50 protein-coding genes (2 of these 50 only partly in view) are annotated in these 57,671 nt (G+C 43.6%); 14 read left to right on the top strand and 36 right to left on the bottom strand.

Features of this window, described 5'->3' with window-relative positions; all coding sequences use genetic code 11:
* The 4 genes from J699_RS12325 to J699_RS12340 all read right to left on the bottom strand — a co-directional run.
* Positions 1-1,319: the 5' portion of a flavin-containing monooxygenase gene (locus J699_RS12325; RefSeq protein WP_032882777.1), read on the bottom strand. Its footprint begins 202 nt before the window's first position; only the first 1,319 of its 1,521 coding nucleotides appear in the window; it begins with the start codon at positions 1,317-1,319; its stop codon lies beyond the left edge, outside the window.
* Positions 1,320-1,416: 97 nt separating this feature from the next.
* The gene (locus tag J699_RS12330; protein WP_032867146.1) at positions 1,417-2,241 is read right to left on the bottom strand and encodes an SDR family NAD(P)-dependent oxidoreductase; all 825 of its coding nucleotides are present in this window, start codon (positions 2,239-2,241) and stop codon (positions 1,417-1,419) included.
* Positions 2,242-2,280: 39 nt separating this feature from the next.
* The gene (locus J699_RS12335) at positions 2,281-3,255 is read right to left on the bottom strand and encodes a metal-dependent hydrolase (protein WP_032867144.1); all 975 of its coding nucleotides are present in this window, start codon (positions 3,253-3,255) and stop codon (positions 2,281-2,283) included.
* 195 nt (positions 3,256-3,450) lie between these two features.
* Positions 3,451-4,410, bottom strand: coding sequence for a metal-dependent hydrolase (locus tag J699_RS12340; protein ID WP_005231041.1), 960 nt, complete (start codon positions 4,408-4,410; stop codon positions 3,451-3,453).
* A 488-nt stretch (positions 4,411-4,898) separates the two neighbouring features.
* On the opposite strand from J699_RS12340, the gene J699_RS12345 reads away from it, so the two are divergent.
* Positions 4,899-5,516 carry a TetR/AcrR family transcriptional regulator gene (locus J699_RS12345; protein WP_004772738.1) on the top strand — a complete coding sequence of 206 codons (618 nt, stop codon included), beginning with the start codon at positions 4,899-4,901 and terminating at the stop codon, positions 5,514-5,516.
* Between the two features lie 29 nt (positions 5,517-5,545).
* Here the strand turns inward: J699_RS12345 and J699_RS12350 are convergent, their stop codons facing one another.
* The 16 genes from J699_RS12350 to adeS form a co-directional block, all read right to left on the bottom strand.
* Complete coding sequence (locus J699_RS12350; protein ID WP_005187531.1) at positions 5,546-6,478, bottom strand: TauD/TfdA dioxygenase family protein; 933 nt, start codon at positions 6,476-6,478, stop codon at positions 5,546-5,548.
* Between the two features lie 175 nt (positions 6,479-6,653).
* Positions 6,654-7,478 carry an ABC transporter ATP-binding protein gene (locus J699_RS12355; protein ID WP_005204466.1) on the bottom strand — a complete coding sequence of 275 codons (825 nt, stop codon included), beginning with the start codon at positions 7,476-7,478 and terminating at the stop codon, positions 6,654-6,656.
* A gap of 69 nt (positions 7,479-7,547) precedes the next feature.
* Positions 7,548-7,763 carry a TOBE domain-containing protein gene (locus J699_RS12360; RefSeq protein ID WP_004654121.1) on the bottom strand — a complete coding sequence of 72 codons (216 nt, stop codon included), beginning with the start codon at positions 7,761-7,763 and terminating at the stop codon, positions 7,548-7,550.
* Positions 7,764-7,960: 197 nt separating this feature from the next.
* A complete protein-coding gene (locus J699_RS12365) occupies positions 7,961-9,088 on the bottom strand; it encodes a sigma-54 interaction domain-containing protein (RefSeq protein WP_032867142.1) in 1,128 nt (375 codons plus the stop codon).
* 138 nt (positions 9,089-9,226) lie between these two features.
* Positions 9,227-10,249 carry an ABC transporter substrate-binding protein gene (locus J699_RS12370; RefSeq protein WP_032867140.1) on the bottom strand — a complete coding sequence of 341 codons (1,023 nt, stop codon included), beginning with the start codon at positions 10,247-10,249 and terminating at the stop codon, positions 9,227-9,229.
* Positions 10,250-10,265: 16 nt separating this feature from the next.
* A complete protein-coding gene (locus J699_RS12375) occupies positions 10,266-11,123 on the bottom strand; it encodes an ABC transporter permease (protein WP_032867138.1) in 858 nt (285 codons plus the stop codon).
* Positions 11,124-11,164: 41 nt separating this feature from the next.
* Positions 11,165-11,995, bottom strand: coding sequence for an ABC transporter ATP-binding protein (locus J699_RS12380; RefSeq protein ID WP_032867137.1), 831 nt, complete (start codon positions 11,993-11,995; stop codon positions 11,165-11,167).
* Complete coding sequence (locus J699_RS12385) at positions 11,992-13,077, bottom strand: ABC transporter substrate-binding protein (RefSeq protein WP_032867136.1); 1,086 nt, start codon at positions 13,075-13,077, stop codon at positions 11,992-11,994. The genes J699_RS12380 and J699_RS12385 overlap by 4 nt, the downstream gene beginning before the upstream one ends.
* 12 nt (positions 13,078-13,089) lie before the next feature.
* The gene (locus tag J699_RS12390; RefSeq protein ID WP_032867135.1) at positions 13,090-13,878 is read right to left on the bottom strand and encodes an ABC transporter permease; all 789 of its coding nucleotides are present in this window, start codon (positions 13,876-13,878) and stop codon (positions 13,090-13,092) included.
* Between the two features lie 12 nt (positions 13,879-13,890).
* Positions 13,891-14,730, bottom strand: coding sequence for an ABC transporter permease (locus tag J699_RS12395; RefSeq protein WP_032867134.1), 840 nt, complete (start codon positions 14,728-14,730; stop codon positions 13,891-13,893).
* A gap of 1 nt (position 14,731) precedes the next feature.
* Positions 14,732-15,985, bottom strand: a complete 1,254-nt coding sequence (locus tag J699_RS12400; RefSeq protein WP_032867133.1) for an MFS transporter — start codon at positions 15,983-15,985, stop codon at positions 14,732-14,734.
* A gap of 77 nt (positions 15,986-16,062) precedes the next feature.
* Entirely contained in the window at positions 16,063-17,130 is a 1,068-nt protein-coding gene (locus J699_RS12405) for an ABC transporter substrate-binding protein (RefSeq protein WP_032867131.1), read from the bottom strand.
* 24 nt (positions 17,131-17,154) lie between these two features.
* Positions 17,155-18,678: a hypothetical protein gene (locus tag J699_RS12410; protein ID WP_050441671.1), complete on the bottom strand. Its 1,524-nt coding sequence runs from the start codon at positions 18,676-18,678 to the stop codon at positions 17,155-17,157.
* A 432-nt stretch (positions 18,679-19,110) separates the two neighbouring features.
* Positions 19,111-20,160 carry an NADP(H)-dependent aldo-keto reductase gene (locus J699_RS12415; RefSeq protein WP_032867129.1) on the bottom strand — a complete coding sequence of 350 codons (1,050 nt, stop codon included), beginning with the start codon at positions 20,158-20,160 and terminating at the stop codon, positions 19,111-19,113.
* An 89-nt stretch (positions 20,161-20,249) separates the two neighbouring features.
* Positions 20,250-21,605, bottom strand: coding sequence for an LLM class flavin-dependent oxidoreductase (locus J699_RS12420; protein WP_032867126.1), 1,356 nt, complete (start codon positions 21,603-21,605; stop codon positions 20,250-20,252).
* A gap of 235 nt (positions 21,606-21,840) precedes the next feature.
* Positions 21,841-22,911, bottom strand: coding sequence for a two-component sensor histidine kinase AdeS (adeS, locus tag J699_RS12425; RefSeq protein ID WP_032867123.1), 1,071 nt, complete (start codon positions 22,909-22,911; stop codon positions 21,841-21,843).
* 150 nt (positions 22,912-23,061) lie between these two features.
* On the opposite strand from adeS, the gene J699_RS12430 reads away from it, so the two are divergent.
* Positions 23,062-23,334, top strand: coding sequence for a transporter suffix domain-containing protein (locus tag J699_RS12430; RefSeq protein ID WP_032868239.1), 273 nt, complete (start codon positions 23,062-23,064; stop codon positions 23,332-23,334).
* Positions 23,335-23,360: 26 nt separating this feature from the next.
* On the opposite strand, the gene adeR is transcribed toward J699_RS12430, so the two are convergent.
* Positions 23,361-24,089 carry an efflux system response regulator transcription factor AdeR gene (adeR, locus tag J699_RS12435; RefSeq protein ID WP_032867121.1) on the bottom strand — a complete coding sequence of 243 codons (729 nt, stop codon included), beginning with the start codon at positions 24,087-24,089 and terminating at the stop codon, positions 23,361-23,363.
* A 146-nt stretch (positions 24,090-24,235) separates the two neighbouring features.
* Here adeR and J699_RS12440 point away from each other — a divergent pair, with 146 nt between their 5' ends.
* From J699_RS12440 to adeC, 3 genes are all read left to right on the top strand, one after another.
* A complete protein-coding gene (locus J699_RS12440; RefSeq protein ID WP_032867118.1) occupies positions 24,236-25,381 on the top strand; it encodes an efflux RND transporter periplasmic adaptor subunit in 1,146 nt (381 codons plus the stop codon).
* Positions 25,381-28,491, top strand: a complete 3,111-nt coding sequence (locus J699_RS12445; protein ID WP_032868235.1) for an efflux RND transporter permease subunit — start codon at positions 25,381-25,383, stop codon at positions 28,489-28,491. Before J699_RS12440 ends, J699_RS12445 begins: the two co-directional genes overlap by 1 nt.
* Before the next feature lie 78 nt (positions 28,492-28,569).
* The gene (gene adeC / locus J699_RS12450) at positions 28,570-29,973 is read left to right on the top strand and encodes an AdeC/AdeK/OprM family multidrug efflux complex outer membrane factor (protein WP_032867114.1); all 1,404 of its coding nucleotides are present in this window, start codon (positions 28,570-28,572) and stop codon (positions 29,971-29,973) included.
* Between the two features lie 71 nt (positions 29,974-30,044).
* Here the strand turns inward: adeC and J699_RS12455 are convergent, their stop codons facing one another.
* Positions 30,045-31,067 carry an AraC family transcriptional regulator gene (locus J699_RS12455; RefSeq protein WP_032867111.1) on the bottom strand — a complete coding sequence of 341 codons (1,023 nt, stop codon included), beginning with the start codon at positions 31,065-31,067 and terminating at the stop codon, positions 30,045-30,047.
* 165 nt (positions 31,068-31,232) lie between these two features.
* On the opposite strand from J699_RS12455, the gene J699_RS12460 reads away from it, so the two are divergent.
* The 5 genes from J699_RS12460 (at position 31,233) to J699_RS12480 (ending at position 36,182) form a co-directional block, all read left to right on the top strand.
* Positions 31,233-32,273 carry an NAD-dependent epimerase/dehydratase family protein gene (locus J699_RS12460; protein ID WP_032867109.1) on the top strand — a complete coding sequence of 347 codons (1,041 nt, stop codon included), beginning with the start codon at positions 31,233-31,235 and terminating at the stop codon, positions 32,271-32,273.
* Positions 32,274-32,296: 23 nt separating this feature from the next.
* Positions 32,297-33,244 (top strand): metal-dependent hydrolase, encoded by a 948-nt coding sequence (locus tag J699_RS12465; protein WP_032867107.1) that lies wholly within the window; start codon positions 32,297-32,299, stop codon positions 33,242-33,244.
* A gap of 7 nt (positions 33,245-33,251) precedes the next feature.
* A complete protein-coding gene (locus tag J699_RS12470; RefSeq protein WP_032867106.1) occupies positions 33,252-34,148 on the top strand; it encodes an alpha/beta fold hydrolase in 897 nt (298 codons plus the stop codon).
* Between the two features lie 57 nt (positions 34,149-34,205).
* The gene (locus J699_RS12475) at positions 34,206-35,708 is read left to right on the top strand and encodes a flavin-containing monooxygenase (protein WP_032867105.1); all 1,503 of its coding nucleotides are present in this window, start codon (positions 34,206-34,208) and stop codon (positions 35,706-35,708) included.
* A 78-nt stretch (positions 35,709-35,786) separates the two neighbouring features.
* Complete coding sequence (locus J699_RS12480) at positions 35,787-36,182, top strand: acyl-CoA thioesterase (RefSeq protein WP_005286749.1); 396 nt, start codon at positions 35,787-35,789, stop codon at positions 36,180-36,182.
* A gap of 44 nt (positions 36,183-36,226) precedes the next feature.
* Here the strand turns inward: J699_RS12480 and J699_RS12485 are convergent, their stop codons facing one another.
* The 5 genes from J699_RS12485 to J699_RS12500 form a co-directional block, all read right to left on the bottom strand.
* Positions 36,227-37,168: a Dyp-type peroxidase gene (locus tag J699_RS12485; RefSeq protein ID WP_032867104.1), complete on the bottom strand. Its 942-nt coding sequence runs from the start codon at positions 37,166-37,168 to the stop codon at positions 36,227-36,229.
* Between the two features lie 53 nt (positions 37,169-37,221).
* Positions 37,222-38,010, bottom strand: a complete 789-nt coding sequence (gene fdhD / locus J699_RS12490; RefSeq protein WP_032867102.1) for a formate dehydrogenase accessory sulfurtransferase FdhD — start codon at positions 38,008-38,010, stop codon at positions 37,222-37,224.
* Between the two features lie 27 nt (positions 38,011-38,037).
* Positions 38,038-40,446, bottom strand: a complete 2,409-nt coding sequence (locus J699_RS12495; RefSeq protein WP_032882776.1) for an FdhF/YdeP family oxidoreductase — start codon at positions 40,444-40,446, stop codon at positions 38,038-38,040.
* A gap of 216 nt (positions 40,447-40,662) precedes the next feature.
* A complete protein-coding gene (locus J699_RS19495) occupies positions 40,663-40,836 on the bottom strand; it encodes a cbb3-type cytochrome oxidase assembly protein (protein ID WP_005231060.1) in 174 nt (57 codons plus the stop codon).
* A gap of 43 nt (positions 40,837-40,879) precedes the next feature.
* Positions 40,880-41,698, bottom strand: a complete 819-nt coding sequence (locus J699_RS12500; protein ID WP_032867100.1) for a hypothetical protein — start codon at positions 41,696-41,698, stop codon at positions 40,880-40,882.
* 359 nt (positions 41,699-42,057) lie between these two features.
* On the opposite strand from J699_RS12500, the gene J699_RS12505 reads away from it, so the two are divergent.
* From J699_RS12505 to J699_RS12515, 3 genes are all read left to right on the top strand, one after another.
* Complete coding sequence (locus J699_RS12505; protein ID WP_032867099.1) at positions 42,058-43,503, top strand: cytochrome ubiquinol oxidase subunit I; 1,446 nt, start codon at positions 42,058-42,060, stop codon at positions 43,501-43,503.
* Positions 43,496-44,500 (top strand): cytochrome d ubiquinol oxidase subunit II, encoded by a 1,005-nt coding sequence (cydB, locus tag J699_RS12510; RefSeq protein ID WP_032867096.1) that lies wholly within the window; start codon positions 43,496-43,498, stop codon positions 44,498-44,500. Before J699_RS12505 ends, cydB begins: the two co-directional genes overlap by 8 nt.
* Before the next feature lie 198 nt (positions 44,501-44,698).
* Positions 44,699-46,111 (top strand): PLP-dependent aminotransferase family protein, encoded by a 1,413-nt coding sequence (locus J699_RS12515; protein ID WP_032867094.1) that lies wholly within the window; start codon positions 44,699-44,701, stop codon positions 46,109-46,111.
* A gap of 117 nt (positions 46,112-46,228) precedes the next feature.
* On the opposite strand, the gene J699_RS12520 is transcribed toward J699_RS12515, so the two are convergent.
* From J699_RS12520 to J699_RS12560, 9 genes are all read right to left on the bottom strand, one after another.
* A complete protein-coding gene (locus J699_RS12520) occupies positions 46,229-47,500 on the bottom strand; it encodes a Glu/Leu/Phe/Val family dehydrogenase (protein WP_005231067.1) in 1,272 nt (423 codons plus the stop codon).
* A gap of 32 nt (positions 47,501-47,532) precedes the next feature.
* Positions 47,533-48,453, bottom strand: a complete 921-nt coding sequence (hutG, locus tag J699_RS12525) for a formimidoylglutamase (RefSeq protein WP_032867092.1) — start codon at positions 48,451-48,453, stop codon at positions 47,533-47,535.
* A gap of 33 nt (positions 48,454-48,486) precedes the next feature.
* Entirely contained in the window at positions 48,487-49,692 is a 1,206-nt protein-coding gene (gene hutI, locus J699_RS12530) for an imidazolonepropionase (protein ID WP_032867089.1), read from the bottom strand.
* A gap of 52 nt (positions 49,693-49,744) precedes the next feature.
* Positions 49,745-51,157 carry an amino acid permease gene (locus tag J699_RS12535; protein ID WP_032882774.1) on the bottom strand — a complete coding sequence of 471 codons (1,413 nt, stop codon included), beginning with the start codon at positions 51,155-51,157 and terminating at the stop codon, positions 49,745-49,747.
* Positions 51,158-51,221: 64 nt separating this feature from the next.
* The gene (gene hutH, locus J699_RS12540; protein WP_005231073.1) at positions 51,222-52,760 is read right to left on the bottom strand and encodes a histidine ammonia-lyase; all 1,539 of its coding nucleotides are present in this window, start codon (positions 52,758-52,760) and stop codon (positions 51,222-51,224) included.
* A gap of 84 nt (positions 52,761-52,844) precedes the next feature.
* Complete coding sequence (gene hutU / locus J699_RS12545; RefSeq protein ID WP_032867084.1) at positions 52,845-54,521, bottom strand: urocanate hydratase; 1,677 nt, start codon at positions 54,519-54,521, stop codon at positions 52,845-52,847.
* Between the two features lie 238 nt (positions 54,522-54,759).
* Positions 54,760-55,341 (bottom strand): HutD family protein, encoded by a 582-nt coding sequence (locus J699_RS12550; protein ID WP_032867081.1) that lies wholly within the window; start codon positions 55,339-55,341, stop codon positions 54,760-54,762.
* Positions 55,338-56,090: a histidine utilization repressor gene (gene hutC, locus J699_RS12555; RefSeq protein WP_032867079.1), complete on the bottom strand. Its 753-nt coding sequence runs from the start codon at positions 56,088-56,090 to the stop codon at positions 55,338-55,340. Before hutC ends, J699_RS12550 begins: the two co-directional genes overlap by 4 nt.
* A gap of 148 nt (positions 56,091-56,238) precedes the next feature.
* The gene (locus tag J699_RS12560; protein WP_032867078.1) at positions 56,239-57,294 is read right to left on the bottom strand and encodes an aromatic ring-hydroxylating oxygenase subunit alpha; all 1,056 of its coding nucleotides are present in this window, start codon (positions 57,292-57,294) and stop codon (positions 56,239-56,241) included.
* A gap of 164 nt (positions 57,295-57,458) precedes the next feature.
* On the opposite strand from J699_RS12560, the gene J699_RS12565 reads away from it, so the two are divergent.
* Positions 57,459-57,671, top strand: partial view of a LysR family transcriptional regulator gene (locus J699_RS12565; RefSeq protein WP_032868232.1) — the 5' portion only. The gene runs 720 nt beyond the window's last position; 213 of the gene's 933 nt are visible here — the first part of the coding sequence; its start codon is at positions 57,459-57,461; its stop codon lies beyond the right edge, outside the window.

Genomic DNA, 57,671 nt, shown 5'->3' with positions numbered 1-57,671 from the left:
ACTTCCGGTTTAATGTTCAGTTTGGCAATGCCTTGGTCTCTGATTTTAAGTAGACCATCAACGATATAATCCAGCTGAGCTTCAGCCAGACCGATAAATGAATCATAAACCAGTACATTAGGCCCCAATACCAAGAATGCATTCGGCACATTTTCAATGCTGGTACCCAAATAAGCTTCTGGCGAACTGCTTTTCCAGAGATCATTGAGTATCTGGCCTTTTTCATTGGTCACACGTTTGCCAATTGGCGGGTGCGAGACTTCAAAGCCTGTGCCCCAAATGATTACATCCACTTCATGACGTTCACCATTTGCTGAAACTACAGTATTGCCCTCGACCTTCACCAATCCATGTGGAATCAGTTTGGTATTCGGTTGCTGTAAAGCAGGATAATAGTTGTTGGCGAACAATAAACGTTTACAGCCAATGGTAAAGTTCGGCGTCACATTTTTACGGAGTTCAGGATCTTCAATCTGGAAGCGTAAAATCAGTTTGGCCAATTCGCCTACCGGTTTTAACACCGCTGGATTACGTAAACCAAAGTTAATCGCATTCAGAGACTGGGCGACTGTTTGACGCCAGGTTTTTTGAATCAGAGGAAACTTTTCAATCAGTGCTTTGCTGACATCACCCAAGTCAGTATCAGGTTTTGGTACCACCCAAGGCGCAGTACGCTGATAAACAAACAGTTCTTTTGCCAAAGGTTGAATCTGCGGTACAAACTGAATCGCGGAGGCACCAGTGCCAATTACTGCAATACGTTTACCAGTCAAATCATAATCATGGTTCCATTTGGCTGAATGGAACATTTCACCTTTGAAGGTTTCCAGTCCTTCGAGTTTTGGAATTTGTGCTTCGGTAATCGGGCCTGTGGCAAAAACCACAGTTTTAGACAGGTACTGGCCTTTATTGGTGTCCATCACCCATAAATTACGTTCCTTGTCCCAGGCAGCATTCACTAGTTCCGTACCAAACTCGATTTTTGAACTAACGCCAAAATCCTGACTAACTTCTTCTAAATAGCTCAAAATTTCAGGTTGGCGAGCAAATAAATGACTCCATTTGGCACTGGGCGCAAATGAATAGGAATATAGAGCCGATGGCACATCACAGCCGCAACCCGGATAGGTATTCTCACGCCAGGTTCCACCGACACGTGTCGCTTTTTCAATGATCTTGTAGTTACTATAACCCACCTGATCCAGACGAATGGCAGTTGCAATCCCTGAAATACCTGCACCCACAATGAAGGTGTCATAAATATGTTGTGGGAGTGCCTTTCCTTCAGCTGAGTTTAATTTTTTTGCTTGAGCTGTCATTTAAAATGTCCTTTGTATCATGTAGCTAAAATAAGTGATTACCCACAGGTTCTCTCTTCATTTCATTCATTCATTCAGTTCTTTTGCCTAATCAGGGTTATTTCATAAACCGGTATGATGTACCTAAAAATTTTGCATATAAATTCGGTGCAGTACGTTTCATCAGCCAGAATAACTTGGCATCGATTTGTGGAATGGTATAAAGCTCGTTTTTATCCAGACGGTCCAGCGTCAGCTTTGCAACCTTGTCACTGGTGGTAAACGCCAGATTGGTCAATGCGTAGTCCAGAATGCCTTTATGTGGCACTTTGCCATTCTTGATAATATTGGTTGGTACTAATGTTGGACACAGTACATTGACTTTAATGTTATGTTTACGAAGCTCGGCAGAAAGCGTTTCCGATAAGGCACGTACCCCTGCTTTGGTCACATTATAGGCCGTCATTTCAGGGGCTGCGGTATAAGAGGCAGCAGATGCCACATTGATAATCGCGCCACGTCCTAGCTGTTTAAACTTCGGCACAAAATAATGGCAGCCATGAATTACGCCCCACAAGTTAATATCAGAAACCCACTTCCAGTCTTCCAGTGAGGTTTCATCAAACTTGCCGCCTAAACCCACGCCAGCATTATTGATCACCAGTGTGGTGGGATGTTGCATCAACTGCTCGGCCTGCTCAGCCAGCTTTTCTACTTGCTTGGCATTGCCAACATCACATTTCACCGCAAACGCTTTCGCGCCTAAGGCTTCAATCAGCGCGACCGTTTCTTTGGCCGCATCTAAATTGATATCTGAACACACCACAGTACCGCCACGTTTCGCCAGTTCGAGCGCAAAACTACGACCAATCCCGCTTCCTGCGCCTGTCACCACAGCAAATGCCTGTTGGCTTGGCTTGGCTTTCTTTGCAAATAATTTCATCATTGTTTTTCCAGCAATCTCGTATGAACTTGAACCAGGTTATGCAGAAGCTGTACGCACAGGCGGTACAAACTCTTTAAGGAAATAAGGACTTAATAAACCCGTTTCAGGATTCAAGAGACGCTCTTTGTAGTATTCCATATACGCGGTCGTATCATGATCATTAGGATGAAAGCTTGGACGCAGATATTCTAGAATATGCATAAAGCTACTCCCGAATACCCCACGTTCGCTACCAAATAACAATGCCGTACTCTCGACAATATCTTTCATATAACGTGGATTAACCAAATTGCTCGGTTTACGTATAAATGGCATCAGATAACCACCCAGTGAAACACCGCCTAAAATCGTCAAGCTGGCCAACAGGAAACCTGTGATCCGTAGCCAGTAATCACCTGACAATTCCAGGAACACATCATAGGCAATATCTTTATGCTCTGACTCTTCCAGCATGTGCCACATCCACATGGCCCGTTGTCTTTCATCTTGTGACCCTAGCAAATACTCTTCATGCTGCATCATAAATTCAGCTAATACAGCCGTATAATGCTCAATGCCTGCCATCAACGATAACTGTAAAGACTGTGGTAGTTTATAGATGCCATAATCAAAAACCTTGCCAGCAATCGCACGTAGCAATTCAACCGGATAGCCATTTTCTTTCAGCACTTCATCATTAAATTGATTATGGATTTTTGAATGAATCGCCTCTTGCCCAATCAGTGAGGTCAGTCTTTGTTTCAAGACAGGATCTTCAATAAAATCACGGTGATGACGAGCTGTTTCGATCACTACATCTTCACCAAAGGTCAAGAAAATAGACAAGGCATGAAAGTAAGATGTGGCAAGTTCTTTATTTAAGAAAAACCGCTCATCAAGTTCAGAAGGGTTAAACTTAAAATCAAAATGACGAATCGGAATCGGTGATTTACTCGCCAGATTTTGAATAATCCCTTGATATTTGGTACTGAATTTATCTGAAAAAACATGACGAAGAACTTGAGCGACCATATCTCGATCCCCTAAAACTGCATTACAACTTAAAAGGCTTAGCCAATTTGTATATCTCTACATACAGCGACTGGATAAGAGGGTTTGTTTGCATAGTGCATGACGGCAATGTAGGCAACAAGAACCAAATTGCTCATCACACACTGAGCTTTTTTGCCAACTCAGCAGGTAATGACCTGCCTGCTTTATTGCGCATTAAGCGGCCTGAACTTTAGGCGTAAACTCTTTTACAAAGAACGGATATAAGGCACCACCCTCGGAAAGAAGTTTCTTTTCGTAATATTCGAAATACGCAGATGCATCGTGATCGTTGGGATGGAAATCAGTACGTAAATAATCGAAGATTCGGCCTTGCGTACTTCCAAAAACACCATCTTTGGGACTAAAAATCAGCTTCACGCCACGGCGTGCATCTTTCCAGAATTTTGCTGTCAGCATTTCTTGTGGCCTACGTAACACTGGCACCAACGTAGCTGAAAATGGAATCAGACCGAGAATGGTAAAGTACGCGAGGAAGAAACCTGAAATACGCAATGCATAGTTGCCATTCAAGGTTTGATACACATCGTAGGCGACATCTTTATGCTCAGATTCTTCCAGCATATGCCACATCCACAAAGCACGGGTTTTGGCATCATCAGAGAAATAGAAATTCTGCTCATGCGCCATCATGTATTCTGCTAACACCGCGGTAAAATGCTCGATTCCGGCCATCAGCGAAAGTTTTAGCGGTTGTGGAAATTTCAGGAAGATATATTCAAAGAATTGCTCGCCCAGAAAACGGTACAGTTTTACCGGATAATCAAGCTCAACAATTGCATCATTAAATTCATTATGTAATTTTGAATGAATCGCCTCTTGTCCAATCAACGAGGTAACACGTTGTTTTAAAATTGGATCTTTCAACTGATCACGATGATGACGTGCTGTCTCAATCACCAGATCTTCGCCATAAGTTAAAAAGACTGAAAGAGTGGCGAAAAAAATTGTGGCAAACTGATTATTCATATAGAAGGATAAATCAACTTCCTTCCCTTCAAATCCGATTGCCAAATGACGAATTGGAATCGTTTTTTTACTCGCAAAATCAATTTGCTCAGTGATGGGATTGGATTTAAACAAGCTTAAACCTTTCCTTAATGTGTTGCTAATCATGGCTACACCTATCTGGTTACTTGAGCGTCATTTGCCCTTTTACATTCTTTTCGTCTGGTTCATCTCTTTTCAACGCTCCCAACTGCTCGGGAAGTGTGAAAAAATATTCGGGAGATTTTTTTAAACCTGATCCTGGTACAAAACAACTGTAAACCGATCTTATGTTCGGATTCAATTCGGGTATTTTTAATCATTATTTATCGAAAATTAGCGCAGCATTATCAAAGAAAATTCGCGCTGACAAAATTATTGGTTTTTGTAATATTTTTATTTTTTAATATAAATATTAATAACTTAAATAAAATATATAAATTAATTTTTTCTAAAAAATGTATATCCATTTTTTAAAAATACTAATTCATTACAACCTAACCAATAAATATTAAAAAGTCGTAATTTTATTTGTTCGGATTATGAAGCTGACTCTTTCATGCTCTTCCAGCACATGTTAATCTGACGTTATGTTCGGATTTTAATAATAATACTTTATGGCTACACGTAAACCCCGTCAGTCTCGTTCCAAAGTGACTGTCGATACGATTATTGAAGCAGGTTTTATTGCAGTTGCAACTAACGGTACCAGCGGCACCACCACACGACACATTGCCGACATTGCAGGTGTCAGCGTCGGTTCACTGTATGAGTATTTCAAGAATAAAGAAGAAATCTATGATGCCATGGCCAAAACCTTTGTCAAAGAGGTTCTGGATATGGTCAAAGAGCTGACGCCTATCATTATCGAGCAAGAGCTGGAACCTTTATTCGAGATGATTTTTTATACTTTCCGGGACCTGCTCACCCGTGATGATGATCGTTACCTGATTTGCCTGCGCTATGCGACAGAGCTCAAATACGAAAAATATATCGGCCAGATCGAGATGGCGTTAATGGAAGTGCTGATGAAATACATGATTCGGCATCCGCGCTATTTAAAAGTGAACAATCTTAGCGTGACAGCATATATCAGCATTAATAGCAGTATCTTTAATGTGGCACGGCACCTGATCTTACCCAATCCTCAAATCAGCTTTGATGAAATGGTCAAAGGTTTAAGTACCATGATTATTAGCTATATTGAAGCAGAGCTGGCAAAAGCAGGAAATTAAAAGCCAGCTTTCGCTGGCTTAGTTTAACTTTAGAATGGTCTTGCACCCGCCAAACTTACACGTTTCAATAAACGACGTTGCTCGGCAGGAAAGGCTGTACGCGAATGTAAGGTCAGTTGGTTATCCCAATAGACAATATCCCCAATTTCCCACTGATGTTCATAACGATATTGAGGTTGCACAATATGGGCTCTTAAGCGTTCGATCAATGCAGCACCCTTTTGATCGTCGTAGCCCACAACCTCAACTTCTGTCTGCGCATCCAGATAAATACCACGACGGCCACTTTCAGAATGCGTACGCACCAATGGATGCGGAAATGCAGCGCCCAATATCGGTTGATCAGAAAAGCGATATTTGGGAATTGGGCTTTTATCCTTTAAGCGTAAAAATGGATTATACGTAATAAGTTGCAGCCCCTCGATTTCATCTTTGGTTTCCTGATCAAGGTCTTCATAGGCCTGTACCGTATTATACCAACTGGTTGCGCCGCCATCTTTTGGCAGTTCAATTGCGTAAAGCAAAGATCCACTAGAAGGCTGTGGCGTCCAGTGATGGTCACTATGCGGGGTGAGTTCGCCATGACCGGTATAATCACCTTCTCCAACCGCATTGGATACGGGCACGATATCAGGTGGTGCATTGGTATCATTCCGCGTTGCCAATACAGGTACATCTGTTGGTGGACGGAAAATTCCACCAAAGTAACTGGCAAAAGCAAGTAAGTCATTGTCTTGCAAGTCTTGCGCCTTGAAAACCAGAATTAAATGTTCATGCAATGCTTTTTTCAGCTTAAGAATTACTTCTCCACTTTGTGGCTTGCTGGCATCTAATCCAGTCACAATCGCTCCCAATGCGCCTTCGATTGGTGTGATTTGCACGGTATCTAAACTATGTTTCTTGTATTCATGCCAACGCGGTGCATTTTCGATCGCGGCTGAAAGCTGTGTGAGTACGGTCATTTTGTTTCCTATAGATCATTCATTATATTTTTCAAAGCATCAAGCTTTATTCATGATTCCCCAATCACAAAAATTAGTGATTCAGTTAAATATATGCAAACCGTGAAATATAAGAACCAATATTTTTATATTAATTTATTTATTTTTATGATTATAAGATTCAGCTTACCTAGGATTACCAAGCAAACTGAAACTGATTAAAATCGTTAACAACAGGGATCACTAAATGATCTTCGACTGCATGACTAAAATCAGTCAAAATATCATTTCTAATCGCAGCAAGTCGGACATCTTCACGAACACGTGGGTGTGGCAAATGAACAGGAACAATCCGCTTGATTCGACCTGGATTCGGTTGCATCACCACAACACGATCACCGAGGAAAACCGCCTCTTCCACATCATGCGTCACGATAATCATGGTAATTTTTTCGGTTTGCCAGATCCGTTGCAACTCCTTTTGTAGATTGGCGCGAGTCAGTGCATCCAATGCGCCAAAAGGTTCATCTAGCAACAATATTTTGGGTCGATTAATCAGACTTCGCGCAATCGCAACCCGTTGACTCATACCCCCTGAAAGCTGTGCTGGATAAGCGTCTTTAAACTTAGTCAAACCGACCAATTCAATATGCTCATCAATCAACTGATTTTGTTCAGCGACCGTTAATTTACGATTTAACAATGCAACCCGAATGTTATCTTGTACATTCAACCAAGGAAATAATCGATGATCTTGAAAGACAATGCCTCGCTCTAGACTGGTACCTTGAATCGGTTGTCCATCGACCAAAATCTTACCTTCAAATTGGTCATCCAAGCCAACAAGTAAACGTAATAAAGTTGATTTTCCACAGCCACTACTGCCAACGATACTGACAAATTCCCCCGCTTTAATCTCCAAAGAAATATCATCCAATACGGTTAAGGCATGCTCTTGATACTGTCCATACGATTTATTGAGATGATTAATTTTTACTGAACCAACATTTAATGATGTCATTTTAGCCCCCTAAAATAGAAATCAAAAATATAATAAGATCAATCTTTACTATATTTTCGATATGACTCTCTATAGTTTTGCCAAAGCAACTTCTGTAGACTTAATTAAAACAATGACTTCACTACCTAATTCTAAATTTAGATTTTTAACTGATCGTGTAGTAATCACTGAAGTAAAAACTCCCGCAGGTGTTTCTACATCCACCTCAGAAACTACACTTCCTTCAATAATCTCTTTAACCACACCACGAAATTGATTACGCACATTAATTTGAGGAATACTCATCTTTCACCACTTTGCATCTATTTATTAAATTGTGTACCACCATATTAGAAAAATTATGAATATTTAAAACTATTATTTTTGAATATTTTTTGATTAAAAAATTATATTTATTTTCAATCATTGATTATTATTTTTTTAGCAAAGTGATTTCCGATCAATAAAAAGGTGAACTTATGTCACCTGATTATTTAATACAATTAACCCAATAATTCTTCCAACATAATATTGACTACTTTATCGTTTCCCACTAAGCCGTATTTGACCAATCGTGCACGCACAATGTTACGGCTAATCCCTAAAAGCTTTGCTGTTTGCACCTGATTGCGATGGCAATATTCATAAGCGATACGAATCGTGGCTTCCTCAATCAAGCGATCAAGATTTGCATTTTTCAAGGCATGGGAGGACTCAAATAAATTAAGAAGCGCATGCTGCAACATTTGTTTAGGCAATAAATCTGTTCTTGGAATGGTTTGCGTACTTTTTTCCAAGTCAGAAATTTGCCGTAAATTCAGGCTACTAGACAAGGAGGCAAAGCAAAAATCTGTAGGTTGAATTTGATGATTCTTGCAGACCAATAAAGCATGATGAATGGCATTTTCCAATTCTCGAATATTACCAGGATAGCCATAGGTCAATAATTTCTGAACTGCGCTTGGGCTCAGTGTCGCAATGGGATAACCCAAACGCTTGCAGTATTGGGCAATAAAAAAATTAGCCAACGGCAAAATATCGCCAGGACGTTCGGCCAATGGTGAAACCTTAAGCAGTGCCACATTCAGTCGATAAAATAAATCTTCTCTAAACTTGCCTGCTTGAACTGCCTCATCCAGATGGACATTGGTTGCAGCAATGACACGGACGTTCAGCTTAATTGGCTTGAGTGAACCGACGCGAACAATCTCACGCTCTTGCAAAACCCGTAATAATTTCACCTGCATCGCAGGAGATAAATCACCGACTTCATCCAAGAATAAAGTACCGTGATTGGCCGCTTCAAACCAACCCGCCTTGCTATTGATTGCACCAGTAAATGCACCTTTTTCATGTCCAAACAGTTCACTTTCCGCCAATGATTCTGTAAACGCACCACAATTTACTGCCACAAAAGGACCACGACTACGCTGGCTCATCATATGTACCTGACGGGCAACCAGCTCTTTCCCCGTCCCAGTATTGCCAATAATCAGGACGCTGGCCTCACTAGGTGCAATCTGTCCGATACGATCCAGCAAATCTTTTGATTTTTGATCTTCAAAAACCATTGCTGTGGCACGCTCAGTTCGCGTTAAAGTCTGATTTTGTGGATAAGTAATGAATGACATGCATTTACTTCCCTATTGTTCTAAAAGAGAAGTTATCTTGCATGACTATTTGCTTAAATAGAAATCAGTAATTCACCTTTGTTATTTCTATTTATTAAAATAGAAATAAACGCCAGTTAATCAAACCACAAAGATGATTTAATTTTGACTATATTCATTATATTGATTGCTATATATCTTTTTATAATCAATCTGATTTTGTTTTAACTGACCTTCTTCAATTAAATTATCCACCCATATTTTAAAATCATCATTTTTAAATTTTCCAGCAGTACTTGGAATTCCCCACTGTGTCCAATATTTTAACATGGCATTATTTTCAGGGCGTTTACGCCTCTCCAAAATTTGCTCGAAGCGTGCGATCACCTGATCCCTCGGTTGTTGCCTAGACCACTCAATCGCTTTGGCAATGCCCGTTACCACTTTACGGGTAGTATTCGGATGCTCAGCTATATAGCGATTTGCCATAACATAAGTTCCAGTTGTCAGATCGCCAACGAGATCATAATCACGATAAAGACGACGTACACCACCCCGTTCGATTGAGGGGCCTGTCAATGGCGCTAAATCCACATGACCATTTCTTAGCGCTTGCTCAGAAGAACCTGGAGGCAATACCACTAGGGTGACCTGATTGATTTCCTCAGGGCTGAGTCCTGCTTTTTTTAAATATGTCTTGAGCATATATTCTACTTGTGCGCCCAGAATATTGGTGCCTACCTTTTTACCAATTAAGTCTCTGGCTGACTGAATAGGACTATTTTCAAGGACATAATAGCCAGCAAAAGGATCATCGAAAGTACCATAGGCAGCAATGACGACGGTTCCCGGTACACCACTGGCGACCATTTTCACGGCGGAGCCTGCAAAACTTGGACTACTAATATCACTATCACCTGACAAAGCAGATTGAATGCCCTGCGGCCCGCCTGTAGAACCCCCCTGATAGCTCAATTTAATTGGCGCAAGATAACCCAAATCTTCGGCCAATTCTAAGGGAGTAACGATGCCTGGCGAACCGAGGTATTTAAACTCTAAAGATTCCAGTCCATCCACTGTAGTCAGTTTCGATGCTGGTTTTGTACATCCCAACAAGATGAGTGACATTGTCACCATACAACTCAGATCAAATAGATGCTTTCCCCAGCCTTGCTTCAACATGTCAATGTACTCCTGACTAGCATTCGATTTTCCAAGCGGTCAAACGCTTTTCGATCGCAAGCAGACTGTAGTTAAACAGCAAGCCAATGGTGGTAATACTGATGATGCCAAAGAACATTTCGGGAATCTGAAAGTTATATTGTGCATAGTTAATCAAATAACCCAGACCTGCTTTTGCTCCAACCATTTCAGCAGCAATTAGCATCAATACTGAAAAAGACCCTGCCAAACGCACCCCCACAAAAATCGTTGGAATCGCAGCGGGTAAAATCACTTTACGGAATAACTGAATTGAGCTCAGTCCCATAGTTCGTGCGGACTTGATCAATAATGGATCGACATTACGAACACCGCTAATCGTGTTCAGCAAAATTGGCCATGTGCAGGCATAGGTCACCAATGCAATTTTCGAGCTTTCACCAATCCCAAGAAAAAGAATAAATACGGGCAATAAAGCTAAGGCAGCCGTATTGCGGAACACTTCCAATAAAGGACTCAGAAATTCGGAAAAGCGCGTGTACCAACCAATCGCCAAACCTAAAGGAATCGCGACAATGATCGCAAAAATAAAACCACTGAGAGAACGGATCAAACTGGCCTGCAAATGCGTCAACAGTTGTCCATTTTGAATCAAGCCCCAACCACTGAGCAACACGGTAGAAAATGCTGGCAAGAAAGCGGAATCGACCAAACCAATCCGCGGTACGATTTCCCAGATGGCTAAAAATAGTAAAATCGCGGCTGATCGTTTAAAACCTGTAGAAAGCCAGCTTAGGTTGAGATCAGACCTAAAGGAACTCATCTTTGGCGAGGAAGAAATTGAACTGGACTGGATTGTTTTTGGAAACGTTAATGTCTCTTTTGTACTCGACATAATCACCTCTACTTCTTGTTAATCTTTAAAATACATTGTGCTTAAGCAACCAACTGCTTCTGTTTTTCCTGCTCTTGGGCTTTTAATACTTCTTCACGTAACAAGCTCCAGATCTGATGACGCAGTTGGCTGAATTCTGGGCTGGAACGTACATCCTCCTGATCGCTTCGTAGCTCAGCAGGAACTTCAATCACCTGTTTGATTCGCCCTGGACGTGAGGTCATGATGGCAATGCGCTGCCCCAAATAAATGGCTTCATCAATACTATGGGTGATAAAAATGATGGTTTTCTGGGTCTGTTGCCAGATTTTGACCAATTCCGCTTGTAAGGTTTCACGGGTCTGTGCATCAAGTGCAGCAAAAGGTTCATCCATCAATAGGATGTCGGGGTCATAGGCCAGACTCCGTGCAATTGCGACTCGCTGTTTCATGCCACCTGAAAGTTCATTGGGATAATGATGTTCGAACTCCGCAAGCCCCACTAAATTTAAGAAGTACTTTGCCGTTTGATAACGCTGTTGTTTATCAACGCCTTTTGCATCCAAGCCAAACTCAATATTTTCTAGGGCCGTTAACCATGGAAATAAAGCGTATTGCTGAAAAACGATACCGCGATCCAACCCTGGTTTTTTAATCGCTTGCCCATCAATAGTGATTTGACCTGAACTTGGTGTGGTTAAACCTGCCAGAAGATCCAGCAAGGTTGATTTGCCGCATCCACTCGGACCAACAATGGCGACAAACTCACCTGCCTTCACGTCTAAAGACAGATTTTCAACCGCTACAAAATCGTCTGCTTGGACTTTTGCTCCTTTGACTTTTTTGGCAGCAAAAGACTTATAAACATTTTCAATTTTTAATTTTGTGCTCATTGGCTATGCTCCTTACTGCGCTGATCATCAGCGACATTTTTATTTTCACTGGCGTAGGGATTAAATTGGTTGGTAAATAAAGCATCTGCCTTGACCTGATTGGGTTTGAAGTCACCACGTTTTTCAAATAGGTCAATCCAGCGTTGATATTGTGCTGCGTTTAACAACCCACCTTGGCTTACCACACCATAGCTGCGCCAGTACTGCATCAACACATCGCTTTCATTGCGTTTTCTTTTTTCAATAATGCTCTTAAAGCGGGCCAAGACTTGCTCACGAGGTGTGTGCTTCGTCCATTCCACAGCTTTGGCAACACCTGTGACAAATTGCTTGACCACTTCTGGATGCTGCTGAATAAATTTCTCGGTAAAGACATAACTGCCTGCGGTAAAACTGCCATACAGATCCGTATCTGAGACCAGTTTTCTTAGACCACCGCGTTCCAAGGCCTTGTCTTGGAAAATAGAAACCAGTGCGGCAGCATCTACCTGCCCAGCACGTAAAGCTTGTTCGGTATTGGTGGGAGGCAACACTACGAATTCAACCTGATTGATTTCATCATTACTTAAACCTTGACGTGCCAAATAGTCTTTCAAGACAAATTCGTAATGTGCACCCAATGTGTTTACAGCCACTTTTTTGCCGATCAAATCACGCGCTGAATGAATCTGACTATTATTCGGGACGTAATAACCGACCCAGCTTTTGTCATCACTGCCATAAGAGGCAACCACTGCTTTGATCTTAATCCCTGCCGCAGCAAGCTTGATGATTGCACCATCAAAAGCAGTTGCCACATCTACATCGCCTGTGGTGAGTGCTTGTAAGTCCTGCGGCCCACCTTGCACACTGCCCACATATTTCAACTTTAAATCACCTAAATAACCCAAGTCTTCAGCCAGTTCTGGTAATGACACCACACTGGTCAAGGATTGATAGCGAAGTTCATGGACCTGATTGGCTGGAGTGTCAGATTGTTTACTACATGCAACAAAACTGAGCGCCATTAGACTTAAAACACTGAGCTGCCCAAGCGCTTTAAAACGACGTTTAAAAAACTGCCGAAAATTCTGTTGTTTCATTTTATTATTCTCCTAACGACGCCAAACCAAAATACGACGCTCAGCTAAATTGGCTAAGCTATTCCACGCCACACCGATAAAACCAATCACGATTAAGCCAAATACAATCAGACCAACATCTAATGCAGCCCGTCCTCGAATCACGATATTGCCCAGTCCAACACCATAATTTGCCAACAGAAACTCTGCCCCGATGGTCGCCACCCAAGCGAAAATCAAACCGAGTTGTAAGCCCAAAAAGATTTGACTGGCTGCCGCAGGTAAAATCAGTTTGCTCAAGGTCTGCCAAGCATTGAATTGATAGACTTTGGCAACTTCGTATTGATGCAATGGAATTTGTCTTACCCCATCGATAGTATGTAAGGCCACGGGATAAAAGACGGAAAGCACGATAAATAAGATTTTTGCGCTATTGCCATAATCCAAAAAGGTGGTGATTAACGGTAACCAAGCAAACAAAGAAATTTGTCGCAACACATTAAAACTAGGTAAAAATAAATAATTGGCCCAGCGTGAGACGCCCACGACAATGCCAAAAGTAATGGCTAGAATGCTGCCCAAGACAAAACCCGTCAGATCACGGAACAAGCTTGCACCGAGACCTGTCCAAAACTCTTGCTGCTGAAATTGATGAATTGCAATCTGCACCACCTCAAATGGTGCTGGAATGAGTTTAGGATTGACCCAATTCAACTTGGATGCAATCGCCCACAATACAATGAACGCAATCGGGAGCACCAAGCCGTAAACGTTTAAATAATTGAAATTAAATCTTGGTTTCGATGTAGACCTCATAGACATATTCAATCCCCTTTAAAATGCACTGCGTTGCCAATGGCTAAACCAGCGTTCAACCCAGCCCAAAATATGATCTAAAACAAAACCAACAATCCCGATCACAATGACAGCCATAAAAATAATGTCGGGTTGGATCAGCTGCCGTCCCCAAACAATCAGGTAACCAATCCCTTCACTACTGGCTAACAGTTCGACAAAAACCAGTGACAGCCACGCTTGCATAATCCCTTGGCGTAAACCACTAACAATATTTGGCAAAGCAGAAGGCAAAATGACACGGCGAAATCGCTGCCACGCACTAAAGCGATACACCTGCGAGACTTCTAATAAATGCGGAGGCACATTCAAAACACTGCGATAGGTCGCAACGAGCACAGGAACAAATACCGCCAGTGAAATCGCTGCAATTTTTAGGCTTTCATCGATGCCTAAGAAAATCATCAGTAATGGAATCCAGCCAATCACTGGAAATTGTGCAATCAGGTTAAAAGTAGGATAAATAAACTTGTGTGCGATACGTGATAATCCGATCAGGAAACCCAAGAACAAACCGACGCTGCCCCCGACCAAGACACTCCAAGCAACCCGTTTTAAGCTGATCCATAAATTATCCTGTAACTCATGCGTATCTATGAGCTCCAAGGTGGTTTGCCAAACTAAGGCTGGGCTAGGCAAAATTTGTTCAGGTAACCATTGCTTCTGAAAGGCATAATGCCAAACCGCCAATGCAATCGCAGGTAAAACCAAAGCCAATACAATACGAACTGCCCATAAGCCGATTTGCTTGAAATAAGGGGCTAAATTGATTCGCTGCCAAGTGTGTTCATTTTCTAATTGAGTTTCGATACTACTCATTTTATTGACCCTCTATTTCTGAATACATTTCAATCTCTAGCGGCGGTGCTATAAAAACTTGTGTAAGTTGCTGAGAAAAACCGATCAGCCCGCCAAATAAAACTGCTGAAATAAGGAACATCGACTGTAAGCCCCAATAGTGACCTAACCAGCCTCCTACAATACTTCCCAATAACGCCCCTGCAGGTCCTGCCATCGCGGTTAATCCAGACACCTTTGCCATTCCCAAGCGCTCACCCACATTGGCAAACATGGTAAAATTGACGATATGCAGCATCGCGAGACCCAAGCCCAGAATCACAGCACCCACCCAAAGCAGCACGGAAATTTTAGGTATGCCCAGCATCACAGATGCCACCGCAACAAAAGCAAAACCCGTTTGATAAAAGCGTTTTATTCCCCATCGTGTCAGCAAAGCTCCCGTCGTAAATAAGGCTACGACAAACACAGCTCCCTGTAGCGTCACCAAACTGGCAGCAATCGTTTCACTCAAACCAAAATCCTTGATTGCAATAACAATAATAAAAAAGCCGTAGTACGCCATCACCGCATTGCTCGCTATTTCAATCAAACTGGTGCGACGTAAAGCCTGATCTTGCTTTAATAAAACCAATTGCTTGGCAATTACAGCAAGGCTAAATGCCTCGTCCCGCTCTGCCTGATTAATTTCAGTTGGGCCTGCGCCAAAGGCCAAGGGTGCAAACAATATCGGTAAAACAAAAAGTCCAGCAATCCACCAAAACGCGCCTGAAAATCCCACCGCACTTACCAAGCTCACTGCCAGTAAAGGGCCAACCAGAAAGAATCCCATCATATGCGTGCCTCTAAACCATCCCGCCCGAGCCGCACCTATACTTTTTAAATGCTGCATATAGACTGTATTGAGTGAAACAAACCGCATCGGCATGCATAACCCAACCAAGAAAGTAGCTAAAATCAGAGACCAAACCGCTGGATAAAATGGCACGGTGACATACACCACCGCTGCGAGAAAACTCCCTAATACAAACATTGTCTTAGGTCCATAGCGTTGTACTAACAGGCCAATTGGCAATCCGATCAGCAAAATACCTAAACTCTGTACTGCGGCAATCAGTCCCATTTCAAATTCATTTGCGGCTAACTGCACTGCATATAAAGAAGTGACGATTTTCGCGATTCCAATGCCCAAGCCTGCACACAATGCCAAGCCAATAAAGCCCAATACAAAGTGCCCTTGACCCAATTCAACCTGAGCAACCGATTCCTGACGCATAGGTCATTCCTAAAATGATGAACAAATAAACTGGCTAGCCAAAGGCATACATGCCCTTGGCCTAACCCAAATCACAATTACTTTTTACGGTTGCCATTTACATCAAATTTTGGCCAGAAGTTTTCTAGTTTGAGTTCTTGAATCGCGGTATTCAGATATTTCGGTTCAATCCAAGAATCCACATCCACTGGACGGCGAATCAGTCTGTAATCAATTGATTGCTGAACCGATTTCTTTAAAGAATTCACCGCATAATCATCAAAATATGGTGAGTTACGGTCTTTCAGCGAATAATCATCCCAGTCTTTTTTATAGTCTAGGTAAGGCACGCCACTTTGAGCCCATAACTTGTACTGGGTATCACGATTCTTTTCATCGGAGCTCCACACGTTATCTTTAATAAACGTGGTCACCACACGCTGCACAATTTGGGGGTATTTCTTCTCAAAATCTTCGCTGACCCATGCCACCAATGGGCCATTCAGATTTGGATCTTTACGGACTTCTAAAATACGCTTTGCCACACCACGGGCTTCTAATGTCCATGGGCTAGTAATCAAACCATCAATATCACCTGTCGACAGTGAGGTTTGAGCTGAATAAAAGTCCTGACTGATCACACGGAAATCTTTTTCAGTAAAACCATATTTCCGTAATAAGCGACCGAGGATTAACTGTTGGTTAGTCCCTTTAAACACAGAAATGGTTTTGCCTTTTAAATCCGTCAGGCTTTTCGCACCTGAATCTGATGGCACTGCAAAATACACAGGTCCAAAACGCCCAGTCACAAATAAAAGTTTGGATTTCAAACCTGTTGAACGTCCGACAATTGAAGGTAAATCACCATGCCCAATACCAAAATCGACCTTTTTATTGGCTAAAGCTTCATTCAGCGCGGGTCCTGCACCCGGAAAAAATGACCATTTCACCTTGATGCCATCTTTGGCAAATTCTTTTTCCAAAATGCCGCGTAGATTAGCACTTGCATAAGCACTTCCTCCGACTTTGGGTTTTCCGCCTACGCCTGCACCGGGAACCCCCAGTCGAATTTCTGTGGGATTGCTTTCAGCAAAAACTGAGAAACTGGTAGCAACCAGCAAACCTGCCGCTGCCCCGATAAATAAATGTTTGGTCAAAAATTTCATTGTGTCATTACTCATATTGGAAAATTAAAAGGTGTATTGGAATTGCGCTTGTACTTCCGAAAAGTCTTTTTGCGCAGCTGTCTCGTGGTCATAGCTCCAGCGATTCAGCCCTAATTGGAATTTTGTGGTTTGGGCGAAGAAGAAATTTAGACCTAAGGTATGAATATCGACTTTGCCTAGACCATGACCTGCAATACCAACGACATCTCCACCTTTGTTCGGGTTGTAACTGTCATAGCGATAGAAGCTCTGAATAGATTTCGGCCAGAAGTCATCAAACTTCGCGACGGATTTCACGCTGTTATAAAATTGATCGCCAAAGGTATAAAATAGCGTTGCGGTATGCCCTTCAGACTTTACTTCTGAGGTTGAACCTGTCGCAGTTGCATAATCACTAAGTCCTTTGACATATTCATAAGTCACGCCAAACGGTGCATGGTTGTAGTAAATATCGAAACCCAGACGATCATTGCGACCGTTACCATCGAGAACATTGCTGCCTGCGATGACGTTTTTACTGCCTTTGAGATAGGAAGCACCAAATTTCAACTCACGGAACCAACTCGCATAATCAACGGGTAAGGTGAAAGCCACCCGTCCGATATAATCTTTCTTGTCATTGTCATCGACTTTATTGGTGCCATTGCCATTGATCACACCCAAAGCATACTCAAATAACGGTGCACGATAGTTTGATGAATAATCAACAAAGGGTTTTACATCACCGCGCACAATCAGACCGGTCTGGCGATTGAATAGACCCAATTGTGCCAATCCTGTTGCAACATTAATGGTCGGTCGTAAATCCTCTGGAGATTGTGGGTCTAAGCCAAAGGGAATCAGTTGTTGCCCAAGCGTCACGTTTAAACGTGGGACTTCAGGCCCACCATTGGTTGAGGTAAAGTTATAGCGTAAAAAAGCATCGGCCAAGTTTAAATCACTGGCACTTCCCGCTGTTCCCGTACGCTTGCCGTAGCTAAAAGACAATTGGTAATCTAAGTTTTTGCCTTCCTTATAATCTCGATATAAATTTCCTCTTACCCCAAATAAAGCCGTAGGGATATCAAACGTATTACGACGTGGTGTAACAGGTGCAGGATTCCCAGCAGAGGTATCTCGACTTTGTGTTTGTGCGCGAACTTGTACCGTGCCATACAAGGTTGTATCTCGGGTTGATTTCACCGAAGTACGCTCATATTGGCGTGATTGATCATATTTATAGTTTTCTAAATCACTTCGGAAACCCGCCAGCTCACTTTGAGTGGCAAAACTATGCTCCGTACTTTCTTCCTGAGACTCTGCCGATGCATCGTCTTGGGCTGCAAGTTGCGTTGTCTCACTCAGCTCCGTTGAAGCTTGCTTCTTTTGCTTTAATGCATTGACCTGCTGCTGTAGAGCAGTCAATTGCGCCTGTAATTGCGCTAACGTGGTATCAATATCTTCTGCTGCCTGAGCTGTGCCGCTTCCCAAAAGTGTTGCCACGCTCAAAGCAATCGATAAAGAGAGATAATGTTTTTTCACCAATAAAACCCCTAAAACTAAAATCATAAAATTTGAGTCAAAAAATCCTGTGTGTGACTGAATAAGCAATCACACCGAAAAAAATTCGAACTAAATGAATTAAAAAATGAGAGAGAAATTAACTTTCCATACAACAACGCAACATCTTCATCCTGTGCTCCTTAGCCTGCATAAAATCAATCTTCGATTTATATACTTTGATCTTTGCAAGCAGCATGCCAATTATTAACCAATTGTTTTATATTTATATTTTTAAAAATACACATACTTCTTTCTGTTGAAGCACTGTTGATTTTCCAACACCCTGCTTATACTAAAACAGCACATTTCAAGGTTTTTATTTCTTATTTTTTGATATACAGACTCAGTGGCTTTGTTCTAAAAATAAAAAGGGACAGTTGGATTGACTCAACTGTCCTGAACAAAACGAAAATTAAATTGTAGGAGATGATCTATGCCTTAAGGTGCAGGATTAGGATGGGCTTGATGGATTTGCTCAATTCCCTGAATGACCTCATCAGCTAACTGTAGGTCAATACTCTCAATATTGGTTTTGAGCTGATTTAAATTGGTCGCCCCAATAATATTACTTGTCACAAAACGACGACTATTCACATAAGCCAAAGCCAACTGAGCAGGATCTAAATCATATTGTTTAGCCAATGCGACATAACGACGAATTGCATCTTCAGATGCTTGACCTTTATAACGCGCAAAGCGTTCCCATAAGGTTAAACGTGCGCCTGCTGGTTGTGCGCCATCTAAGTATTTACCTGTCAAAGCACCAAAAGCCAAAGGTGAATAAGCCAGTAATCCTACCTGCTCTCGGATTGCAATTTCAGCATTGCCAATTTCAAAACTACGGTTCAATAAATTATAGGGATTTTGGATAGAAACGACCCTCGCTAAGCCCAATGTTTCGGAATACTTTAAAAACTGACTCACACCCCATGGTGTTTCATTGGATAAACCAATATGTCGGATCTTGCCTGCTCGAATCAGATCAGACAAAACTGTCAAGGTTTCTAAAATTGGCACCGTGTCTTCATTTTCGACATGGGTATAGCCCAATTCACCAAAATGATTGGTACTGCGATCAGGCCAATGAAGCTGATATAGATCAACATAGTCCGTCTGTAAACGTTTCAGACTATCATGTAACGCAGTTTCAATATTGGCTCGGTCTAACTTGGTTTGACCTGAACGAAAATGCGAGGCTTGGGTTAATTTCCCTGAACGACCTACCACTTTGGTTGCAATCAATACTTGGTCTCGTTTCTGTGACAGCTTTAACCATGTGCCAATATATTGTTCAGTTAAGCCTTGGGTCTCTGGTTTCGGTGGTACGGGGTACATTTCAGCCGTATCAATCAGATTTACGCCACGCTCCACTGCATAATCCAACTGCTCATGCGCTTCGGATTCAGAATTCTGCTCACCCCAAGTCATGGTACCTAGGGCGATAACACTAACATCAATATCAGTTTGACCTAATTTTCTATATTGCATTTTTCACTCAATTCAATTGTGATGACACAAGAGTGACGCTTAAAAGTCACTCTTGTTACTTTGATTCATAATTTAGTTTTAACATGATTTTAACTGGCTTTGTTTTTTTCAGCCTGTCGAGCAATGACATATTGATTTTCTGGACGTGCCAAACCTAGATTTTCACGTAAGGTCGTTCCTTCATATTCGGTACGGAATAGGCCACGGCGTTGTAGCTCTGGCACAATCAATTCAACAAAATCGTTTAACCCAGCAGGTGTGCTTGGTGGCAAAATATTAAAACCATCCGCGGCTTCATTTTCAAACCATTGCTGTAATTGATCGACAATCTGCTCAGGGGTACCAATCAGTTGCCAATGTCCACGTGCACCCGCCACCCATTCATATAGCTGACGGATACTGAAATTGTTTTTCTTGGCAATATCTGCAATTAGAGCAGGACGACTCACCATGCCTTGGCCTTCACCCAATTCTGGGAATGGACCATCCAAATCATAGCCTGAAAAATCAAAGCCGCCACTTAACCCACTCAACAAGGCAAGCCCCGCTTCTGGGTGAATCAAATCCGTAAGCTGTTGGTATTTGGCATGCGCTTCTTCTTCAGTACGACCCACAAAGGCAGAAACGCCCGGCAAGATTAAAAGTTCATCGGCTGAACGCCCATATTTGGCCAAACGACTTTTTACATCACGATAAAATTCTTGTGCATCTTCCAGTTTTTGGTTGGCGGTAAAAATGACTTCGGCATAACGCGCTGCAAGATCACGTCCTGGCCCTGACTGCCCAGCTTGTACAATCACAGGATAACCTTGTGGTGTACGTGGCACATTCAAGGCACCTTTTACCGCGTAGTATTTACCTTTATGATTCGGGTTATGCACTTTATCAGGATCATAAAACACACCTGATGCCTTATCATGAATAAAAGCATCATCTTCCCAGCTGTCCCACAGTTTTTTAATCAGATCGACATATTCCTGCGCGCGCTCATAACGCTCTGCATGTGGAATTTGTTGCTCATAACCAAAATTGGCCGCAGCGGCTTCCGAAGCAGAAGTCACCACATTCCACCCTGCTCGACCATGACTGAGATGGTCCAAAGAAGCAAACTTACGCGCCAATAAATACGGTTCTTCATAGGTGGTTGATGCCGTAGCAATAAAACCAATATGTTTGGTCACCGTTGATAACGCCGCGAACAAGGTGACAGGTTCAAAGCCTGCTACTTTATCACTGTAGCCTGTTTTCTCGGCTTGCCCGAAATTAACGGCTAGGCCATCTGCCAAGAAATAAGCATCAAACAAGCCTTTTTCCGCCAGTTGTACTTGCTCTTTAATAAAGTCAAAATCAACTGCTTTGCTCGGTTGAGACTCAGGATGTCGCCATGCTGCAACGTGTTGTCCAGTGGCTGGGATAAATGCACCTAATCGAATTTTTCTACTCATGTTCTGCTCCAAATTTGTTGTTAAACACAATTTATCTTTCACTGTGGTTAATACAAATTGAATGCCATATTTTTATTTATAAATATCAATTAATTAAAAATTATTAATTTCATCGATGTTTCAGCAACAGCATGATTCTGTTGAGGAGGTGGTGCTAAATCAACACCTCTTCTTTTATTCATAGCAGATATTTATGAGCATAGTCGAACGCTAACAATCGCCTAAATCATTTAGATTAAACGTGAACAGGTAAATGGATCGTAAACACACTATTATGAGCAGGATTGCTATATTCAATGCGACCATCATGCGCAATTACAATCGCATGGACAACCGCCAGACCCAGTCCTGTTCCTCCAAACTCTTTATTTCTGGACTGTTCCAGTCTAAAGAACGGGTTGAATAAATCTTGCTGATATTGTGCTGCGATACCTGGACCTGCATCAGCCACCTGCAAAATCCAGTTTTGAAGATCTTTTGTCAAAGAAATGTTGAGTTTTCCGGCATTGGCATAACGGATTGCATTATCAATCAGGGCCATTAATACCTGCTCGATACGACGACGGTCACAATGCACCTGAATAGCAGGAATCTCAAGTACGGGTTCGATCTGTGCCTGTTGTAACCGTTGCTCAAACAGTTTTAATACTTTTTCAGTCAGTGCTTTAAAATCAACCATTTCATAATTTAATCTGAGTTGCTGGTTTTCAACCAGGCTCAAGGTTCGCAGGTCTTCGACCAGATGAGATAAGCCCTCCACCTGACTGAGCAGGCTTTTGAATAAGGCTTCATCCGGTTTAAACACACCGTCCAGAATACCTTGTAAACGGCCCTGCAAAATGGTGATCGGTGTTCGCAGCTCGTGCGCTATGGCAGCATTCCAGACCAGTGCATTTTCAACCGAACTTTCCAGCTTCTGCGCCATGTTATTAAAATTATGCATCAGTTCTGCAATTTCAGTGGAATGAATGTAACGGTCATCTGCTCGCGCAGAAAGATTTCCCTGACTGATCTGCTTGGCCGCTTCGGCCAGAAAATTAATGGGTTTAATAAAGCGCTGGGCCAGATGCATGCCGATAATGATGGAAATGACCCCACCACAAAAAATCACCGTCGATAACCAAATCCAGTCAATAAAATGAAATTCGGTCCAGTCTTCCTGCAAGGAGCTTAAAGTAATCCAGCCAACATCTATGGCATAGTTATAGATCAAATAACCCATCAGCACGGAAAAAAGCGTCACACTTAAGTTGACAATACTTAAGGCAATAAATAGCTGCTTGCTAATTCCCGATTTATTTCTCATGCCGATTTTCCCGGTTCACCCGCTTTGTTACTGGGTCATGATACGCTGTTTTTTTTCATGCTTTACACACTTTTTCCACACTTTCATGATCCTTTCTCCTCATACCTGCCGAAAAATAGCAAAATTGAAAATTGTGTAAATGTGGTGCTCATGCTGAATCAACAACTGAATCTGCGTAAAAAAATAGGTTTTATCCTTTTGGCGATGGTCGGGGTTTACTGGATTGCCTTTCCGATTGTCCCTTTTCTGGATATTCCGCACAAAGCACTGGTCATGACCACAATGGCGATTGGGGGTGAAATTCTACTGTTAATCGTGATTGCCTTATTGGGTAAAGAATATTGGGCAAAGATCAAAAATGGATTTAAACGACTGTTTTCATCGTTTAAATCGCATAAGCGGAAATCTGAGGATTTGAATTAAAAAAACCGTACACAGTCAAAATATGCTCACTGCGCAGGGTGGTCCAGCCGATAGCCGACTCCGCGCACATTGATCAGCATATTTTGCAAACCGTGTTCTTCCAGTTTCTTCCTGAGTTTACTGACATGACTGTCCACCGTCCGTTCCAGCGCATCGCTGTCAGGCAAGCAATGATTCATCAGCTCCCCGCGGGTAAAAACTTTATAGGGCTGATCGATCATCAGCAACAGGATCTTATACTCGGTCAAGGTGAGATTGAGCATGATTTTTTTGTCCTGCTGACGGATATAGACGCTGTGTAAATCCGAGTGAATCTCAATATTCTTATAAAGCAGATTTCTATTTTGTGCCTGCTGATTTTGTTGAGCCCTTCTCAGCACGGCTTGCACACGTGCCACCACCTCATTCGGATTGAACGGTTTAACCACAAAATCATCTGCACCAATGCGCAAGGCCATGACTTTATCAATATCCTGATCCAATGCGGTCAGCATAATGACGGGCGTTTGGGCTTTCTGGCGGATTTTGCTCAGCACTTCCCAGCCATTGAGCTCAGGTAATTTAATATCCAGCAAGATCAGGTCAATCGGGTGCGATGCATGGATTTCAATGGCTTGCTTGCCATTCATGGCGCGAAGGACCTGCATGCCTTCGCGTTTTAAGTAATGCTCAATAATATCGCCAATATCATACTCATCTTCTACGACGAGAATCTGCTTATCACGGCAATCAAAAGAAAATGAGGCTTCAAACATGAATCAGTCATCGGATAATTTCAATCTCTTTCAATCATACGCTGATTTATCTCTGGATCTCCACACTTTTTCCACACTTCACCGATGGTCGTTACACACAGCGCGAAAATAATAGCAGCATCAAAAACTCCCAAGGTTTGGACAGCATGCAAAAGCAGCTCTTACTTCCATTATTTTTATCCATCGGACTTGTACTGCAAGGTTGTGGTTCCGAGCAGGCAAAACCCGCTGAAACACCGCCTGCCAAAGTCAGCATTTTAAATATCCAACCGCAATCGGTGAGCTTTAGCGAGAACCTGCCGGCACGTGTCCAAGCGTTCCGGACGGCAGAAATCCGTCCTCAGGTGGGCGGCATTATTGAAAAAGTCTTGTTCCGACAAGGCAGTGAAGTCAAAGCAGGACAAGCACTTTATAAAATTAATGCCGAAACCTTTCAGGCCGATGTGAATAGCAACAAAGCCTCGCTGAACAAAGCCGAAGCTGAGGTCGCACGTTTAAAAGTGCAGCTGGAACGCTATGAACAACTATTGCCAAGCAACGCAATCAGTAAGCAGGAGGTCAGTAATGCCCAAGCTGAATACCGTCAGGCCTTGGCTGATGTCGCCCAGATGAAAGCGCTCCTCACCCGTCAGAATCTGAACCTGCAATATGCCACAGTGCGTGCCCCGATTTCGGGACGTATTGGTCAATCTTTTGTGACCGAAGGTGCCTTGGTCAGCCAAGGTGATGCCAATACCATGGCAACCGTACAGCAGATTGATAAAGTCTATGTTGATGTTAAACAGTCGATTGGTGAATACGAACGTTTACAGGCCGCACTACAAAGTGGCGAGTTGTCTGCCAATAATGAAAAAACTGTCCGTATCTCCAATAGCCACGGACAAGCATATAACGTCACGGCCAAAATGCTATTTGAAGACATCAATGTGGATCCTGAAACCGGAGATGTGACCATCCGGATCGAAGTTCAGAATCCTGAACGGAAACTCCTTCCAGGCATGTATGTCCGTGTCAATATTGACCGTGCTTCAATCCCGCAAGCATTATTAATCCCGGCACAAGCGGTACAACGCAATATCAATGGTGAACCGCAAGTCTATGTACTCAATAACAAAGGTGCAGCAGAGATACGCCCAATTGAACTGGGACAACCCTATGACCAGTTTTATATCGCCAATAAAGGTTTAAAAGCCGGTGATAAAGTAATTGTAGAAGGTATTGACCGTATCCAGCCGAATCAAAAACTTGAGATTAGCAACTGGAAAGTCCCAGCAACACAGGGAGCTCAATGATGATGTCACAATTCTTCATTCGCCGCCCGGTATTTGCATGGGTGATTGCGATTTTTATTATATTGTTTGGGCTCCTGAGTATTCCGAAACTCCCGATTGCCCGCTTTCCAAGCGTGGCACCGCCTCAGGTCAATATTAGTGCCACTTATCCGGGTGCAACACCCAAGACCATCAATGACAGTGTCGTCACCCTGATTGAGCGGGAATTATCCGGCGTAAAAAACCTGCTGTATTACAGCTCAACCACAGATACCTCGGGTACCGCAGAGATTTCGGCGACCTTTAAACCCGGTACAGATGTTGAAATGGCACAGGTAGATGTTCAGAACAAGATCAAGGCCGTTGAAGCGCGTCTTCCCCAAGTGGTTCGCCAACAGGGTTTACAGGTCGAAGCCTCTTCATCAGGCTTCCTGATGCTGGTCGGAATCAACTCGCCCAAAGGACAATATTCAGAAGTTGACCTGAGTGACTATCTGGTCCGTAACGTGGTGGAAGAACTGAAACGCGTTGAAGGCGTGGGTAAGGTTCAATCCTTCGGTGCTGAAAAAGCCATGCGTATTTGGGTTGACCCAAACAAACTGGTGTCTTATGGCCTATCCATCAGTGATGTCAACAATGCGATTCGCGAGAACAATGTCGAGATTGCCCCTGGCCGACTCGGTGATCTCCCTGCGCTAAAAGGCCAATTGATTACCGTGCCCTTGTCTGCTGAAGGCCAGCTCGGTGATGTTGAACAATTTAAGAATATCAGTCTTAAAAGTAAAACCAGCGGCAGTGTCATCAGACTGTCAGATGTTGCCAAGGTTGAGATGGGGTCGCAAGCCTATAACTTTGCAATTTTAGAAAATGGTCAACCCGCAACAGCGGCTGCAATCCAGCTCAGTCCGGGTGCCAATGCAGTGAAGACAGCCGAAGGGGTCAGAGCCAAGATTGAAGAATTAAAACTCAACCTGCCTGAAGGCATGCAGTTTAGTATTCCTTATGACACGGCGCCTTTTGTTAAAATTTCAATCGAAAAAGTGATTCATACCTTACTGGAAGCCATGGTACTGGTTTTCATCGTGATGTATCTGTTCTTGCATAATGTGCGCTATACCCTGATTCCGGCAATTGTTGCCCCGATTGCCCTGCTGGGTACCTTTGCGGTCATGCTCATGGCTGGCTTCTCGATTAACGTACTGACCATGTTTGGTATGGTGCTTGCCATTGGTATTATCGTCGATGATGCAATTGTGGTAGTGGAAAACGTCGAACGGATCATGGCAACTGAAGGGCTTCCACCCAAAGAAGCCACATCCAAGGCCATGAAGGAAATCACCAGTCCGATTATCGGGATTACCCTGGTCTTGGCTGCAGTATTCTTACCCATGGCCTTTGCCAGTGGTTCGGTCGGCATCATCTATCAACAATTTACCCTGACCATGTCAGTGTCGATTCTGTTCTCGGCATTATTGGCATTGATCCTGACCCCTGCGCTCTGTGCCACCATCCTGAAACCGATTGATGGGCATCATCAAAAGAAAGGTTTCTTTGCCTGGTTTGACCGTAGCTTCGATAAAGTCACCAAGAAGTATGAATTGATCCTGCTGAAAGTGATCAAGCATAGTCTTCCAATGATGGCAGTCTTTGTGGTCATTACCGGTCTCACCTTTGCAGGCATGAAGTACTGGCCAACTGCCTTTATGCCAGAAGAAGATCAGGGCTGGTTTCTGACCACCTTCCAGTTACCTTCCGATGCCACAGCTGAAAGAACCCGAGCTGTAGTCAACGAATTTGAAAACAGTTTGAAAGACAACCCGAACGTGGAAAGCAATACCACCATTATGGGTTGGGGCTTTAGTGGCGCAGGCCAAAACGTGGGAATGGCGTTTACCACACTCAAAGATTTTAAAGAGCGGACGTCAAGTGCCAGTGAAATGACCAATGCGGTCAATGGAACCATGGCACATAGTAAAGAAGGTGCAACCATGGCGGTGCTTCCACCGGCCATTGATGAGCTGGGGACTTTTGCCGGTTTCAGCTTACGCTTACAAGACCGTGGCAATTTGGGCATGCCAGCACTCCTGGCTGCACAAGATCAGCTCATGGAAATGGCGGCCAAAAATAAAAAGTTCTATATGGTCTGGAATGAAGGCTTACCACAGGGCGACAATATTTCTTTAAAAATTGACCGTGCAAAATTGAATGTTCTTGGAGTGAAGTTCTCCGATGTTTCCGACATCATTTCAACCTCAATGGGATCAATGTACATCAATGACTTCCCTAATCAGGGACGTATGCAACAAGTGATTGTACAGGTTGAAGCCAAATCACGGATGCAATTAAAAGATATTTTAAACCTGAAAGTGATGGGCTCAAACGGACAGTTGGTGTCTCTCTCCGAAGTGGTCACACCACAATGGAATAAAGCACCACAGCAATATAACCGCTATAACGGTCGCCCATCGTTGAGTATTGCCGGTATTCCGAACTTTGATACCTCATCGGGCGATGCCATGCGTGAAATGGAAAACCTGATTGCCAAATTACCGAAAGGCATTGGCTATGAATGGACCGGTATATCCTTACAGGAAAAGCAATCTGAATCTCAGATGGCCTTCTTGCTGGCCCTCTCCATGCTGGTGGTGTTTCTGGTACTTGCGGCACTTTATGAAAGTTGGGCCATTCCGCTTTCAGTGATGCTGGTGGTGCCTTTGGGTATCTTTGGTGCCGTGATTGCAATTATGTCACGCGGACTGATGAACGATGTGTTCTTTAAAATTGGCCTGATTACCATTATTGGTTTATCCGCCAAGAACGCCATTTTGATCGTCGAATTTGCAAAGATGCTGAAAGAAGAAGGCATGAGTTTAATTGAGGCCACAGTGGCCGCAGCCAAACTGCGTTTACGCCCGATTTTGATGACCTCCTTAGCCTTTACTTGTGGTGTGATTCCATTGGTCATCGCTTCAGGGGCAAGTTCAGAAACCCAACATGCCTTAGGTACAGGTGTATTTGGCGGCATGATTTCAGCGACGATTCTGGCAATCTTCTTTGTACCCGTGTTCTTTATTTTTGTTTTGGGTGCAGTTGAAAAGCTGTTTTCCTCGAAACCAAAAGATCCATCTTAAATGATAACGAGCAGAGGGAATCAACGGATTTCCTCTGACTCCCCTCTGTATTTATCCTCATCTTATTTGGAGAAGACCATGTCTAAAGCGACTGTCTTATCTCGTGGCTTACTAGTGTCTACGCTTTCAATTGCCCTAACGGCATGTATGAATCTGCAGGCACCCCAACCTGTAATTCAATCCGATATTCCACAAAATTTTTCTCAAACCACAACTGGAAATTCGATTGCCAATCAGGGTTATCAACAATTTTTTTCTGATGTACGTTTATTACAAGTGATTGAAATCAGTTTAAATCATAATCGTGATTTACGTACTGCGGCACTTAATATTCAGCGTGCGCAACAGCAATATCAGATCAGTAAAAATGAGCAGCTGCCTACCATTGGAGCAAATGGTAGTGCGGTACGACAGGTGAATCCATCTGTAAATCCAAACAATCCCTATTCAACTTTTCAAGTCGGTCTAGGGATGACGGCTTATGAGCTGGATTTTTGGGGCCGAGTCAAAAGCTTAAAAGATGCAGCACTGAATCATTACCTTGCCACCCAAAGTGCACGAGAAGCCACACAGATCAGTTTAGTCAGCCAAGTCTCACAAGCTTGGTTAGATTATGCCTATGCAAAAGCCAATTTAAACTTAGCTGAACAGACCTTAAAAGCACAGCTCGACTCTTATAATCTGAATAAAAAACGTTTTGATGTTGGCATTGATAGTGAAGTCCCGTTACGACAGGCACAGATTTCAGTTGAAACCGCCCGCAATGATGTCGCGACGTATAAGACTCAGGTTGCACAGGCACAAAACTTACTGAACCTATTGGCTGGTCAAGCGCTTCCTCAAAATCTTTTGCCCCATCAAGCCGTAAAAACCATTAGTGCTGAAAGTCGCTTTGCAACGGGCTTAAGCAGTGATTTACTGAATAACCGTCCAGACCTAAAAGCTGCTGAATATCAACTCCGTGCTGCTGGAGCTAATATTGGTGCTGCCAAAGCACGTATGTTCCCCACTATTAGCCTGACAGGATCAGCTGGCTATGCATCGGCAGAACTAAAAGATTTATTTAAGTCAGGAGGCTTCTCTTGGTCAGTTGGACCAAGTATTGATATACCAATCTTTGACTGGGGAACGCGTAAAGCCCATATTAAAATTTCTGAAACTGAGCAAAAAATTGCTGTTTCCGACTATGAAAAAGCCATTCAATCCGCTTTTCGTGAAGTGAATGATGCTCTTGCCGCCCGTGCTCATATTGATGAGCGTTTGAGTGCACAACGTCGTTTGGTTGCTGCAACCGATACCACCTATAAATTATCCACGGCTCGCTTTAGAGCAGGCATTGACAATTACCTGACCGTACTGGATGCGCAACGTTCTGCTTATGCCGCCCAACAAGGCTTACTGATGCTGGAACAAACCAAGTTGAATAACCAGATCGAGCTTTATAAAGCCTTAGGCGGCGGATTGTCTCAACCAGCAGCGTAGATTTCCACTTTTTTGCACTCGATCTTTAGTTAAGGTATCTCACTTTTTTGTCTGAAATGAACAACCTGATGTTAACTAGAGATCGATTCTCGTAAATTGCGATATTGCTTTGGGGTCTGATTTGTCCAACGCTTAAATGCACGGGTGAAATGGGTAACATCAGAGTAGCCTAACTTCTCTGAAATAGAGGAAATACTATATTCATGATGATTCAGTAATTTTTTAGCATATCGCTCTCGGACTTGATCCATGAGCATCTGAAAAGTGGTTCCCTCTTTTGCCAATTGACGCTGTAACGTTCGCTCAGTCAGATGCAGCTTATCTGCAACCTCTTTCATTTTGAAAAAACCTTCCACCTCATCAAAAAGCAATTCACGCACCAAAGCCGTGAGTGGATGTTTCTCACCACGTTTAGCCACCAACTTGTTCAAATCATGTTTACATTGTTCTCGCGCCAAACGTGCAGCTAAGGGATCTGCCATAATCAGCGGCAGTGCCAAGTAACTTTCAGGGAAAATCAGTCGGTTATGGTCTTGATTAAAACTGATCTCACAAGGCAATAACTCTTGAACTTGCTGTAGAAATGCAGGTTCAGCATAATTCAGTTCAGCCTTAATCTTTAATTTAGTTCCAGTGATGGCATTGGACATCTGCGCAAAACCTACTATCAGAAAGGTCATGCCGACAATCCCCATCTTAAAGTTTGTCATCGGCTGGTCTAAATAAAGTGAAGCCAGTCCATTTTCAACTTCAAGACGCGGTTTTAATGCAGGACAACGCAGACCAATAAACTGCTCCATGACATTCAGTGCTTCACCAAGATTTTGTGAAACCATGGCGGCCAGACCAACTGAGCCATGACATGACACGGTCATTTGTAATCCGAGATAAACGCCCAACGCAGGTTCATGGGTGAGTTCAACCGCTCGATTCAATAAATTATTGAAAATATCAAAATCTAAATACCAAAACGGTTCTGAAAGTTGCTCGACGCCAACGCCACTTCCTTCCAGTAATTGCTCGGGAGAAATATTTAATTTTTGTACCACGTCGGCCATCAGACTGACGTAGGTTCCAGGTAAAGATGGATTCACAAGCGTTATCTCATCAATGTTTTATACAGAATGTCGTAAAATGGTCAAAACTGTCATTTCAAGAACTATGACACATATCGGTGATTCGGCATAGTACCAACAATAAAATTGTCGCATTTTTATCCAGCTCGATTCTGGATACTAATTGAAGGAAGTTGGTGAGATATGAAAGCTCTGGTTACCGGTGGTGCTGGTTTTATTGGTTCGCATATTGTGCGTGCCCTGCTCAATGAAAATTATGAAGTTCGCGTATTACATCTGCCTCAGGAAAAACTAAGCAATCTTGAGGGGCTGGATGTTGAACTGATTGCAGGCGATATTACCGACCCCATCAAAATGGATGAAGCTGTTGAAGGCTGTGATTTAGTCTTTCATACCGCTGCGATCTACGCCTTATGGCTGCCAAAACCAGAGTTGATGCGTAAGGTCAATGTTGAAGGCACGCGTATTGTTCTCAATGCCGCGAAAAAAGCTGGTATTAAACGGGTGGTTTATACCAGTACAGGTGCATGTTTTGCAGGCCAACCCAAAGGCATTCAGGCCACAGAACAAAGCCCTTTTGCTTTAGGTGTAACAGGTGATGCTTATGTACTGACCAAATTTGAAGCACACCAAATTGCCTTACAGTTTGCAGCAGGCGGTCTAGATGTGGTGATCGTTTGTCCAACAGGCCCAATTGGTCCCCAAGATATCGCGCCAACGCCAACAGGAAAATTACTGTTAACAATTGCCCAGATGCCAGCGCTCGCTGTGCCAGCTGCGATCAACAATATGATTGATGTTAGAGATGTTGCCAAAGGCCATGTGCTGGCTGCAGAAAAAGGCATAGCAGGTGAAACCTATATTCTGGGAAATAGAGATCTAGATGGTGTTGCCATGGCGAAAACTGTGCATCATTTATTGGGCATTTGGCGACCTGTGATAACCATTCCCCACCTGATTGAAGGTGTTTCCTCCCAACTAGCAGGACATGCCGCGTTATGGGTGACCCAGCATATTACCCACAAAGCACCTTTGGTCACCCCATCAGCAGCAAAAATCGGGCAATTAGGCACATCTTTTAATTGCGCCAAAGCGGTACAGCAATTGGGTTTACCACAAACGCCCATCGAGATTGCTGTCCGAGATGCACTGCAATGGTTTGCTGCCAATGGTTATATCCAGTCCCGCAGCTTAATCAAAAAAATTGAAGCGATTTCAATCTGAGCCAAACAGACAGGAGTCGAACGATGAATAAGTTTATTGATCATCAGATTATTGCCCGTAAAGTACATTTTGATTTTTCCCAAACCCCTCGCCACTGGGTTCCCGATGATGTATTGGCCACTCATGTACTCAACAGCATGCATGTGTTACTGCCTGCTGTTGAGCACTGGTTCTGTCGTCTTGCCAATAAAACCTTGCCCTATGTCAACGATAAAAATCTGAAAGCCGATATCCGTGGATTTATTGCTCAGGAAGCTGCTCATGCCAATGCACACAAGGGCGCTGAAATTTATTTCCAGACCCATGGTATAGACCCGACACCTTTTAAACATTTTTTAGAGTGGATGTTTAAAGATGGTTTTATGGGCGATACCCCCTTTGGAATTTATGGACCTTTTAAACGCTATTCGAAACAGTGGCTTGCCTTTCGTATGGGCATCATTGCCGGTTTGGAACATTATTTTTGCTTCTTCGGCACTTGGGTGCTAGATGCTGAAGGTCTCGAACATGCCGACCCTACGATGCTGGATATTGTACGTTGGCATGGTGCCGAAGAAGTTGAACATCGTACTGTTGGTTATGATGCTTATCGTGCACTGGCTGGTGATCATCTCAAAGGCTATTTAGGTCGTCAGCTCAGTATGAGCTTCGCCTTTATTGCAATGGTCGGGTTCTGGTTAGGTGCATCTGTGTATCTGTGTAGGTTGGACAATACCCCTGAAGCAAATCGAATTTCCCGCAAGAATCCATTGGCGTTGATTTGGGAGTTTCAGCAAACCGCAAAGCAGAAAAAAAGCCTCCCCGATCTGGTGATGATTCTGACCGCACTGAAAGGCTGGAGTAAATTTAACTATCATCCGGAACATGATGGTGATGTGAAAAAGGCGCTGGCTTATATCGCAAATTCCCCTGCTGCCCAACAAGTTGCCGAAGCCTATGCTCAAGCGCTTGCAGCCAAAATGAATCGCTGAGGCCGTTATGAAAAGTGATCAGCTCATTCTGCAACGTGACGGATTAAGCTTGCAGGCCAATCTGTATGGTGATCCTAATCGTCCTCTAATGGTGTTGCTACATGGCTTTCCAGATACACCGCATTGCTGGGACAAGCTTTACCCGATTCTGGTCGATGCAGGCTATCAGGTTCTCATCCCTTGGTTACGGGGTTATACACTCGATTCAGTAAGCAGCAATGCTCACTATGGCTTGGCCTCTGCAACTGCTGACTTAAAAGCTTGGTTAGAAATACTTGGTGCTCAAAAATTTCATCTGGTGGGACATGACTGGGGAGCAGCTATCGCCATGTGCTATGCCAGTCAATATTCGGCCTCGCTGTATAGTATGAGCTTGCTGGCCGTTCCTCCGATTCCTGCCATGAAGAATATTTTGATCAATTTAAAAAATTTTCCAAAGCAACTCTATTTATCTTCTTATATGTTGCTGATGCAATCGCATTTTGCCAAAACCTTGCTCTCGCAAAATCAAGCTGAATTTGTTGCGAAAATCTGGAAAAAATGGTCACCCACATGGCAATTTACACAAGCAGATTTTGCAGCCACGCGTGAGGCTTTTAGCCAGCCGCAAATCGCATGGGCAGCCACGCGCTACTACCGTAGCTTATTTGCAGTTCATCATTCTATCAACTTAAAGGCCAACCGAGATTTACTCCGCCCAATCCAGCTTCCCACATTGGCTTTGGCTGGATTGGATGATGGCTGCATGAGTATTCCATTACATCGGGCTTTGGCCCAATCCAGACATTTTCCTCAAGGCTTACGCAGTATTCATTTACCCAATTGTGGGCATTTCTTACAGGCAGAGCAACCGCAGCGTGTTGCTGAGTTACTGCTTGAGCATTTTCAACAGACCGCCGTCTAAATACTAATTTGAACCTTTTTGTTTAGGTGTATGTCTATTTCATACCAGGATTTTCCAATGAATAAAGCAGTTAAACCATCCAAACCCACCCAACTGGTTGATGTATTGATTATTGGTGCAGGACCCTCTGGACTGAGTACCTGTATAAAGTTAAAGGAGCAAGGCATTCACAATGTCGTGATTGTGGATATGGCCGAGCGTATTGGTGGTACATGGGCATTGAATGATTACCCAGGCCTGTTTTGTGATGTTCCCAGTGAAATGTATTCTCTAGGCTTTGCACCCAATCCTAATTGGTCACGCACATACGCCCCTCAGGCTGAAATTCGCCAATATTTAGAAGATGTGGCACATCAGTTTAATATTGTTCCTCAGATTCGGCTGGGCACTGAAGTAATCGAGGCTCAATGGGACAAAGGATTGAATCGCTGGATGATCAGTACAGCGGATGGTAAAAGCTACAGTGCGAAATTTTTTGTTCCGGCAACGGGCTTCATTGGCGAAGCCAAAATGCCGAGCTTTCCGGGACAAGAGCAATTCAAAGGCACCATGTTCCATTCAGGTAAATGGAACCACGAATACGATTTAACCGGTAAACGTGTTGCCGTGATCGGTAGCGGTGCATCAGCAATTCAATTCTTACCCGCAATTCAGCCAAAAGTTGGTCATTTATACAGTTTCCAACGCACCCCATCTTGGGTACTGCCTAAACCTGATTTTGCTGTGCCAAATATTGTGAAAACTGTTTTCAAAAAAGCACCATTGCTAGAAAAAATCATTCGTGAAGGTGCTTTGTGGAGTTTAGAGCCCTCACTTCCTGTATTTATGAACATCAAGATCATGGAAAAGCTGCAAGCTCTGGGTAAACTCAATATCAACCTCAGCATCAAAGACCCTGAAATGCGTCAGGCAGTTACACCTACACATACCTTGGGATGCAAACGCCCGATGTTTTCCAATAACTGGTATGCTGCGCTGGTGAAACCCAATGTATCTGTGCTGTTCCAAGGCCTTTCACATATCACTGAACATGGGGTTGTCGGTGAAGATGGCAAAGAAATTCAGGTAGATGCGATTATTTTTGGTACAGGTTATGCAGTCGCTGAGCCTGCGATTTATAAAATAATTAAAGGGGTTGAAGGTCGTAGCCTGAGTGATACATGGCAACGTCAACCCCGCGCTTACATGGGAATGGCCATTCACGGCTTTCCGAATATGTTTATGATGCTCGGTCCTAATTCGCAAAATACAGTCGGCTCAGTAATGTGGACGGCAGAACAACAATCCGTCTATATTTCAAAAGCCATTAAACTCATGCAACAACGACGTATCGACTACATTGAAGTGAAAGAAGCCGTACAAAAACAATTTAATGCCCGCATCGATAAACGTCTGGCGAAAATGCCCGTCAGAGCTGATATCTGTAAGAGCTATTATTTAGATGACGCCGGTCGTAATCATATCATCTGGCCCGAATTTGGTTTTGTGATTAAACACAAACTGCACCATGTGAATCTGAAGGACTACCGCGAAAGTAAAGTGATTAAAGTAGTCGCCTAAGTCTGTTATCAGGGCTGACGTATGCAAGCGTCAGCCTTTATAGTAGATGGGTTTAAATGAGAAAATAATTACTTCACTATGTTCACACTTTCGATTACCCCAAGATTCTATGAAACCGATGCTTTCGGGCATATCAACAATACCGTGATCACAGGCTGGTTTGAAACCGCACGCGAACCTGTTTTTCGTCTATTTAACCCAGGTATGGAAATTAAAAATCTGCCTTTGATTCTGGCGCGTGTTGAAGTCGATTTTGTTGCCCAGATCTATTATGGTGCTGATATTGAAATCAAAACATGGATCGAGCATATCGGTAATTCTTCATTCGTAGTCGCACATGAAGCTTGGCAAAATGATCATTGCGTTGCCCGTGGCAAGGCGGTTCAAGTGTATTTTGATTTCAGCACACAAAAATCAGGGCGTATTCCTGATCAATTCCGTGAACAGTTACAACAATATCTGATAAGCCAATAAAAATTTCCCGCTGAAATAAATGGCTTCATTTCAGCGGATTCAACTTATTCGCCTAAATCTTCGAGAAAATCAAAGGTCGGGACAAAAAACAAGCTGCCTGAAACAGGTGTACTGAAATCCAGTAAGCGGTCGACATGTCCGGTTTCTTTACCCAAGAACATATTCTCAAGCATGGTTTTGGTGATATTAAAAGAACGGGAATAGCCAATAAAGAAGGTGCCATATTCACCTTCAGTTGGATTGGAAAATGGCATATTGGCTCTTAAGATTTTAAGTTCATTGCCGTCAGCATCATGTGCCTTACTCGCCACATTATGTGCACTTTGCGGTTTGACATCATCACCCAGCTCGACATCATCATATTTCTTGCGTCCAATAACTTTTTCCTGTTCTTCAGTGCTTAGACCTTTCCACATCTCCATGTTATGCAGGTATTTTTGGATAAATACATAACTGCCACCAATGAACTCGGCATCTTCTTGCCCGACATAGGCAATCTCTCTGGCAATTTCATGTTCAGGATTTTCAGTCCCATCGACAAAACCAAGAATGGCACGACCATCAAAATATCTAAAACCTTTGGTTTCACTAATTGGATAGGTATCTTGTTTTAATTGCTCATGCAAAATTGAGGCAAGTTCATAGCAAATCGCCATCTGGTTGGCACGGATATGAAAGAATAAATCGCCTGTTGTCGCTACCGCGGTATGTCTTGGCCCTTTGATCTCTTGAAAGGGTGCCAGCTCTTTCGGTTTATTTAAATCAGGGAACAGCAAATCCCAGGCATTTGAGCCAATTCCCACTGAAGCACTGAAATTACTATTCGGAAAACGATTGGTCAGACTGCGCACCAATGCGGAAAAATTAGCAAGAAAATCGATAATCCCTGAATGATCTGGATTAGTATTGATGCCAAGTACGATAAATAAAGCATTTTCACCTGAAAGATTATTAATTACAGGCTGAGGTCTTAAAGGTATATTCATAATATCGGGGAATAAAAAAACTTAATGCTCATATCCTACACATTTTTTTAGATTTATTCTGTATATAACACAAAGCTCTCACCCCGACAAAAACTGGCCAACGTAAGGTTTAATTGTTTGGCCATTTCAATTGCCATACTGGTTGGCGCAGAAATGGTCGCCAATAAGGCAATATTGTATTGTGCGCATTTGCGAATCAGCTCATAACTGGCGCGACTGGTCATCATCACAAAGCCCTCGGCAACATTCAGCTTTTGCTCAGCCAAATGACCAAGTAGTTTATCCAAGGCATTATGCCTGCCGACATCTTCAAAGAGTGCCACGATTTGCCCTTGGACCACCCATGCCGCAGCATGCGCACCACCAGTGAGTTCAGTAATTTTTTGTCGAGCTTTCAGTTGAGCAATGGCATTTGGTATTTGCTTGAGCCACAAGGACGAAACCTTGCTGCTCACCAATGGCAGGTCAGCATAAAATTGCTTTAAGCTCTCAATCCCGCATAAACCACAGCCAGTCCGACCCACCATCATTCGGCGATGTTGTTTGAGTGCCATAAATGCACGCGATGAAATCGTCATATCGACCTCAACCCCTAATGCATTGTGACGAATTTCAAGCGAATACAACTCATTTAAGCTTTGTAATATCCCTTCCGAAAGACTAAACCCCTTGGCAAAAACCTCAAGGTCTGATGGCGTTGCCATCATCACGGCATGCGAGATGCCATTATAAATCAGCGCTACAGGATACTCCTGAACAATATAATCCATTTCATTTTCAGAATGATCCTGATGGAAACGATGCACAGGCACCGTTTCATAGCCGCGTGTTTTGGTATCCACAATTGACCTCTTTACTTAGATGCGCGTCTAGACGCCACCCACCCGTTCATTGGCATGTTCAGGATCGACTGCAACCGCCAAGTTAAAATGCTCAGGCGCCTGACCTGCATGCAGGATCACCGGGATACTTTTTGATGCTGGAATTTTGGCATATTTATCATGACTGCCTAAGGCCACCAGCGGATTGGTCTCTGGATAATAGGCGGCCAGACTGCCTTGCGGAATGTTATACGGCACGATACGGAAACTATGCACGATTCGTTTAACCCCATCCGAGAAGACACTTTCGATATCAACCCATTGATCAGCTACAAAGCCTGCTGCATCAATATCTGCCTGATTCATAAACAGTACACGACGTTGCCCGAATACACCACGGTAACGGTCATCCAGACCATATAAGGTAGTATTGTACTGGTCATGCGAACGTGTGGTCATCAAGGTATACACCTGCTGCTCGCTATAGGCAGCAGCATACTGGTTTTCTTTATCTTCATACACTTCGGACAATGGTGTAATCAAGAACTGTGCTTTGCCACTTGGCGTGTTCCAGACATGCTGATTGGCAGGATGTTCCAAGTGAAAACCACTCGGTTGATAAACCCGCTGGTTAAAATCATGGAATTCGTCAAACACCTCGGCAATCGAATCACGAATACGGTCATAACTTTCAATATACCAGCGCCATTTCACCTTACTGTCGGGTAACGCGGCTTCCGCCATACGCGCCACAATATCGGGTTCAGACAAAATATTTTCAGAGATCGGTAGATTACGCCCTGCCGAAAGATGCACGTTCGACATTGAATCTTCTACCGAAATCGCTTGAGGGCCATGCACCTGCATATCCACTTCAGTACGCCCCAGACATGGCAACATCAAGGCGTCCTGACCACACACCAGATGGCTACGATTCAGCTTGGTAGTAATGTTGACGGTTAGATTACAACGGCGTAAAGCTTCTTGGGTATAAGGTGTATCTGGTGTTGCAACCGCAAAGTTACCGCCCAGACCAATAAAGACTTTGACATCACCTTCATACATTGCCTTGATGGTATCGACCACGCCAAAACCATGTTTACGCGGTGACTTGATACCAAATACACGATCAATACTGTCGAGTAGCTTATCACTTGGATTTTCATTGATGCCCATGGTGCGGTCGCCCTGCACATTACTATGCCCACGCACTGGACACAGCCCTGAACCCGGTCGTCCGATATGACCGCGTGCCAACATCAAATTCGCCAGCATATGAATATTGGCAGTGCCGTGACGATGCTGGGTAATCCCCATACCCCAACAGAAAATAGCCGTTTTTGCATCGAGATACATCTGGGCAATGGATTGTAAATGTTCAGGTGAAAGTCCGGTGTGCTTGTGAATTTCTGACCATTCAGTCCGGTCAATTTCCGCCAGCATCTCATCGAAGCCAATGGTATTCATTTCAATAAAACTGCGGTCGAAAACGCTATGCTTCCCTTGGGCAAGGGCTTGTTTATCCCATTCCAGTAAATGCTTCATCACCCCAAACATCAGCGCGTAATCACCGCCAATTTTGGGCTGGAAGTAATAGCGACTGATCGGGGTACTGCCATTGGTCATCATTTCCAGAGGAGCTTGCGGATCTTGAAAGCGCTCCAAACCACGTTCTTTAATCGGATTAATCGCAACAATATTCCCTCCTCGTCTTGAGACCTCTCTCAGGGTGGCCAGCATCCGTGGATGATTGGTGCCGGGGTTATGCCCAAAACTAAAGATGGCATCCGCCTGATCAAAGTCATCCAGAATAACGGTCCCTTTACCTAAGCCAATTGCATCTTTCAAACCCACACTGGTGGTTTCATGACACATATTGGAACAGTCTGGAAAGTTATTGGTACCAAAGCTTCTGACGAAAAGCTGATATAAAAAAGCCGCTTCATTACTGGCTCGTCCCGAAGTATAGAATGCCGCCTGGTCAGGATGGTCTAAGGCTTGTAAATGTTTGGCAATCAGCTGAAATGCATCATCCCAAGAAATCGGCACATATTTATCCGTGACTGGATCGTAGCGCATCGGGTCGGTTAAACGCCCTAAGTCTTCCAGATAAAAATCACTCTGCTCGGCTAACCAGCTGACTGTATGCTGAGCAAAAAACTCTGGTGTCACGGTTTTACTGGTGGCTTCAAAAGCAACGGCTTTGGCACCGTTCTCGCAAAAGTTAAAGGCATGGGCATCTTTTTTCTCTGGCCATGCACAACCGGGACAGTCAAAACCGGTCGGCTGATTGATATTAAGTAAAGTAATCGAACCTTTTTTAAGGATATCCTGACGTTTGAGATTGCGTGCCACACTCAATAATGCGCCCCATCCGCCAGCAGGCTGGGTATATGGCTCAATTCTCGCGTAGCCATTATTTTCTTGTTTATGAATTGTTTGTTCTGAATGATCCATTACATCGCCCTCAGCTGAGCTATTTTCATTTCTTACTGCTCTAGAAGTAACATGAATCTGCTGATTTTTCTATTCCAGATTTGTCTTATTCTCTGATCGTGAGACTGGCCAGCGCTATCCTGCTAGACAACGAATTAAACAAAAAGGTATTGGCACCGCTGGCTTGCCTCTAAGATGGATCAAGATTGAGCTCAGGTATGTATTGGGTTGAGCAAATTACTTATTGGCTGAACTGAGTTGCTGTGCTTCAGTGGTATTATGCTTTTGCTGCGATGGCATATAATCAGGTTGATTACTGACTGCCAGAAAGAAAAACACCAGAAATAAACAACCGAGCAAAATACTGATACCCACTGCTAAATAGGGAAATTTGGATTGCTGTTGCGACATAAGGTCCGCTCCTGTTCAAAGATTAAGAAATGTTTAACCTTGTTTATATCGTGGACAAAACTTTAAAACTGGCACCATTTTGAATCCGGGTCTGCATATATTCAGCATAGACTGACAACTTCTCGAAAATATGTTCGGAATAAAACATATCTTCAATCAGATGCGCAGCCTGCTGTTCGGTAAACTGGCCAATATTTGCCACCAATCCGGCATTCAGACTGGAAAATAAGGTACAAATTCCTTTATGGAATTCATCTTTATTTTTAAACAACAGTTGGCGCATATTGATCATGTCATGATTCACTTGAGGTACATCCTGACCGCTATCAATCACCGTAATTCTGACCTGTAGATAATCTTGCAATATTTTGAGCTGATGCATATCGATCGGCAGATGAGTCACCAGAAAAATATGGGAAATATCTGTTCTGCACAGGGCTTTCACCAGACTCCGAAAAAGAAAATCCTGCTCATTTTTCGGATCATGCACCAGCTCAATATAGAGTCTCAGACTATCAAGCACCTCTTCGATCTTGAGATGGATGCTTTTCTCCGCCTGATAATACGGATTCAAAATGGATAAAACTGATGTTGTAATCGGCGTGGTATAAATTACCGGCTGATTTAAATTGGCAATAATAAACGGCGCAAACACATAAGCCAGATGTCCTTCATTTTCTGCAATGGGGGCCTGGGCAATGTAGGTGACTTTTTCTTTAGAAAAATCTCTAAGCACCTTGCCTCTTAACAACGTTGCTTCAAGATTGACATATTCAAGTTGTAACTGTTCTTGTACTGATTGCGATGGTGCCTTGCCCTGAAAAAGCCGGGGCAATGCATTAAGCTCAGGGGTTATAAACATAATTAAACGCCATTCAGTCCGAAGTAAGGTCAGATAAACGACTTACAATGCTTGATCATTATTTAACACACTGTATCGTTGTGTATGCTATTTTGAATGAGCATCTTGATACTGAATAGCTACAGAATTTTGCAAAAAAAATATAACAGATTACCTAGCTCAAGCTTATCTGTTATAAAAAAACAAGAAGAAATTGTACCTACTCATATACAGCAGAACACGGGATGATGGATAAAACTTAAAAGGCTTTTAAATCCAACCAGAACAATGACAAGGTTCTATGTATTTTCAGTCGTTTAAGTCCGTTCTTTCACATTTTCCTAGCGACTGCTTTACTCGTCTGTTATAGGAGAGGATATATGGATCTCGGTTTTACTGCCTTAGAATTAGCCCGAATACAGTTCGCCTTTACTGTTTCATTTCACATTATCTTTCCTGCCACCTCGATTGGTCTGGCCTGTTTTCTGGCCATGCTGGAGTGGAAATGGCTTCGCACCCAAAATCCAATTTATAAGGATCTGTTCAAGTTCTGGATCAAGATCTTTGCAGTTGCCTTCGGTATGGGCGTGGTTTCCGGTGTGGTGATGAGCTATCAGTTCGGAACCAACTGGAGTGAATTTTCCCGAATCGCAGGGAGCGTAACTGGCCCCTTACTGACCTATGAAGTACTGAGTGCTTTCTTCCTCGAAGCGGGCTTCCTCGGCATCATGCTGTTCGGTTGGGGACGGGTCAGTCCCAAGGCACACTTTTTTGCCACATTGATGGTTGCCATCGGCACCTGTATCTCCATGTTCTGGATCCTGTCCTCCAATAGCTGGATGCAAACCCCACAAGGATTTAGCATTGAAAACGGGATCGTGATTCCTACCGACTGGTGGGCGATTGTTTTCAATCCATCCTTCCCTTATCGCTTGGCGCATATGGCGGCGGCGGCATTTTTAGTCTCGTCACTTCTCGTGGTGGGTACTGCTGCATGGCATTTAATTAAAGGCCGTCGCGATGAACTGGTCAAAAAATCATTTTCGATGGGTCTATGGATGGTTCTGGTCACTTCATGTCTGCAAGTGGTGATTGGTGACAATCATGGTTTAAATACCTTAAAGCATCAGCCCGCCAAACTGGCAGCCATTGAAGGACACTGGGAAACCAACCATAACGAGTCCATGCCACTCTTGCTTTTCGCCATTCCGGACATGGACAAAGAGGAAAATCTGTATGAAGTCGGAATTCCGCATCTCGGCAGCCTGATCCTGACCCATTCGCTGGATGGAAAAGTCACAGGTTTAAAAGACTTTGCAGCTGAAGACCGTCCCAATGCCACCATTGTGTTCTGGAGTTTCCGCGTCATGGTCGGTCTGGGCATGCTGATGGTACTGCTTTCACTGGTTGCTTTATGGCTACGTAAAACCGGCAAACTGTATGGCACTTCATGGTTTCACAAATTTGCTTTCGTTATGGGACCAGCAGGTTATATCGCCCTGCTTGCAGGCTGGGTCACCACTGAAGTCGGACGCCAGCCCTGGGTGATTTATGGCGTGATGCGCACCAAAGATGGTCTGTCGCAGACCGTTACCGCCGATCAGGTCGGCATCAGCCTGATTATCTTTGTGGGGGTCTATACCATTGTTTTTGGTAGCGGTATTTACTATATGCTGAAACTGCTGAAAAAAGGTCCTGAATTTATTGATGCCATTGAACATGAACCCGCAGGTCCGGGACATTTCAAAACACCGATGCGCCCACTGAGTGCTGTCGATGAAAGCATTGACGGGCAAGATCAAAGTAAGGAGAATTACCATGATTGATTTATCTCTGATCTGGGTCGGTATTATTGGTCTGGGCGTACTGATCTATGTGGTGCTGGACGGTTTTGATCTCGGCATTGGCATCCTGTTCCCCTTTATTAAAAACCGTGAAGAGCGCGATGTGATGATGAATACTGTCGCGCCCGTCTGGGATGGCAATGAAACCTGGATGGTGCTTGGTGGTGCAGGCTTATTTGCTGCTTTTCCACTGGTCTATTCCACCGTGCTTTCTGCCTTGTATATGCCAATTACCTTGATGGTGATTGCATTGATTTTCCGTGGTGTCGCCTTCGAATTCCGCTTTAAGGCCAATCGTACCAAGCATTTATGGGATCAGGCCTTTATCTGGGGCTCGGTCTTGTCCAGCTTCTTTCAGGGCGTGATTCTCGGGGCATATATTCAGGGAATCCAGACGACCAACGGGATTTTCTCAGGCTCGGGTCTGGACTGGCTAACCCCTTTCGCAGTGTTTACCGGACTGGGTGTGGTTGCCATGTATGCAGCACTGGGTTGTGGCTGGCTAATTATGAAAACAGATCATGAATTACAGGACCAGATGTATCGGTTAATGCCGAAGCTGATCATCTTGTTATTTGTGGTGTTTGCTGGCGTCAGTCTTTATACCCCGCTGACTCACCCTGAAATTGCAGCACGTTGGTTTGCCTTGCCAAATCTGCTGTATTTTAGTCCTGTACCAGTTTTGGTATTGCTCTTTACTGCCTTGATTTTAAAAGCCTGTCAAAAGCGTCAGGATCTAAAGCCATTTATCTACACCTTGGCACTGGTGTTTTTGGCCTTCACCGGTTTTGTCATCAGTTTATGGCCGCATATTATTCCGCCATCGGTTACGATCTGGGAGGCAGCAGCCCCTGCTTCCAGTCAGAAATTTGCACTGGTGGGTGCGGTGATTCTTATTCCGATCATCATTGCCTATACCATCCTTTCCTACTGGGTGTTTAGAGATAAGGTCCGTGTCGGTGATGCAGGTTATCACTAAGGAGGAAGGTTGCATGAAAATAAAATCTCAGCATTTAAGTTCAACGCAATGGTTTATAATCTTATGGTTACTTGGATTTTTTGCACTCGCCATAATTGCTGGTCTATTTAGACTACTATTGATGTTTGCTTATTAGAACTAGGAATGGAGCAGCCTTTTTAACAAGGCTGCTCCGTTTATTCGGATCAGCCCTATTTTATGTATAAATCAGAACAGTTAGCGCATAACCTGAAACTTCTCATTGAAAACGGGACATGGAAGCCACATACCAAACTGCCATCTTTACGTGAACAGGTCCAGCGCTCAGGCTTTAGTCTCATTACTGTCATGAATGCCTATCAGGAACTGGAAGCACAAGGCCTGATTTATTCCAAAGAAAAATCGGGATATTTTGTCGCTGAGCACAATCATATCCAGATTCCGCAAGCCTATTCAGTGGTGTCTTTAAATCCCAAAATTGAAATTAACTCGCTGGTATTTAAATATCTTAAATCGATTCAATCCAAACACGTCAGTCCATTAGGCTCTGCTTTTCCAGACAGTCAGTTGCTCTATCCCCCCAAACTGATTCAGATCATGGGGCAACTTTCCCGTAATCGGCAGAGTTATGATCAAACCACCAATCTGCCACCGGGCAATTTAGCGCTCAGAAAACTGATCGCGCAACGCTATTGCATGCAAGGCATCCCCACGGATGCAGATGACATTGTCATTACATCCGGCGGTCTGGAAGCCCTGAATCTTTCGCTGCAAGCGATTACGCAACCAGGCGATTATATTTTGTTGCAGCAAACTATTTTTTATGGGGCCTGGCAGGCTGCAGAACGTTTAGGACTCAAGGTGATTACCATTCCTGAGCATCCGCAACATGGCTTTGATATAGAAGCTTTTGAACAGGTCATTAAAAATTATCCGATTAAAGTTTGCTGGTTTATGCTCAATGCACATAACCCGATCGGATTCACGGTCAGTGAGGAAATTAAATATAAAATTGCCAAATTATTGCATGAGCATCAGATCCATTTGATCGAAGATGATGTCTATGAAGAACTGTTTTATGGCAATCAAAAACCTTTGCCGATGAAGTATTTTGACCAGCAAAATCTGGTGCTGCACTGCTCTTCTTTTTCCAAAACTCTAGGTTCAGGTTTCCGTATGGGCTGGGTTTATGCAGGCAAATTTTCCGAGCATATTCAGCATCTACAGTTGATGAGCACCATTTCAGCCAATGCGCTGATCCAGAATGCACTGGTTGAGTTTCTCTCTCATCATCATTATGAAAAGCACCTCAGAACGCTCAGACGTGCTTTGGAAAAGAATAAAAAGCAGTTCTTTCAATATCTCAAACAGAATTTACCCAAAGGCTGTAAGGTCTACAATTATCCGAGTGGGTATTTTCTCTGGATTCAATTGCCTGATAAAGTCAGCAGTATGAAAATTTATGAACAATTGATCCAGCAACAGGTCGGCGTTGCTCCCAGTCCTTTATTTAATGTATTGCCTTCACATCAACATTTTATCCGTATGAACTGCTCTTTTGAATGGACAGAACAGATTGAACATGCTGTCGTGCAATTTATCAATGCCATTCAAAAAGAAGTACTCATCTAATTAAATTTCGGGAAAGCATTTTTGAATAATAAATTATGAAAAACTTTTCCAGTTCCATAGAAATAAAAAACGACCTTAAAACATGCGTCTTAAGGTCGTTTCAAAAGCACAGCTCAATTAGCCTGGGAAGATACCACGCTCTTTACGTGCTTTTAAGATACGCTCACAACCCAAGATAAAGGCCGCTGTACGTAAGGTACATTCTTTTTCACTTGATTTATGCCATACATCGTTAATGGCTTGAATCATTAACTTGTCGAGTCTTTCGTTAATTTCTTCTTCAGACCAGAAGTAGCTCGACATATCCTGAACCCATTCGAAATAAGATACGGTTACACCACCCGCATTACAGATTACGTCAGGAACAACCGTGATACCACGTTCAACCAGGATATCATCTGCTTCTGGATAAGTCGGGCCGTTCGCGCCTTCAAGAACCAGTTTTGCCGATAAGTTTTTCGCACGTTCAACCGTGATCTGGCTTTCTAAAGCCGCAGGGATCAGGATATCCATGTCTACTGTCCAGAACTCTTCATCGCTGATCGCTTGAGCACCTTCAAAACCACCCACACCTTGATGAGTTTCCATGTAGGTTTTTAATGCAGCAAGATCAATGCCTTCAGGGTTATAAATCGTACCAGTATGATCCTGAATGGTCACGATTTTAGATTTTGAATCACCGAATAGATATGCAGCCTCACTACCCACGTTACCAAAACCCTGAACCGCGATTTTAGCGCCTTCTAAAGGTAATTTGATTTTTTCAGCAACTTGCTGACCTGTGATAAATACACCACGGCCTGTTGCCTTGATACGTCCCAGCGAACCGCCTAGGTGTACCGGTTTACCCGTTACCACACCTGTTACAGTATGACCTTGACCAGATGAATAAGTATCCATGATCCAGCCCATCACGTTTGGATTCGTCCCTACGTCAGGTGCAGGAATATCTTTTTGTGGGCCAATAATATGGCTGATTTCACTGGTATAACGGCGTGTTAAGCGTTCTAATTCACGTGGAGAAAGCTGACGCGGATCAACACGGATACCACCTTTTGCACCGCCGAATGGTAAATTCACCACCGCAGTCTTAATTGTCATCCATGCTGAAAGAGCCATTACTTCATTTAAATCTACATCTGGGTGATAGCGAATACCGCCTTTACCCGGACCACGTGACAAGTTGTGTTGTACACGATAACCTTCAAAATGACGGATAGTGCCATCGTCCATAACAATTGGCACGTCAACAATCAAAGCACGTTTTGGGCGCTTTAATGTATCCACATAACCTTCTAGACCTTCTAGATATGGAGCAACACGCTCAATCTGTTCAAGATAGGTTGCCCATGGACCGTCATTTTGAGAGACATAAGATAAATTAGACATGTTTTAACCTTTTGATGAATTCACATGATCCATCAATCAAATATGTAGTTAAAAATTATATAAGCGGCTAATTTGGCAGTTCTACTGTCCAAATCAAACCGTGGATTACATTCCGCCACATCAAAAACTTTAATCTTTCCGGTTTCCTTAATGGCCTCTAGTAATGGGTCAAAGACTGATAAATCAATTCCTTTTACCGCAGGTGCACTTACACCTGGAGCAATGCTAGCACTAAATACATCAAGATCAACTGTAATATACAAATAGTCAACTTTTCCGATAAAAGCATTGATTTTTTCGAGTAAAATTTCAACGTTTTTCGGTTGTAATTCAAAGTCGTAGATATAACTGCAATTTAGCCGGTCTGCCGTTTCAAAAAGGACTCGAGTATTTGAGTGTTTTGCTACCCCGATACACAGATAATGAAATTCTTGCTGATGCTGTTCAGACAGTCTTGCTGCATTTAAAAAAGGCGTACCTGAGGTGACATGTTCCGCTTCACGCAAGTCAAAATGGGCATCAAAATTAATGATACCGATTTTCTTATCCGGCTCATGATTTTGCAGATATTGAAACAGACCTGAAAAGCTACCAAAAGCCACTTCATGCCCACCGCCTAACACAATCGGTTTCATGCCCTGTTTTAGACTACGTTCTACCTGATCGGCCAGTTCAGCCTGTGCCTGTTCCAGTTTTCCATTGTCACATAGTACTGTACCCAGATCTGCAATTGTCACCGCTTGATGGACCGGCAAGTTTGCCAATTGTGCCCGAATCATATCTGGGGCATCGGCTGCACCTAAACGGCCTTTATTGCGTTTCACCCCTTCATCGGAACTAAAACCGATGAAAGCGAATGACGCGTGCTGCTGCGTATTGACCACCTGATGGAGACGTAAATGTGCTTCACCATCACCATCGTGTCGTCCTTGCCATTTAAATGAGTGATTCATTATCAATACCACGCTTTAAAAATAAGCCTAGGCTTAGATCGAAATTTCATTGCCATGCTGAATGATGCGTTTTGGCAAATCGCCACCTAACCAGTAAACGATTTCTGATGGATGCTCAATGTCCCAGGCAACAAAATCTGCCATTTTGCCCTGCTCCAGACTGCCATGCGTGTCTTGCAAGCCCAATGCATGTGCTGCATGAAGGGTTACCGCAGCTAAAGTCTGTTCAGGGGTTAAACGGAATAAGGTACTGCCCATATTCATCATTAAACGTAAAGATAAAGCTGGCGATGTACCCGGATTTAAATCACTGGACAAGGCAATCCGCACACCATGTTGCTGCAAGCTCTGCAACGGTGGATACTGGGTTTCTCTCAAGAAATAAAATGCGCCTGGCAATAACACTGCAACCGTCCCCGTAGCAGCCATGGCTTTCACATCCTCTTCTGTCATGAATTCCAGATGATCTGCCGACAAAGCCTGATAACGCGCGGCCAGACTTGAGCCACCGAGCGAAGAAAGCTGTTCTGCATGCAGCTTGATGGGTAGATTTAAAGACTGGGCTGTTTTAAAAACACGCTCAACCTGAGCAGGAGAAAATGCCAGATATTCACAAAAGGCATCCACTGCATCAACCAGACCTTCCTGATGCAATTTAGGCAGCATGTCATTACAGATATGCTCAATATACGCATCGCTTTGATCCTGATATTCAGGCGGCAAAGCATGCGCTGCCAAGCAGGTACTGCGAACCGTCATTGGCAGTGTTTCTGCAATCTGACGAATCACACGCAGCATTTTACGTTCGTTGGCGTAATCCAGACCGTAACCTGATTTAATCTCAATGGTGGTGACCCCATCTTTGAGCAGGCAACGAACGCGCTTCAGTGCTGATGCAAGCAACTGTTGTTCACTTGCTTCACGCGTGGCACGAACCGTACTGGCAATTCCACCACCACTCGCCGCGATCTCGGCATAACTGACACCTTGTAAGCGTTTTTCAAACTCAACACTACGGTTGCCGCCAAATACACTATGGGTATGACAATCAATTAAGCCGGGAGTCACCCAAGCGCCATTCAAATCAATGGTTTCGGAATAAGCATCGGCAGGAACATCGTCAAAGGTTCCAATCCAGTGGATGTGCTGCCCCGAAGTGACCATTGCAGCATGTTCGATACTGGAATATTGCCCATTTTGCATGGTGGCAATATGACAGTTTTTCCAAAGCTTTTTCATTCACATTTCCTCTCACTGCTCAGGTAGGATAAGTACCTGAGCAGTTTGATCTTTAGCTTTCCATTTCGATATTTTGTTGCAAGCTTGCGCTTTCTTTTACCGTATCTTTCTTCGGCTTCACCCAGATGCTATACGCAATCCAGAGTAGAACTAACCAGGTTGCACCGACATAAATTGCAGGTCGTGAGTCTGGGAAATATCCCATCATGGCTAAAATAAACAGCATGAACGCAATTGCAAATGCAGGGGCATACGGCCAGCCAATGACTGGGAAATCCAGTGCCTTGATTTCTTCTTTCGATAATTTACGACGCATCGCAACCTGAGAAAGTAGAATCATCAGCCAGACCCAAACGGTTGCAAAAGTCGCGATTGAAGCAATGATGATGAAGACATTTTCTGGAATCAGATAGTTCAGCAAGACACCAATTAACAACACGCCTGCCATCACCACCACGGTCATCCAAGGCACACCATTTTTCGAAATTTTCTGGAATACTTTTGGCGCTTGTCCACGGTTTGACATCCCGTACAGCATACGTCCTGCACCAAACACATCACTATTGATGGCAGATACAGCCGCTGTAATGACCACAATATTCAGAACGGTTGCCGCTGATCCAATGCCCAGATTTTCAAAAATCTGTACGAATGGACTGCCCTGACTACCAATCTGGTTCCACGGGAAAATCGACATCAATACAAAAATCGTCAGGACATAGAACAACAGGATACGTACCGGCACGGCATTAATCGCTTTTGGAATCGAAGTTTTTGGGTCTTGCGATTCACCAGCAGTGATCCCGATAATTTCAATCCCGCCAAAAGCAAATACCACCACAGATAAACAGGCAACCAAACCTGCAATGCCATTTGGCATAAAGCCTTCATGAATCCATAAATTTTGAATGCCTGTGGTAAAGCCACTGTGGTCCGCATGGAAACCGTAGAACATTAGCCCCAAACCACCAACAATCATGGCCACAATGGCAGTGACCTTGACGATGGAAAGCCAGAACTCAAGCTCGCCAAAGACCTTGACGTGAATCAGGTTGATTGCACCCAAGAACATGATCAGTGACAAAATCCAGATCCAGCGTGGCACATCGGGATACCAGAATCCCATATAGATTCCGAATGCTGTCACATCGGCAAGTGCAACGATGATCATTTCGAAAACGTAGGTCCAGCCGGTGGTAAAACCTGCAAGCGGGCCAATATATTGAGAAGCATAATGACTGAATGAACCTGATACCGGGTTATGTACCGCCATTTCACCGAGTGCGCGCATCACGATATAAATTGCAATCCCTGCAACAATATATGCGAGTAATACGGACGGGCCTGCCATTTTGATGGCAGTAGCCGAACCGTAAAAGAGTCCTGTCCCAATGGCTGAACCCAATGCCAAAAAACGAATATGGCGGGGGTTTTGCCCCCCCCGTAATGTGGGGGGGTGTGGCATTATAATCTCCAATCCTTGAGGAAATTTAGTTAGATTCGGCCACTCCATGTGACCGATTTATTGATCACACTTCAGACAAACTCGGTAATAGCTTCGGAATGAGTAATTCGTTCAGGCAACCACTCGCGAGCAATTCACTTGCCTGCTCGATATCTGGCGCAAAGAAACGATCTTCACTGTAGTAAGGCACTTGATCACGCAACACTTTACGCGCACGCTCAAGTTTTGGAGAACTCTTCAATCCTTCACGGAAATCAAGGCCCTGACATGCACCTAGCCATTCAACTGCAAGGATGCCGCGAACGTTGTCAGCCATATACCACAAGCGTTTCCCAGCATTCGGCGCCATGGAAACATGGTCTTCCTGATTTGCAGAAGTCGGTAAACTATCAACACTGGCAGGATGTGCAAGTGCTTTATTGTCACTTGCTAACGCAGCGGCTGTTACTTGAGCAATCATGAAGCCAGAATTGACTCCACCATTGGCAACCAGGAACGGCGGCAGCTGTGACATATGACGGTCCATCATCATGGAAATACGACGTTCAGACAATGAACCAATTTCTGCAATCGCCAATGCCAGATTATCCGCTGCCATGGCAACAGGTTCCGCATGGAAGTTACCACCCGAAATCACATCGCCTTCAGCAGCAAAGACCAATGGGTTATCCGATACCGCATTTGCTTCGATTTCCAGTACTTCTGCCGCCTGACGGATCTGGGTCAAACACGCCCCCATCACCTGTGGTTGGCAACGTAGTGAGTACGGATCTTGAACCTTGCTGCAATCTTCATGTGAATGAGAAATTTCACTTGATTCAGTCAACAAGTCACGATAAGCAGCAGCCACATCAATTTGACCACGTTGACCACGCACTTCATGAATACGTGCATCGAATGGCGCACGCGAACCCAGCATGGCTTCAACGCTTAAACCACCGCACACTGTTGCCGCAGCAAATAAATCTTCTGCTTCAAACAGACCCCGTAAAGCATAAGCGGTTGAAACTTGCGTACCGTTTAACAGTGCCAAACCTTCTTTCGCCGCTAAAGAAATTGGCTCTAGTCCTGCAATTTTAAGAGCTTCAACTGCCGGCAACCATTCACCTTTATAGCGTGCTTTACTTTCGCCTAATAACACCAGAGACATATGTGCCAGTGGTGCCAAGTCACCAGAAGCCCCCACAGAACCTTTGAGTGGAATATGCGGATAAACTTCGGCATTGATTAAAGCCAGAATGGCATCAATCACTTTACGGCGAATCCCCGAAAAACCACGTGCCAAGCTATTTGCTTTAAGCAACATAATCAGACGTACCATCGCATCATCAAGTGGCTCACCTACGCCAGCAGCGTGTGACAGTACCAATGAGCGCTGTAACTGCTCAAGGTCTTCTGGTGCAATTTTGGTTGAAGCCAGTAAACCAAAACCGGTATTGATCCCGTAGGCAGTACGGCCTTCATTCACGATTTTTTCGACACAAGCAACACTTGCATTAATGCCAGCAGAAGCGCTGTCATCGAGTTTCACTTTAATTGGATTTAAATAAGCGTGGCGCAGATCTGCTAAGCTAAGTTTGCCGGGTTGAATTAGAAGTTCCATTGTTGGCGTCCTGTTTTGCACTCTATTGTTCGCTTACGATGCTGTTTACACAATTGCAAAAAGCATCGTAATGTCCTTGTCTGTTTATTGCGTGATCATCGGCAAGTTCAAGCCTTGCTCTTTGGCACAGTCAATTGCGATGTCATAACCCGCATCGGCATGACGCATCACCCCTGTTGCAGGGTCATTGGTCAGTACACGTGCAATACGTGCTGCTGCTTCATCTGTACCATCACACACAATCACCACACCTGAGTGTTGCGAGAAGCCCATACCTACACCACCACCGTGGTGCAATGACACCCAGGTCGCACCGCCTGCTGTGTTGAGCAAGGCATTCAATAATGGCCAGTCCGATACGGCATCAGAACCATCTTTCATTGATTCGGTTTCACGGTTCGGACTAGACACTGAACCTGAATCCAGATGATCACGACCAATCACGATTGGTGCTGAAAGTTCACCGCTACGCACCATTTCATTAAATGCCAAGCCTAGTTTTGCGCGTAAGCCTAAGCCCACCCAGCAAATACGTGCTGGCAAACCTTGGAAGCTAATACGTTCACGCGCCATATCTAACCAGCGATGTAAATGTTCATCATCTGGAATGAGTTCTTTTACTTTGGCATCTGTCTTATAGATATCTTCCGGGTCACCTGACAGCGCAGCCCAACGGAACGGACCAATACCACGGCAGAACAATGGACGGATATAGGCAGGAACGAAGCCCGGGAAATCAAAGGCATTTTCTACGCCTTCATCTTGTGCCATTTGACGGATGTTGTTGCCGTAGTCAAAAGTTGGCACACCCATTTTCTGGAAGTCCAGCATGGCTTGAACATGTTGCGCCATCGATTGTTTCGCTGCTTTCACCACCACTTCTGGCTCAGTTTTAGCACGCTGACGGTACTCTTCCCATGTCCAGCCAATTGGCAAATAACCATTCAATGGATCATGTGCGCTGGTTTGGTCAGTCACCATATCTGGATGTACGCCACGACGAACTAATTCAGGTAGGATTTCTGCTGCATTGCCATGCAGTGCAATCGAAACTGCCTTACCTTCTTTGGTATATTTTTCAATACGCGCCAAAGCATCATCCAGATCAGTGGCTTGCTCATCGACATAACGGGTACGTAAACGGAAATCGATACTAGTTTGTTGACATTCGATATTAAGTGAACATGCACCTGCAAGTGTTGCAGCCAAAGGTTGTGCACCGCCCATACCGCCTAAACCAGCCGTTAATACCCAACGACCTGTCAAATCACCGTTATAATGCTGACGACCTGCTTCGACGAAGGTTTCATATGTGCCTTGTACAATCCCTTGGCTACCAATATAAATCCAAGAACCCGCTGTCATCTGGCCATACATTGCCAAACCTTTGGCATCCAGTTCATTGAAATGTTCCCAGTTGCCCCAGTGTGGAACCAGATTCGAGTTGGCGATCAAAACACGCGGTGCATCTTTATGGGTTTTGAACACACCCACTGGCTTACCCGATTGAACCAATAAAGTTTCATCTGTTTCTAAATTCTTTAGCGTTTCAACAATCTTGTCGAAACATTCCCAGTTACGTGCAGCACGACCGATACCACCGTAAACCACCAGTTCTTTTGGATTTTCTGCGACATCAGGATCTAGGTTATTCATCAACATACGTAGTGGCGCTTCTGTTAACCAGCTTTTGGCATTGAGCTGTGTACCACGCGGTGCGCGAATTTCTACATCACGAAATTTTGTTGTCGTTGTTGTCACAATCGGACTCCTTCCATTGAGTTTGAACCAGCAAATTAATCTGCTTTTACTGTATAGCAATGTATTAACTTGTATATACATCCATATACTACACAAAACTTTTATATTGAAAAGATGCTTTTCAATTCTTTTATGAAAATAAATTACAAACCAATGAAATAAATAGATTTATTTTTTGATCGACAATAAAAAACACATACAACCTGTGATCATATGTGTTTTTTAAAAAGTCTAAAAATTAGATTTTTGTGAGCTCAATGAGACAGGTCTGCTTTAAAAACTGTGACTTTATAAGCAATTTTTTTAATGTTTTTTGCTGCTCAATCTTGAGACTTTGCTGGTGTGCCAAATGAAAAACCTGCTGATCAACTTCAATTTCCAAGGGTTCTGGACTCTGATTAAAAATAAAAATCAGATCGGCTGAACTGAAAATCTCAGTGCTGGCTGACTCAAACAGCCATTGGTAGCGAGAACGCCATTTTGCAGGATTATAGATCAGATTAAAGTCCCGAATTGGTCCATCAATCAGTTCACAGCTGGTCTTTCGATCGCCACTAAATTGTGCAGATTGTAAAGTTTTCAGATGTTCGGAATCATCGTCAATATTCAATTCGATGCCGGCACCTTCCAGTACCGTGAGGATACGCTGCATGCCCTTAAATAGGGAAAAATCACCCGAATTTTTAACATCTGCCATGGATATACGCCAATCAAACGCATCCAGACTGTCACCGTCACTTCGCGCAAGTTCAATGGTATAACCCGCCCCGTTTTTCCATAGCATCTGCTGATAATCAGCTGTGTCTAAGTGCTGAATCATTGGGTAAATTTACCTTCCAGATAATAACGACTACCCGGATAAATCAAACGTGCACTGGAAATCAGCTGTTTATTCGACCAGGTACGGCGACGAATCAACAGACAAGGTTCAGTCTTATTAATTTTTAGCCATTTACATTCTTGTGCTGAGGCTAAAATTGCGGTGACCACATGCTCACCTTCAGTCACCGGCGCTTTCGACATTAAATACGCATTGGGTGTAATGCTTTTAAAGTCTTGTGCCAAATAATCTGGAATCAACACCGGATCGACCAGTCGATCTTCGATCTGAACTGGTACATCATTTTCATAATGCACGATAATCGAGTGAAAGAGCTTTTGCCCTTCCCGAATCTGCATCAGCATACTTTGTTCGGCATTGGCCTGAATCTGTTCCAGCACCAAGACTTCGGCATGATGCTTGTGGTTTCGGGCAATAATTTCTTCGGCAATGTTATTGACATGAAATAAAGCGGTACGCCCTTGTCCCTCGGCAACGAAAGAACCGACACCCTGAATACGCACCAATAAACCTTCGCTGGTAAGCTCGCGTAAAGCCCGATTCACGGTCATGCGACTACAGCCCAGTAGATTGACCAATTCACTTTCTGAAGGAATCTTTTTATTAACAGTCCAGCTTCCCTCATAAATCTTTTGTGAAATCATTTGTTTCACACGTAGATACAAAGGAACAGGACTATCTTCTTCTAAGGACAAATCTAAATCGTTTTGCTTTGTCGCTCTTGACATTGGCTAAAACTCATACTAAATATTCTAAGTCATTGTATATTGAATTGAGGTAAATTGTATATACAAGCCTATACAAATAAACAATTTAGGTTTAATAGAAGATAAACAACTCCGATTTAACCTCTTAAATATCCCAAATTTATTCAAGTTAAACCGTATAGCGTTTGCTTAAGCCCCATTCAGCCAAGATACGACGATACATCGCCGAAGAACGGTCTGCTTCAAAATGTGCTTCCATACTCATATCTAAAGGTAATTCTTCTGGCTTTTGTGCCTCTACCATCTCTTGATCTTCTGCAAAAATCTGCGCATTAAAATCATAGACCGCCTGTAAATCCTCCGTGGTATCGAAATTACGAGTTAACGGTACAAATAAACGGGTCTTATTATGTGAGACGGGGCAACAGGCATTTAAAATCTTGAGTATCCCGTCATTTGGAAAATGAATGGTCAACACTGCTGAAAATGGCGGATAAACATCAAAGATCCTTTCCCACACAAAATCATCGGGTGCTAGGTGCTGCATCCCATGCGGGTAGTTGCTGACATTACTGGTGTAGTTTGTATGTAAGCCATAATCGGTACGCTCGGTCGAATATTTAGGTACCACAGGATTGTCTCGATCGGCAAAGGCCTGATGATGTACCCAGGCAAAGTGTGCGACATCAATAAAACCTTCCAATTGACGACCGCTGGAACCTGCAATATCCACAGAAGGCGGCAAAATGGCTTGATGTGTCTCACTCTCCCATGTGTCTAACACAGGAAAATTCGCCAAACTCTCATCTCTGCCCAAAATGCTAGTCCAGATCAATCCATATTTTAAAACCACAGGAAACTTGGTCAGCGAAAAGCGCTCTGAGATTTTAGTTAAATCAGGTTGCGCTGGAATTTTGCTGCATTTGCCATCTTCATTAAAATGTAAGCCATGATAAGGACAAATCAAAGTATCTCCCTCAACCCAACCCTTACTTAAAGGCACACCGCGATGCGGGCAAATATCCCGAGCCAGATGAATCTGTCCTGTTTCTGTCTGATACAGCGCCAAGTTCATATCCAGTAAGGTCACTTGCTGCGGTTTACTGCTCACATCTTCGATACGTGCCACGGCATACCAATGCTGCGCAAGAATCTGCCAGTCCTGATCATCAAATTGGCTATGGCATGGCTTATCGGGAAGATTGATGAATGGAATTGCGTTCATATCCTGTGCTCGTTATTTCGTATTTCTGCTGTTGTTTGCAGTGTGGAATAGATCAATATTCTCGTCCATTAGAATGATTTATATGCATCATTCTAAAAATTAGAACAGCCTAGGCACTAAAATTGCTTTTGCATCTGCATCAGTTTTTATATTGAGAGCCTATGATGGCAATGCCGTTTTCACGTTTTGCAGATTATTTTATTGCCGTAGCCAAAACAGGCAGTTTAAGAAAAGCGGCCGATCAACTTTTTATTTCTGTCTCCGCCGTACATCGACAAATCGTTTTGGCAGAAGAAGAACTCGGTGTGGCTTTATTTGAACGTTTGCCCAATGGACTCAAGCTGACCTTGGCTGGCGAATTACTCTATGCCGATCTA

Origin of the sequence: Acinetobacter sp. 1000160 (assembly GCF_000588715.1) — a bacterium.
Classification (GTDB): Bacteria; Pseudomonadota; Gammaproteobacteria; order Pseudomonadales; family Moraxellaceae; genus Acinetobacter; species Acinetobacter courvalinii.
This window is presented reverse-complemented; position numbering and strand designations above follow the sequence as displayed.

Coding starts and splice junctions, on each gene's coding strand:
- J699_RS12330 (WP_032867146.1), bottom strand. CDS start 2,241: ATGAAATTATTTGCAAAGAAAGCCAAGCCAAGCCAACAGGCATTTGCT.
- J699_RS12335 (WP_032867144.1), bottom strand. CDS start 3,255: ATGGTCGCTCAAGTTCTTCGTCATGTTTTTTCAGATAAATTCAGTACC.
- J699_RS12340 (WP_005231041.1), bottom strand. CDS start 4,410: ATGATTAGCAACACATTAAGGAAAGGTTTAAGCTTGTTTAAATCCAAT.
- J699_RS12345 (WP_004772738.1), top strand. CDS start 4,899: ATGGCTACACGTAAACCCCGTCAGTCTCGTTCCAAAGTGACTGTCGAT.
- J699_RS12350 (WP_005187531.1), bottom strand. CDS start 6,478: ATGACCGTACTCACACAGCTTTCAGCCGCGATCGAAAATGCACCGCGT.
- J699_RS12355 (WP_005204466.1), bottom strand. CDS start 7,478: ATGACATCATTAAATGTTGGTTCAGTAAAAATTAATCATCTCAATAAA.
- J699_RS12360 (WP_004654121.1), bottom strand. CDS start 7,763: ATGAGTATTCCTCAAATTAATGTGCGTAATCAATTTCGTGGTGTGGTT.
- J699_RS12365 (WP_032867142.1), bottom strand. CDS start 9,088: ATGTCATTCATTACTTATCCACAAAATCAGACTTTAACGCGAACTGAG.
- J699_RS12370 (WP_032867140.1), bottom strand. CDS start 10,249: ATGTTGAAGCAAGGCTGGGGAAAGCATCTATTTGATCTGAGTTGTATG.
- J699_RS12375 (WP_032867138.1), bottom strand. CDS start 11,123: ATGTCGAGTACAAAAGAGACATTAACGTTTCCAAAAACAATCCAGTCC.
- J699_RS12380 (WP_032867137.1), bottom strand. CDS start 11,995: ATGAGCACAAAATTAAAAATTGAAAATGTTTATAAGTCTTTTGCTGCC.
- J699_RS12385 (WP_032867136.1), bottom strand. CDS start 13,077: ATGAAACAACAGAATTTTCGGCAGTTTTTTAAACGTCGTTTTAAAGCG.
- J699_RS12390 (WP_032867135.1), bottom strand. CDS start 13,878: ATGTCTATGAGGTCTACATCGAAACCAAGATTTAATTTCAATTATTTA.
- J699_RS12395 (WP_032867134.1), bottom strand. CDS start 14,730: ATGAGTAGTATCGAAACTCAATTAGAAAATGAACACACTTGGCAGCGA.
- J699_RS12400 (WP_032867133.1), bottom strand. CDS start 15,985: ATGCGTCAGGAATCGGTTGCTCAGGTTGAATTGGGTCAAGGGCACTTT.
- J699_RS12405 (WP_032867131.1), bottom strand. CDS start 17,130: ATGAAATTTTTGACCAAACATTTATTTATCGGGGCAGCGGCAGGTTTG.
- J699_RS12410 (WP_050441671.1), bottom strand. CDS start 18,678: ATGATTTTAGTTTTAGGGGTTTTATTGGTGAAAAAACATTATCTCTCT.
- J699_RS12415 (WP_032867129.1), bottom strand. CDS start 20,160: ATGCAATATAGAAAATTAGGTCAAACTGATATTGATGTTAGTGTTATC.
- J699_RS12420 (WP_032867126.1), bottom strand. CDS start 21,605: ATGAGTAGAAAAATTCGATTAGGTGCATTTATCCCAGCCACTGGACAA.
- adeS (WP_032867123.1), bottom strand. CDS start 22,911: ATGAGAAATAAATCGGGAATTAGCAAGCAGCTATTTATTGCCTTAAGT.
- J699_RS12430 (WP_032868239.1), top strand. CDS start 23,062: ATGCTGAATCAACAACTGAATCTGCGTAAAAAAATAGGTTTTATCCTT.
- adeR (WP_032867121.1), bottom strand. CDS start 24,089: ATGTTTGAAGCCTCATTTTCTTTTGATTGCCGTGATAAGCAGATTCTC.
- J699_RS12440 (WP_032867118.1), top strand. CDS start 24,236: ATGCAAAAGCAGCTCTTACTTCCATTATTTTTATCCATCGGACTTGTA.
- J699_RS12445 (WP_032868235.1), top strand. CDS start 25,381: ATGATGTCACAATTCTTCATTCGCCGCCCGGTATTTGCATGGGTGATT.
- adeC (WP_032867114.1), top strand. CDS start 28,570: ATGTCTAAAGCGACTGTCTTATCTCGTGGCTTACTAGTGTCTACGCTT.
- J699_RS12460 (WP_032867109.1), top strand. CDS start 31,233: ATGAAAGCTCTGGTTACCGGTGGTGCTGGTTTTATTGGTTCGCATATT.
- J699_RS12465 (WP_032867107.1), top strand. CDS start 32,297: ATGAATAAGTTTATTGATCATCAGATTATTGCCCGTAAAGTACATTTT.
- J699_RS12470 (WP_032867106.1), top strand. CDS start 33,252: ATGAAAAGTGATCAGCTCATTCTGCAACGTGACGGATTAAGCTTGCAG.
- J699_RS12475 (WP_032867105.1), top strand. CDS start 34,206: ATGAATAAAGCAGTTAAACCATCCAAACCCACCCAACTGGTTGATGTA.
- J699_RS12480 (WP_005286749.1), top strand. CDS start 35,787: ATGTTCACACTTTCGATTACCCCAAGATTCTATGAAACCGATGCTTTC.
- J699_RS12485 (WP_032867104.1), bottom strand. CDS start 37,168: ATGAATATACCTTTAAGACCTCAGCCTGTAATTAATAATCTTTCAGGT.
- J699_RS12495 (WP_032882776.1), bottom strand. CDS start 40,446: ATGGATCATTCAGAACAAACAATTCATAAACAAGAAAATAATGGCTAC.
- J699_RS19495 (WP_005231060.1), bottom strand. CDS start 40,836: ATGTCGCAACAGCAATCCAAATTTCCCTATTTAGCAGTGGGTATCAGT.
- J699_RS12500 (WP_032867100.1), bottom strand. CDS start 41,698: ATGTTTATAACCCCTGAGCTTAATGCATTGCCCCGGCTTTTTCAGGGC.
- J699_RS12505 (WP_032867099.1), top strand. CDS start 42,058: ATGGATCTCGGTTTTACTGCCTTAGAATTAGCCCGAATACAGTTCGCC.
- cydB (WP_032867096.1), top strand. CDS start 43,496: ATGATTGATTTATCTCTGATCTGGGTCGGTATTATTGGTCTGGGCGTA.
- J699_RS12515 (WP_032867094.1), top strand. CDS start 44,699: ATGTATAAATCAGAACAGTTAGCGCATAACCTGAAACTTCTCATTGAA.
- J699_RS12520 (WP_005231067.1), bottom strand. CDS start 47,500: ATGTCTAATTTATCTTATGTCTCTCAAAATGACGGTCCATGGGCAACC.
- hutG (WP_032867092.1), bottom strand. CDS start 48,453: ATGAATCACTCATTTAAATGGCAAGGACGACACGATGGTGATGGTGAA.
- hutI (WP_032867089.1), bottom strand. CDS start 49,692: ATGAAAAAGCTTTGGAAAAACTGTCATATTGCCACCATGCAAAATGGG.
- J699_RS12535 (WP_032882774.1), bottom strand. CDS start 51,157: ATGCCACACCCCCCCACATTACGGGGGGGGCAAAACCCCCGCCATATT.
- hutH (WP_005231073.1), bottom strand. CDS start 52,760: ATGGAACTTCTAATTCAACCCGGCAAACTTAGCTTAGCAGATCTGCGC.
- J699_RS12550 (WP_032867081.1), bottom strand. CDS start 55,341: ATGATTCAGCACTTAGACACAGCTGATTATCAGCAGATGCTATGGAAA.
- hutC (WP_032867079.1), bottom strand. CDS start 56,090: ATGTCAAGAGCGACAAAGCAAAACGATTTAGATTTGTCCTTAGAAGAA.
- J699_RS12560 (WP_032867078.1), bottom strand. CDS start 57,294: ATGAACGCAATTCCATTCATCAATCTTCCCGATAAGCCATGCCATAGC.